The organism is Leptothoe sp. EHU-05/26/07-4, from assembly GCF_043421015.1.
Taxonomy (GTDB): Bacteria; Cyanobacteriota; Cyanobacteriia; order Phormidesmidales; family Phormidesmidaceae; genus Leptothoe; species Leptothoe turfae.
The window spans coordinates 1,326,446-1,384,116 of sequence record NZ_JAXSQV010000002.1; the positions used below are offsets into that span (position 1 = coordinate 1,326,446).

49 protein-coding genes, 1 tRNA gene and 1 riboswitch (2 of these 51 running past the window's edge) are annotated in these 57,671 nt (G+C 48.4%); of the genes, 22 read left to right on the forward strand and 28 right to left on the reverse strand.

The annotated features are described in order from the left end of the window. The 3 genes from U2F10_RS07395 to U2F10_RS07405 all read right to left on the reverse strand — a co-directional run. A protein-coding gene (locus tag U2F10_RS07395; RefSeq protein ID WP_499871519.1) for a hypothetical protein crosses the window boundary here: on the reverse strand, positions 1–1,500 show its 5' portion. It extends 18 nt beyond the left edge of the window; only the first 1,500 of its 1,518 coding nucleotides appear in the window; it begins with the start codon at positions 1,498–1,500; its stop codon lies beyond the left edge, outside the window. 200 nt (positions 1,501–1,700) lie between these two features. Continuing rightward, the gene (locus U2F10_RS07400) at positions 1,701–2,456 is read right to left on the reverse strand and encodes an ROK family protein (RefSeq protein ID WP_490793050.1); all 756 of its coding nucleotides are present in this window, start codon (positions 2,454–2,456) and stop codon (positions 1,701–1,703) included. Positions 2,457–2,514: 58 nt separating this feature from the next. Further along, entirely contained in the window at positions 2,515–3,324 is an 810-nt protein-coding gene (locus U2F10_RS07405) for a creatininase family protein (protein ID WP_006519531.1), read from the reverse strand. Positions 3,325–3,494: 170 nt separating this feature from the next. Next, a riboswitch (Glutamine riboswitch) is annotated at positions 3,495–3,615 on the forward strand. A 42-nt stretch (positions 3,616–3,657) separates the two neighbouring features. Here U2F10_RS07405 and U2F10_RS07410 point away from each other — a divergent pair. The 4 genes from U2F10_RS07410 (at position 3,658) to U2F10_RS07425 (ending at position 7,062) form a co-directional block, all read left to right on the forward strand. After that, on the forward strand, positions 3,658–3,828 hold the full coding sequence (locus U2F10_RS07410) for a DUF4278 domain-containing protein (RefSeq protein WP_006519530.1): 171 nt from the start codon (positions 3,658–3,660) through the stop codon (positions 3,826–3,828). 264 nt (positions 3,829–4,092) lie between these two features. Further along, positions 4,093–5,298 (forward strand): PAS domain-containing sensor histidine kinase, encoded by a 1,206-nt coding sequence (locus U2F10_RS07415; RefSeq protein ID WP_499871521.1) that lies wholly within the window; start codon positions 4,093–4,095, stop codon positions 5,296–5,298. 160 nt (positions 5,299–5,458) lie between these two features. Next, on the forward strand, positions 5,459–6,193 hold the full coding sequence (locus U2F10_RS07420; RefSeq protein ID WP_163669068.1) for a pseudouridine synthase: 735 nt from the start codon (positions 5,459–5,461) through the stop codon (positions 6,191–6,193). 71 nt (positions 6,194–6,264) lie between these two features. Beyond that, on the forward strand, positions 6,265–7,062 hold the full coding sequence (locus U2F10_RS07425) for a helix-turn-helix domain-containing protein (protein ID WP_163669066.1): 798 nt from the start codon (positions 6,265–6,267) through the stop codon (positions 7,060–7,062). Positions 7,063–7,090: 28 nt separating this feature from the next. On the opposite strand, the gene U2F10_RS07430 is transcribed toward U2F10_RS07425, so the two are convergent. After that, entirely contained in the window at positions 7,091–8,467 is a 1,377-nt protein-coding gene (locus tag U2F10_RS07430) for a sensor histidine kinase (protein WP_499871522.1), read from the reverse strand. 169 nt (positions 8,468–8,636) lie between these two features. On the opposite strand from U2F10_RS07430, the gene U2F10_RS07435 reads away from it, so the two are divergent. Both U2F10_RS07435 and gor read left to right on the forward strand, forming a co-directional pair. Then, positions 8,637–10,028 carry an aldehyde dehydrogenase gene (locus U2F10_RS07435; RefSeq protein WP_163669062.1) on the forward strand — a complete coding sequence of 464 codons (1,392 nt, stop codon included), beginning with the start codon at positions 8,637–8,639 and terminating at the stop codon, positions 10,026–10,028. Between the two features lie 20 nt (positions 10,029–10,048). Then, positions 10,049–11,389: a glutathione-disulfide reductase gene (gene gor / locus U2F10_RS07440; RefSeq protein WP_499871524.1), complete on the forward strand. Its 1,341-nt coding sequence runs from the start codon at positions 10,049–10,051 to the stop codon at positions 11,387–11,389. A gap of 78 nt (positions 11,390–11,467) precedes the next feature. Here the strand turns inward: gor and U2F10_RS07445 are convergent, their stop codons facing one another. Beyond that, complete coding sequence (locus U2F10_RS07445) at positions 11,468–12,850, reverse strand: aminopeptidase P family protein (protein ID WP_163700907.1); 1,383 nt, start codon at positions 12,848–12,850, stop codon at positions 11,468–11,470. Positions 12,851–12,990: 140 nt separating this feature from the next. Between U2F10_RS07445 and U2F10_RS07450 the strand changes: the two genes are divergently transcribed. Together U2F10_RS07450 and U2F10_RS07455 are read left to right on the forward strand one after the other, a co-directional pair. After that, complete coding sequence (locus U2F10_RS07450) at positions 12,991–14,214, forward strand: molybdopterin molybdotransferase MoeA (RefSeq protein WP_499871526.1); 1,224 nt, start codon at positions 12,991–12,993, stop codon at positions 14,212–14,214. Positions 14,215–14,394: 180 nt separating this feature from the next. After that, positions 14,395–16,437 (forward strand): chromosome segregation ATPase, encoded by a 2,043-nt coding sequence (locus U2F10_RS07455; RefSeq protein WP_499871528.1) that lies wholly within the window; start codon positions 14,395–14,397, stop codon positions 16,435–16,437. 44 nt (positions 16,438–16,481) lie between these two features. Here U2F10_RS07455 and U2F10_RS07460 read toward each other — a convergent pair whose 3' ends face one another. The 9 genes from U2F10_RS07460 to U2F10_RS07500 form a co-directional block, all read right to left on the reverse strand. After that, positions 16,482–17,390 (reverse strand): phosphodiesterase, encoded by a 909-nt coding sequence (locus U2F10_RS07460; protein ID WP_348918277.1) that lies wholly within the window; start codon positions 17,388–17,390, stop codon positions 16,482–16,484. Further along, complete coding sequence (locus tag U2F10_RS07465; protein WP_163670984.1) at positions 17,341–18,144, reverse strand: YmdB family metallophosphoesterase; 804 nt, start codon at positions 18,142–18,144, stop codon at positions 17,341–17,343. Before U2F10_RS07465 ends, U2F10_RS07460 begins: the two co-directional genes overlap by 50 nt. A gap of 147 nt (positions 18,145–18,291) precedes the next feature. Beyond that, positions 18,292–19,602, reverse strand: a complete 1,311-nt coding sequence (locus U2F10_RS07470; protein WP_163670982.1) for an ABC transporter substrate-binding protein — start codon at positions 19,600–19,602, stop codon at positions 18,292–18,294. Between the two features lie 206 nt (positions 19,603–19,808). Continuing rightward, positions 19,809–20,624, reverse strand: a complete 816-nt coding sequence (locus tag U2F10_RS07475) for a carbohydrate ABC transporter permease (protein WP_163670980.1) — start codon at positions 20,622–20,624, stop codon at positions 19,809–19,811. Positions 20,625–20,634: 10 nt separating this feature from the next. Next, positions 20,635–21,561 (reverse strand): carbohydrate ABC transporter permease, encoded by a 927-nt coding sequence (locus U2F10_RS07480; protein WP_499057347.1) that lies wholly within the window; start codon positions 21,559–21,561, stop codon positions 20,635–20,637. After that, the gene (locus tag U2F10_RS07485; RefSeq protein WP_499871530.1) at positions 21,558–22,763 is read right to left on the reverse strand and encodes an ABC transporter ATP-binding protein; all 1,206 of its coding nucleotides are present in this window, start codon (positions 22,761–22,763) and stop codon (positions 21,558–21,560) included. The genes U2F10_RS07480 and U2F10_RS07485 overlap by 4 nt, the downstream gene beginning before the upstream one ends. 799 nt (positions 22,764–23,562) lie before the next feature. After that, positions 23,563–24,459, reverse strand: coding sequence for a 3'-5' exonuclease (locus U2F10_RS07490; protein WP_499865288.1), 897 nt, complete (start codon positions 24,457–24,459; stop codon positions 23,563–23,565). Positions 24,460–24,636: 177 nt separating this feature from the next. Continuing rightward, positions 24,637–24,721 (reverse strand) — tRNA-Ser (locus U2F10_RS07495). A gap of 42 nt (positions 24,722–24,763) precedes the next feature. Beyond that, complete coding sequence (locus U2F10_RS07500) at positions 24,764–25,735, reverse strand: TIGR04168 family protein (protein ID WP_499871532.1); 972 nt, start codon at positions 25,733–25,735, stop codon at positions 24,764–24,766. A 55-nt stretch (positions 25,736–25,790) separates the two neighbouring features. Here U2F10_RS07500 and U2F10_RS07505 point away from each other — a divergent pair, with 55 nt between their 5' ends. Then, positions 25,791–26,627, forward strand: coding sequence for an HAD-IIB family hydrolase (locus U2F10_RS07505; RefSeq protein WP_499057339.1), 837 nt, complete (start codon positions 25,791–25,793; stop codon positions 26,625–26,627). Between the two features lie 273 nt (positions 26,628–26,900). Further along, complete coding sequence (gene nadA / locus U2F10_RS07510; RefSeq protein WP_163700878.1) at positions 26,901–27,857, forward strand: quinolinate synthase NadA; 957 nt, start codon at positions 26,901–26,903, stop codon at positions 27,855–27,857. Between the two features lie 16 nt (positions 27,858–27,873). On the opposite strand, the gene U2F10_RS07515 is transcribed toward nadA, so the two are convergent. The 4 genes from U2F10_RS07515 to leuS all read right to left on the reverse strand — a co-directional run bounded on the left by U2F10_RS07515 (position 27,874) and on the right by leuS (position 33,180). After that, positions 27,874–28,365 carry a tellurite resistance TerB family protein gene (locus U2F10_RS07515; protein ID WP_163670966.1) on the reverse strand — a complete coding sequence of 164 codons (492 nt, stop codon included), beginning with the start codon at positions 28,363–28,365 and terminating at the stop codon, positions 27,874–27,876. 263 nt (positions 28,366–28,628) lie between these two features. Then, on the reverse strand, positions 28,629–29,309 hold the full coding sequence (locus tag U2F10_RS07520; RefSeq protein WP_163671867.1) for a Crp/Fnr family transcriptional regulator: 681 nt from the start codon (positions 29,307–29,309) through the stop codon (positions 28,629–28,631). 826 nt (positions 29,310–30,135) lie between these two features. Beyond that, on the reverse strand, positions 30,136–30,456 hold the full coding sequence (gene trxA, locus U2F10_RS07525; RefSeq protein WP_163671866.1) for a thioredoxin: 321 nt from the start codon (positions 30,454–30,456) through the stop codon (positions 30,136–30,138). A gap of 138 nt (positions 30,457–30,594) precedes the next feature. Beyond that, complete coding sequence (gene leuS / locus U2F10_RS07530; protein ID WP_499871534.1) at positions 30,595–33,180, reverse strand: leucine--tRNA ligase; 2,586 nt, start codon at positions 33,178–33,180, stop codon at positions 30,595–30,597. 648 nt (positions 33,181–33,828) lie between these two features. Here leuS and U2F10_RS07535 point away from each other — a divergent pair. From U2F10_RS07535 to U2F10_RS07550, 4 genes are all read left to right on the forward strand, one after another. Then, complete coding sequence (locus U2F10_RS07535) at positions 33,829–34,629, forward strand: queuosine precursor transporter (RefSeq protein WP_499871536.1); 801 nt, start codon at positions 33,829–33,831, stop codon at positions 34,627–34,629. A gap of 978 nt (positions 34,630–35,607) precedes the next feature. After that, positions 35,608–36,231 carry a hypothetical protein gene (locus U2F10_RS07540; protein WP_163670960.1) on the forward strand — a complete coding sequence of 208 codons (624 nt, stop codon included), beginning with the start codon at positions 35,608–35,610 and terminating at the stop codon, positions 36,229–36,231. 225 nt (positions 36,232–36,456) lie between these two features. Continuing rightward, positions 36,457–36,873 (forward strand): gamma-glutamylcyclotransferase family protein, encoded by a 417-nt coding sequence (locus U2F10_RS07545; RefSeq protein WP_163670958.1) that lies wholly within the window; start codon positions 36,457–36,459, stop codon positions 36,871–36,873. 145 nt (positions 36,874–37,018) lie between these two features. Continuing rightward, positions 37,019–37,588, forward strand: a complete 570-nt coding sequence (locus U2F10_RS07550; protein WP_499871538.1) for a sugar O-acetyltransferase — start codon at positions 37,019–37,021, stop codon at positions 37,586–37,588. A gap of 156 nt (positions 37,589–37,744) precedes the next feature. On the opposite strand, the gene U2F10_RS07555 is transcribed toward U2F10_RS07550, so the two are convergent. From U2F10_RS07555 to U2F10_RS07565, 3 genes are all read right to left on the reverse strand, one after another. Further along, the gene (locus U2F10_RS07555; RefSeq protein ID WP_163670954.1) at positions 37,745–38,488 is read right to left on the reverse strand and encodes a hypothetical protein; all 744 of its coding nucleotides are present in this window, start codon (positions 38,486–38,488) and stop codon (positions 37,745–37,747) included. A gap of 1,222 nt (positions 38,489–39,710) precedes the next feature. Next, positions 39,711–40,067 (reverse strand): hypothetical protein, encoded by a 357-nt coding sequence (locus U2F10_RS07560; RefSeq protein WP_499871539.1) that lies wholly within the window; start codon positions 40,065–40,067, stop codon positions 39,711–39,713. A gap of 7 nt (positions 40,068–40,074) precedes the next feature. Next, entirely contained in the window at positions 40,075–40,545 is a 471-nt protein-coding gene (locus U2F10_RS07565; RefSeq protein ID WP_499057329.1) for a DUF2656 family protein, read from the reverse strand. Between the two features lie 297 nt (positions 40,546–40,842). Here U2F10_RS07565 and U2F10_RS07570 point away from each other — a divergent pair, with 297 nt between their 5' ends. Together U2F10_RS07570 and U2F10_RS07575 are read left to right on the forward strand one after the other, a co-directional pair. Further along, on the forward strand, positions 40,843–41,205 hold the full coding sequence (locus U2F10_RS07570; RefSeq protein ID WP_499871540.1) for a slr1659 superfamily regulator: 363 nt from the start codon (positions 40,843–40,845) through the stop codon (positions 41,203–41,205). A gap of 683 nt (positions 41,206–41,888) precedes the next feature. Beyond that, positions 41,889–43,574 (forward strand): GAF domain-containing hybrid sensor histidine kinase/response regulator, encoded by a 1,686-nt coding sequence (locus U2F10_RS07575; protein WP_499871541.1) that lies wholly within the window; start codon positions 41,889–41,891, stop codon positions 43,572–43,574. Positions 43,575–43,692: 118 nt separating this feature from the next. Here the strand turns inward: U2F10_RS07575 and U2F10_RS07580 are convergent, their stop codons facing one another. The 3 genes from U2F10_RS07580 to U2F10_RS07590 all read right to left on the reverse strand — a co-directional run bounded on the left by U2F10_RS07580 (position 43,693) and on the right by U2F10_RS07590 (position 45,246). Further along, on the reverse strand, positions 43,693–44,076 hold the full coding sequence (locus tag U2F10_RS07580) for a hypothetical protein (protein ID WP_499871543.1): 384 nt from the start codon (positions 44,074–44,076) through the stop codon (positions 43,693–43,695). A 367-nt stretch (positions 44,077–44,443) separates the two neighbouring features. Beyond that, positions 44,444–44,623: a 50S ribosomal protein L32 gene (gene rpmF / locus U2F10_RS07585; RefSeq protein ID WP_006519493.1), complete on the reverse strand. Its 180-nt coding sequence runs from the start codon at positions 44,621–44,623 to the stop codon at positions 44,444–44,446. Between the two features lie 155 nt (positions 44,624–44,778). After that, on the reverse strand, positions 44,779–45,246 hold the full coding sequence (locus U2F10_RS07590; protein ID WP_250565201.1) for a hypothetical protein: 468 nt from the start codon (positions 45,244–45,246) through the stop codon (positions 44,779–44,781). A 333-nt stretch (positions 45,247–45,579) separates the two neighbouring features. Between U2F10_RS07590 and U2F10_RS07595 the strand changes: the two genes are divergently transcribed. Both U2F10_RS07595 and U2F10_RS07600 read left to right on the forward strand, forming a co-directional pair. Next, positions 45,580–47,835, forward strand: a complete 2,256-nt coding sequence (locus tag U2F10_RS07595) for a caspase family protein (protein ID WP_499871545.1) — start codon at positions 45,580–45,582, stop codon at positions 47,833–47,835. 16 nt (positions 47,836–47,851) lie between these two features. Continuing rightward, complete coding sequence (locus U2F10_RS07600) at positions 47,852–48,346, forward strand: DUF427 domain-containing protein (protein ID WP_499871547.1); 495 nt, start codon at positions 47,852–47,854, stop codon at positions 48,344–48,346. Positions 48,347–48,400: 54 nt separating this feature from the next. Here the strand turns inward: U2F10_RS07600 and U2F10_RS07605 are convergent, their stop codons facing one another. Continuing rightward, positions 48,401–49,072 carry a hypothetical protein gene (locus U2F10_RS07605; protein ID WP_499871549.1) on the reverse strand — a complete coding sequence of 224 codons (672 nt, stop codon included), beginning with the start codon at positions 49,070–49,072 and terminating at the stop codon, positions 48,401–48,403. Positions 49,073–49,738: 666 nt separating this feature from the next. Between U2F10_RS07605 and U2F10_RS07610 the strand changes: the two genes are divergently transcribed. The 3 genes from U2F10_RS07610 to U2F10_RS07620 all read left to right on the forward strand — a co-directional run bounded on the left by U2F10_RS07610 (position 49,739) and on the right by U2F10_RS07620 (position 53,124). Continuing rightward, positions 49,739–50,809: a hypothetical protein gene (locus U2F10_RS07610; RefSeq protein WP_163670935.1), complete on the forward strand. Its 1,071-nt coding sequence runs from the start codon at positions 49,739–49,741 to the stop codon at positions 50,807–50,809. A gap of 158 nt (positions 50,810–50,967) precedes the next feature. Next, complete coding sequence (locus U2F10_RS07615) at positions 50,968–51,318, forward strand: translation initiation factor (RefSeq protein ID WP_163670928.1); 351 nt, start codon at positions 50,968–50,970, stop codon at positions 51,316–51,318. Positions 51,319–51,423: 105 nt separating this feature from the next. After that, entirely contained in the window at positions 51,424–53,124 is a 1,701-nt protein-coding gene (locus U2F10_RS07620) for a glycoside hydrolase family 10-like protein (RefSeq protein ID WP_348918297.1), read from the forward strand. A gap of 99 nt (positions 53,125–53,223) precedes the next feature. Here U2F10_RS07620 and U2F10_RS07625 read toward each other — a convergent pair whose 3' ends face one another. The 3 genes from U2F10_RS07625 to fcmB all read right to left on the reverse strand — a co-directional run bounded on the left by U2F10_RS07625 (position 53,224) and on the right by fcmB (position 56,732). After that, on the reverse strand, positions 53,224–54,780 hold the full coding sequence (locus tag U2F10_RS07625) for a FecR domain-containing protein (RefSeq protein ID WP_163670924.1): 1,557 nt from the start codon (positions 54,778–54,780) through the stop codon (positions 53,224–53,226). Between the two features lie 377 nt (positions 54,781–55,157). Beyond that, positions 55,158–55,574, reverse strand: coding sequence for a filament morphology membrane protein FcmC (gene fcmC, locus U2F10_RS07630; protein ID WP_163670923.1), 417 nt, complete (start codon positions 55,572–55,574; stop codon positions 55,158–55,160). A 117-nt stretch (positions 55,575–55,691) separates the two neighbouring features. Further along, positions 55,692–56,732, reverse strand: coding sequence for a filament morphology actin-like protein FcmB (fcmB, locus tag U2F10_RS07635; protein WP_163670921.1), 1,041 nt, complete (start codon positions 56,730–56,732; stop codon positions 55,692–55,694). A gap of 412 nt (positions 56,733–57,144) precedes the next feature. On the opposite strand from fcmB, the gene gnd reads away from it, so the two are divergent. Continuing rightward, a protein-coding gene (gnd, locus tag U2F10_RS07640) for an NADP-dependent phosphogluconate dehydrogenase (protein WP_499871552.1) crosses the window boundary here: on the forward strand, positions 57,145–57,671 show its 5' end (the start). It continues 892 nt past the right edge of the window; only the first 527 of its 1,419 coding nucleotides appear in the window; the start codon lies at positions 57,145–57,147; its stop codon lies off the right edge, out of view.

Sequence of the window (57,671 nt, forward strand, 5' to 3'; positions counted from 1 at the left end):
CGACTTTAGTTTAATAGGGGGCTTTAACCCGATCTGCCAGCTGAAGCGTAGGAGCGCGATACCAATGGCTACCATGGTGGCTGCGATCGCAAATCCAACCCATATGGGAAGACCGACGGCGGGTAAAAACCACCACCATACGGCCACAATCCTTAGCAGTTCAGCTTTCGTAAACTCGCCACGCGGTGGCGGTTCGCCAACATTGCTAATGATCTCTTGCACAGGGGTATTAAATGCATCCGTTAACTGTCGCCCAGCTGCGCCCCAAATATTAAAAATCGGTGCCTGGGAAGGCTCACTCCAAAGCGACACGGTTTGCATCAGCAAATCCATACTTTGGTCAGAAACCTCAGCAAAATAGCGCTGATAGTAGGTCAATAGTATGGGGGCATTGACCAAGAAACCCAGCACGATCAGGCCCACTAACGGCATCCGCCAACGCTTACCCAACAGACCAACAGCGACCATCATCGCCGGCATGATGGGGACTAAGAAACGAGGCCCCCAATTCCAACCATTAAAGTCCCAACCGCTGTGCAGCAGCCAAAAGCTAGCCACAATGCCAAATAGAGCAACAAACTCCAACTTACGACGCTGCCACAGTACCCAAAAACCAACAATGGCCAAAATTGTGGGAGGGCAGTACCAAAATAAACCGCCGCCGCTACCAGGACTAACTAACTGCCCTAGAGCCCGCATCAAAAAGCCGTCTCCGCCTAACTGCGAGGTGTCTTGCCCCGATGAGGTAAAACTGCCAAACCGGACATAGTTATAGGCCAGAAAAAGACCAACACCGATAGTGGTGCCAATGCAGGGGGCCAAAATACGGTCCCAGCTACAGCGTCGCAGCAAAAAATATAGGGCCAACACCGGACCCAGGAGAATACCAGCCGGTTTAGCCGCAATGGCCAAGGCAACCAATAACCCGCTTGTCCAATGCTCCCAACGATATTTTCCAAATGCCAGATAGAGAGCCAGGGTAATGATGAACGCTAAAAGCGGCTCAGCAAAAAACTCACGGGCGTATACCATGGCCGTGGTACCAAAGGCATAGCCAATGACGGCGATAAAGGCCCCCCGACGCTGCCCTCCCAGTTTCAGCGTTAAGGCATAAATCAGGATAGCGGTAGCAGCTGTTAGCAAAATGTTGAGCACCAGCCCTAAACTTGCGGACGTGTACCTCACAGGCAAGTTAAACATCTCGCCAAGGATCATGCCGAACCAAACAAAGGGCATGGCAATGATGGGCAGTAGTGGATAACGAATAGAGTAGAATTGTCCATCCGGTCCCTGGATGCCCCCTGTCCCTTCAGGAATAGAAAAATTACCCTTTTGAATCAGGGATTGGGACATGTGCAACATATCGTTGCCATCCACACCCCAAATACCTGGTTTGAGGAAGGCCAAATAGATCAGACTAATAGCAACAAATAAAGCAATGGTTGGACACCCAAAAAGCTGATGGTGTTTTGCTGGTGGATCCTTTACCTGGCCAGTCATATGGAAATTTAATTGGTGTTCGCGTGTTTAGAAATCAAAATAAGAACCAGCCTAAATCTTGAGGATTAAGCCAACAGCTTGCTCAAAATTCAAAACTTTCTAATACATGGTGCCCGCTGCCTCAATGGGAGACAGCAGCGGTATCCCCTTTTCTATTAAATCGGATATTAAAAGAATTGATAGGAAGAATGCAGGTGTTCTCATTCTCGCCATAGGGCAATTCCACCCAGCAGCCCCAATACGTTTGGTACAATGGCAGCATTAGGTGGCAGCTTCAGAGTGATGTGCTTGGTTTCACCACCGCCGATGTAGAGGTGATCGTAGTTGAATAAGTGCCCAAGGGAATCCATGGCCTTTTGCAAGCGGCGGTTCCATTTTTCCTTACCCACTCTTTCAAGGGCAGCCCGGCCTAACTGCTCTTCATAGGATTCTGCTTTGCGAAAGCGATGGTGAGCCATTTCTAAGTTAGGCACCAGATGACCATTGACGAATAGGGCAGAGCCAAATCCAGTGCCCAGGGTAATGACTAACTCCACACCTTCCCCTGAGATTGCCCCAAAGCCTTGAATATCAGCGTCATTGGCTACTCTCACAGGGCAGTTTAATCGCTGAGTTAAGCGTTCGGCTAAGGGATAGTTAACCCATGATTTGTCCAGATTGACGGCGGTGTAGGTGATACCGTGACGCACCACACCCGGAAAACCAACGGAGGCGCGGTCAAAAGCGGGTTGGTCAGCAGCGAGTTTTGCGATCGCATCCATCACCGTCTCCGGTTTAGCTGGTGATGGGGTTTTGAGCCGTGCTCGCTCCCCCAGGGGTTGACCCGCTGCATCTAGCAGGATCACTTTAATGCCGCTGCCACCAATATCGATGGCCAATGTAACCGCTGCTTTTTGATCGGTTGCGGCTTTCTGGGTGTCAGGTTGATTGGGGGCAGGTTGCTTAGTGGTTAGCATGGAAACTCCTTGGCCAGGTTAGGTGGTAATGGCAAGTGCCTCCTATTCTGCCCCTCGATCACTCACGCCAACGCTGGGGTGGTTCGAACCGATAAATTTCTTCCAAAACTGTTACCCAGCCAGTTGCCACATCGGCCAAAATTTGCTCGCCCTTTTCCGCCGTGGCTACGGTTGCATCCCCGACAACGCCACTTTTAGAAATGTCACGGGTGGTCCAGCTAAAGGGCAGCGCACCTTCCAAGCTTAAAAGCGTTTCATGATCAGGTTTAGGTGGATATTCTTTAACGGCTCGGTCCATGTGAACCTGGTCGGGTAAAATCGCCAGCATCAAACTGGTTTCAGCATCCCCGGCGTGAATACCCTCCTGACGCTCCTGGGGGTTTAGCAGCTGGCCTACCTGGTGGGGCACTTGCCAGACAAAGTGGGGAAATACCCAAAAATCCGGCTGTCTCTGATGGATATCGCGGGCCACAATGTCCAGGACCTGGGGTTGTCCGCCATGGGAGTTAAGGAATACTAGTTTGCGAAACCCAGCACGATAAACACTCTCTGCTACATCTGTGAGCACAGCCATTAGGGTTGACGCTGATAGGGTAATGGTGCCCGGAAAACCCCAGTGCTCGTTAGATTTGCCATAGCAAAGCGGCGGCAGGCAATAGGCCGGAATCGATGGCTCTAATTGCTCCAGGGCACGGCCAATGATGGCGAGTCCCAGGGCTGTATCAACCGCTATGGGCAGGTGAGGGCCGTGTTGTTCAATGGCACCCACAGGTTGGATAATCACAACCTGCTCCTTATCAGCCATGGTGTCGATGTCTTGCCAGGTGAGGTAGGGGTAGAAGCGATGGGACGGAATAGTTTGGTTCATCATAAGCGGGGTAGAGACTGTAGAGGCATTCCATGGAACGCCTCTACAGTCAGAAATTGGAGCTCTTAATTAATTCTGTGCCCTAAGCCAATACACGTAAGCTTCTAAAAGAAAACAAAAAAAGATTGACAATATAATCTTGCCTTCTGTATATTTGAATACAGAAACGAAACGTTCATTCCTCTCCGGATTAATTGCATCTACCAGTTGCGTTTGGTCTTGATGGGAACGGAAGTAGGAAGGGTGGCCATTGACTGTTAGCCATTGACTGTCCAACTGAAGGAACGCGCCTCATCTTAACTCTCTACGCTGATTATTAAGGAGGCGAAATCCATGCAACTGTCTTACCGTGGAGTTAAATACACTGTTCCTGAGCGCAACGTCGCTGTTGAAGATGGTGATGTTGTTCGTTACCGTGGCGCATCTTATCGTGTGAAAAAGGCTGTAGGCTCTGCACATGGTCATGTACATGGTCTAAAGTATCGCGGTGCTCAGGTCCGCTAAGGTTTAGCGTTTCCCTTTCGTTACAAGGGTGCGTATAGAACAGCTATACTGTTCCATTCAATTTGTTTTGATTTCACAGGTTCCTTCTAGTTTGAAGGAGCCTTTTTTATTAGACAATTGAATATCATTCTTGCTTCTTGACCTGGGGTATTATGCTGAGAGCCATAAGTCTGTTGTGCTGTGCTCTCTTTCCTAGCAGGTTTATCAATAGGATTATTGTTTCTTTTGGTTGCCCGCCTACGTTCTGGTGCTAGGCGGAAAGCTTTGTTTGAACGTATCAGTATCCAGCCTGAGGCCCAATTTTTTTCTTACGAAGCTCAGATTGCCAGCGCCATTGCCAATCAGAGCACACTGGTGGATGAGCTACAGACTGAAGTCGATGAAAACAATCGGGTTCTACAATATGCACCGTTGGGGTATTTGAAAATCGATGAGGAAAATCGTCTGCTCTGGTGTAACGCTAAGGCCAGACAGCTTTTAGGGATTGAGCAGACTGACTACACATCCCCCAGATTGCTCCTGGCGATCGCAAGATCCTATGAGTTGGACCACCTTGTTGAACAGACTCGTAAAAGCCAGATTGAGTGCAAAAAGGAATGGACACTCAGGTCGATTTCCCCTGATCCCGCCAATGTTTTAGAAGGACCGGTCTATCCCTTGAGCGGTTACGGCATTCCGTTAAGTCGTGGCCATGTCGGCATATTTCTGGAGAACCGCCAGGAAGCCGTCACCCTGGCACAGCAACGGGATCGCTGGACGTCAGATGTGGCCCATGAGTTAAAAACTCCGCTAACGTCAATTCGTTTGGTGGGCGAAACCCTACGCAATCGGATTGATCCCAGCCTCGTCAACTGGGCCGATAGACTATTGCGGGAAGTGAATCGTTTGAGTGCGTTAGTCGATGACATGCTGAGCCTAAGTCATATAGAACATCGCCAGCAGGAGCAATTAGAAGAAGCCGACTTGGTTAAGTTACTACAGCAGGCGTGGCAAAGTTTAGAACCCCAGGCAAAACAGTGGGATAAGCATTTGGAGTACCAAGGGCCTGACCATGCGATCGCAGCCGTTAACAGCGGATTGATATATCGTATGTTGCTCAATTTATTGGACAACGCATTGAAATATAGTCCCTCGCATCAGACTATCCATGTCCATTACCAGCCTTCTGAGAAAGCCGGTATTCAGGGCATGTTACTCGATGTTTTTGACTGTGGTGAAGGTTTTTTAGAAAAAGATTTGGCCTTTGTTTTTGATCGTTTTTATCGCGCCGATGTATCACGCACTCGTTCGGGGGATGATGCGATCTCAAAAGGCACAGGATTGGGATTATCCATTGTTCAAAAAATTGTGGAGTTTCATCAAGGCACTGTACAAGCTCGCAACCACCCTGAAACTGGAGGCGCTTGGCTACAGGTTTGGCTGCCCAAGTCTCTGAACAGGACAGATGCAGACTATTCGGTGTCTAAGTAACGTGTTCATTACGTAGAATCACTGATGTACACTAAGACAGAGCTTCAAACTTTTCTGTATTAACAGGCTTAGTTAAAGTGCTGTAACATGCACCCGAGGTTGATCTTCAAAAGAATATATTTGGTTGGGAGCATTGTCTAAGCTGTTATTGTCTAAACACGTGTCATCCGACGAAAAACTTCAGAAGCTTCTGTCACAGTGGGGTGTGGCCTCACGACGTCAGTCGGAGTTGTTGATTTCTCAAGGGCATATCACCGTCAATGGTGTTAAGGCCCACATTGGTCAACGGGCCAATCCAGCGGTGGATGATATTCGGATTGATGGCCGTTCTCTCAAACCAGACAATCGTCCAAAGAATCACTATGTGCTGCTAAATAAGCCTCGGGGCGTAGTTTCCACCTGCGATGATCCCCAAGGTCGCAAAACGGTGATTGATTTGCTTCCCCAGGAACTACGTCAAGGCGATGTTCGTTTACATCCTGTAGGTCGTCTAGATACGGATTCTACTGGGGCACTGTTACTCACCAACCATGGCCAACTGACTCAAACCTTGACCCATCCCCGGCACCATATTTCCAAAACCTATCGGGTGAGGGTACAAGGTTCTCCCAATCAGGCCAGTTTAGACCAGTGGCGTCTTGGTGTGAATTTAGCAGGCAAAATGACCGCGCCTGCAGAGGTTAGGGTGTTGCACCCTAACGCCCCTACGTTGCTAGAGATTGTTTTGCGTGAAGGTCGTAATCGTCAGATTCGTCGTGTTGCTGAGCAATTAGGTCATCCTGTCATTAGTCTTCATCGCAGTGCCATTGGTTTTATCTGTCTAGGAGATTTACCGTTGGGGCATTGTCGTCACCTAACATCAGAAGAGACTAAGAAACTCTTGAGTCTTCTCTGATTCACCATTTCCAACAACGTATGCTTGGATCACGTCAGTGTGGTTAAATTGTTAAGAAACATTTTGAACTTATGAAACGGCAAGGCTACACGAGTAAACCGCAGCATGAGCAGTTATTGGCCATAGGGTCTATGCTACGTGATGCTCGTGTTGCAAGTGGTCAGACGCTAGACGAAGTGGCCGGTAAAGTTTTAGTTCGTTCCAGGCTGTTAATGGCCCTAGAAGAAGCTCAAACATCTGAGCTGCCTGAGCCTATCTATATTCGTGGTTTAATCCGACGCTACGCGGATGTGTTGGGTCTTGACGGTAAGGCTCTATCTCAGAACTATGTGGCAATGCCTGCCCTGAAAGGAGGGGGTCGTAACTGGTCCCATGAGTCTGTCCAGCTGCGTCCCTATCACTTGTATGCTGCCTACGTGGCCCTAATTGCAATCTCAGTCAGCGGCTTGTCATACCTCATGCAGCGTGCAATTCCGCAAAATGCCGCTGAGCCCATTGTGGATTCTGCCACTGCTGAACAGTTAGCTCCTCGACAAGCTGCGCCCACGGCACCTGCTCAAGTGTCACCTGAGCAGGCCGAGACAACGCCGGCTCCTAAAGAGCCAATTGTGGTAGATGTCGAGTTCGTTCAACAGTCTTGGGTACGCGTGACGGCTGATGGCGATGAGGCGTATGAAGGGATTTTGCAGGAGGGAGCTGAACGTTCCTGGACGGCTCAAGAGTCTCTGACTATTCGTGCCGGTAACGCAGGGGGCGTGGTTTTGACCTACAACCAAGGAACGGCCAAACCCATGGGTAAACCTGGCACCGTCGTTGAACAAACGTTTACTCCCAGCACACCGGGTGAGCTAGCCAGTTTAGTCTGGTAGTAGCATGCCCCTACTGGGTTATCCATGGTTAATCGGGTTTAATGAATTCGGATTTTATATGACAAGGCAGCGTTGCCGTTACCGTTGTTCCTTGTCCAGTCTGGCTCTCTAGCTGGATGCGGCCTTGGTGGTTAGTGATGATGGCTTTTGCGATCGCTAATCCCAACCCCGAGCCTGCTCCATCACGACGGCTGCGGGCCTTATCTACCCGATAAAACCGGTCAAACACTTGGGGCTGTAGTTCTTTTGAGATCCCAATACCGGTATCGCATACGGTTACTTTGGATGCCTCTTGGCCTTGCCATTGAGTAGTATCTAGAGTGACGGTCACCTTCCCCTCGGGGGTGTACTGGATAGCATTGCTAATCAGGTTCGTAAATAGGCGAATCAACTGGTCGCGATCGCCAGGCATGGACACCTCAGATGGCATGGGATTATAAATCAAATCTAACCCCTGACCCTGAGCTACGAGAGACTGTTCTTCAATCACGTCTAATAGCAGTTTATTAAGGTCCAGGTACTCCCACTGCATCGGTATTAGCCCCCCATCCTGTCGAGCCAGAAACAGCAGGTTGTCGACTAGGCGACCCAAGCGCCGGGTCAACCGTTCTACCACCTGCAGCTGACTGTGCTGAAACTCCACATCCGGCTCAGGATCCGCCAGCGCCACCTGCACATTGGTTTGGATGACGGCAATGGGATTGCGTAGTTCGTGGGAGGCATCCGCCGTAAACTGCTTGAGCTGCTGATAGGACTGGCGTACCGGGGCCATGGCTAGCCCCGACAGGAGCCAGCCAATGGTGCCAGTGGCCACCATGACCAGCCCAGACCAAACACTGAGATCGATTACCAACTGACGGCTGGGTTTGCTCACCTCAAACCAGGGATGACTAACCCGCAAATAGCCCAGTACCTGGTTGTTGATCTGCACTCGGCGGCTAATTTGCCGGAGTACCTGATCGGTATCCTCGCCATCGTTCTGACCATTGTTTGAACGATGTCTAAGATGCACCGTTTCCCCAGCAGCATTTACCTGAAGTGGCAGGTTGCTAGGGACTGACAGGGTACTCCACTGTAGTTGACCGTTGGGACCAAACCATTCAATGTCAATGTGGTCGTCTTCTAGGGTCTGGGCATTATCGCGAAAGCTATCTTCCACATTCACCTGTAGGGGAGCTTGCCCTTTAACACCTGCAGCGGTCAGCACCCGACCTGAGGATGGTGCTGCGGCTTCGATCACCAATGAGCGCTGCACCACCTCTACCACATGATTTAGGGTGTCATCTACCCGCTCCACCAGCGTATTGCGCACATAGAAGTACACGCCGCTGGCAAAAAGGATCAGCAGAATACCGGTGATGGCCGTGTACCACAGCGCCAAACGGCGGCGGGTGGTCTGGAACATGGGAGATTGTGTCAATGAAAAACCTCAGGATTAAAATGACAGCAGCAGGATGATTCTGTTTTAAGCCTGACAGAAAACATGCTTAACAGAAGCTGGTCAGATAAGTGAGTTCACGACATCATAGATTGTGTAACACTCTAAACTTTTGCTCCATCTGCCCTACTGAACTATGACAGCTCAGCTGACAAAATCTTTTCCCATTCCCATTGCCCTTGAGCAGCAGCGAGCTTTCTTTGCTTCGGGGCAGACTAAACCTTTAGAGTTTCGTCTAGCTCAGCTGGCCAAACTCAAGCAGGCTATTATTGACCGTCAATCAGACATTGTAGCTGCGGCTAAGGCTGATTTAGGACGACCTGAGTTTGAAGCTTATTTTGAAATCGCCACCCTTTCAGAAATTAACCTGGCGCTCAAAAAACTCAAACGTTGGATGAAGCCCAAGCGGGTCAAGTCAACGCTGGAGAACTTTCCGTCGTCGGCATGGGTACAGCCTGATCCGTTAGGCGTAGTCCTGATTATTGGTCCCTGGAACTATCCGTTCCAGCTGATGGTATCGCCGCTAGTGGGTGCGATCGCAGCTGGAAACTGTGCCATTCTGAAGCCATCTGAGCATGCCCCCCATACAGCCAACGTTGTTTCCGACCTGATTGCCAATACCTTTGACCCCAGCTATGTCACCGTATTTGAAGGAGATGCCAGCGTCAGTCAGCAGCTACTGGCCGAAAAGTTTGACCACATCTTCTTTACGGGTGGCACTGCCATTGGTCGCATCATCATGGCAGCTGCGGCGAAGCACCTCACGCCTGTAACCCTGGAGTTAGGCGGCAAAAGCCCCTGCATTATTGATGCCGATATCAACCTTGACCATGCCGCTAAGCGGATTGCCTGGGGCAAGTTTATCAATGCTGGCCAAACCTGTATTGCTCCTGACTACCTGCTGATTGACCGCACCGTCAAAGATGCATTTTTAGCCAAACTCACAGCAGCGATTCGTGAATTCTTTGGTGATGACCCGTCCCAGAGTGCTGACTTAAGTCGTATTATTAACCAGCGGCAGTTTGACCGATTAACCGCTCTCCTCGATAGCGGTGATGTGCTTATTGGGGGGCAAACGGATGCTGGCACTCGCTACATGGCTCCCACCGTGTTGAATAACGTCACTTGGGAGTCTCCAGTGATGGAGGATGAAATTTTTGGTCCCATTCTACCGATATTAACCTACGACCAATTTGACCAGGCCCTGGCTCAAATTAATGCTCGCCCCAAGCCTTTAGCCCTTTATCTCTTCTCTCGGGATCAGGCTAAACAACAACAGGTATTAACCGGCACGTCATCCGGGGGCGTTTGTCTCAACGATACGGTGTTGCATATTGGTGTTCCCGATCTACCTTTTGGAGGTGTGGGACAAAGCGGTATGGGTAGCTATCATGGCAAAGCCACGTTTGATACCTTTTCCCACTACAAGAGTGTTCTCAAAAAGACATTTTTGTTTGATTTAGACTGGCGTTATGCGCCCTACAAGCCAGCTAAGCTAGCCCAGATTAAAAAGCTTGTTACCCGGTAATTACAGAGGAAAACCTACCTATGGCCTATGATTTTGACCTGTTTGCGATTGGTGCTGGTTCCGGTGGCATTGCGACCGCTAGACGGGCTGCCCAGTATGGGGCAAAGGTCGCAGTGGCAGAATTTGATCGCTTGGGCGGCACCTGTGTAAACCGGGGGTGTGTGCCCAAAAAGCTCATGGTGTACGCCTCTCATTTTGCCAGCCATGTGCAAGAGGCCGCAGGCTATGGTTGGACGTTCGAGCCAGGTAAATTTGACTGGTCTCGCATGCTTACAGCCGTCAACGACGAAGTCACTCGGCTAAATGCCATCTATCAACGCATGATTGACAATGCGGAGGTGACTCTCTTTAAGGGCCATGCCCGAATTATGGATCCCCATACGATTGAGGTGGCAGGACAAACAATCACAGCGGAGAAAATTTTGATTGCCGTTGGCGGCAAGCCCAGTAAACCCAACATTCCGGGGATTGAGCTGGCCATCACCTCCGATGAGATTTTCCACTTAGCGCAGCAGCCCAAACGCATGGTGATCTTTGGCGGTGGCTACATTGGCTGTGAGTTTGCCTGTGTCCTCAATGCTTTGGGAACAGAAGTCACCCAAATTATTCGACGCGATAAGATTTTGCGAGGCTTTGATGAAGATATTCGCACCGAGGTCCAAGATGCCATGCTGCGCCACGGCATCCGCATTATTAATGATGAGCTGGTTAGCCTTGAGAAAACCAATGAGGGACTTCAGGTTAATCTCAAAAATAACAACCTGGTATTGACTGATGTTGTTGGTCTTTCTGCCCTGGGGCGTATCCCTCGACTAGAGAATCTGGGTTTGGAAAATACTCGGGTAGAGGTGAAAAATGGAGCCATTGTTGTCGATGCCCATAGCCAGACAGCAGAATCCAATATCTATGCCGTAGGAGATTGCACAGACCGCATTAACCTCACGCCTGTCGCCATTAATGAGGGGCGGGTGTTTGCCGATACCCACTACGGTGGCAAACGTCGGGTAATGAGCCATGAAAATGTCCCTTCAGCCATATTCACTACACCAGAGGTGGCCACGGTGGGTATGACTGAAACCGAGGCCATGGAGAAATATGGCGAAGTCGCCATTCGGGTGTATCGGTCCCGATTCAGACCGATGTACTATACCCTGCCTAAGCTAGAAGAAAAAACGCTTATGAAACTGATTGTGCATGTGCAGACTGATAAGGTTCTGGGGGCACATATGGTGGGTGATGCTGCCGCTGAGATTATTCAAGGGGTGGCGGTGGCGGTCAAAATGGGGGCAACGAAAGCAGATTTTGATGCCACCGTAGGGATTCACCCGAGCTCGGCAGAAGAGTTTGTCACCATGCGGTAAACAAGTGAATACGGGAAATCGTATTCCTGGTGTAGGGATGTTCCATGGAATGTCCCTACACCAGGAACAATTAACCCCCTAATTTGTTATTAGTGCCTCGATATCCTTAGCGTGTGTTGGTAGATCTTTTGTGATGACCTCACAGCCATTTTCGGTCATCAGCACATCATCTTCGATGCGGATACCTCTGACATCACTAAACTGGGCTAGGCGGTCCCAGTTGACGATGTGGGCATAGCGATCGCAATTGCCCTTATCCTCCAAAATGCCCGGCACCTGATAAAAACCAGGTTCAATGGTCACGGCCATGCCCGTCTGTAAAGGCCGATCAAGACGCAGAAAGCCGAGGCCAAAACGGTCACTACGACTACGACCGCTGGCATACCCTGCCAGATCGCCCAAATCTTCCATATCATGCACATCTAACCCCAACAGATGACCGACACCGTGGGGAAAGAACAACGCGTGGGCATCTTGTTCCACCAGGTCATCAGGCTGGCCGATGAGAATACCAAGGTCTACCAAACCCGCTGCCAGAGTTCGACAGGCCAAGAGATGCAACTCCCGATATTCCACGCCAGGTTTGGCCGCCTCAATGCAAGCATCATGGGCTGCCAAAACCACATCATAAAGGTCCCGTTGAGTCGATGAAAATTTGCCACCAGCAGGCCAGGTACGGGTAATGTCTGACGCCCAACCCGCCTTGGTTTCTGCCCCCACATCCGCCAACACTAAATCGTTTTCCCCTAGGGCATAGTGGTAATGGTTGTTGTGGAGAACTTCACCATGGACCGTCACAATACTGTTATAAGCACAGGCCATGCCATGGGCCATGATCACCTGTTCCATGGCTGCCCGAACATGGGCCTCAGTCAGGTTTTTTCCCAGTTTTGTTGCCGCCATGCCTGCCCTGTGGGCTGCGACTGAAACCCCTGCGGCACGACGCATCTCATCCAGGGCATAGTCATCGTGACACATGCGTAATTGCACAATAGCCTGGAGTAACGCCAGATCTTGATCCTGAGATTGTTTGGCGATAGGAATCGAGCGATTTAAAAGTTGTTCCTGGTGCACCGCTGTGGCATTATCTTGTACCTTGAGAGTTGCCACCTGATCGCCCACAAAATGTTTTAAGTCTTCTAGGGGCAGGGCTTTGCCAGCACCAATTTTATGGGCCAACTCAGTGCGACTAGGGCTAGGACCATGCCATAGTGCTTCAGCCGGTGTCGCCTCATCCATAAATAACGTTAAGTGCCCATCTGCCATATGAATGACCGCATTTTCCAAGGGCAGCCCTGCAAAATAAAGAAAGTGACTGCTAGGTCGAAACGGATGGGTGTTAGCCGGAAAGTTGCGTGGCGTTGCTTGCCCCGACCAGAGTAAGACCGGGTGATCCAGGTGCTTTGCCAATTGCTGGCGACGGTGTTCAAGGGATTTTGCAAGGCTGGAAGCAAATGGCATGTTAGAAAACAGAAACGATCAATCCGAAGGGTAGGCAACGCCCACTCTCCTATCGTAACCGGAGCCTTTGATATGGTTAGGTATGACTGATACGGAGTCTAAATCAAAATTCAAAGAATCAAAATTTAAAATTAAAGCCTATGGTGCCTGCAAACGATGCGGAAAAGTTGATCCTAGACCTGGTAACCCCTGTGGAGGCTTTAGAAACAGCGGCTTTAGGGGACTGTTTAGGACGAGTTTTAGGCCAACCCATAAGTAGTCAGCTGGATTTTCCCCATTGGGATAACTCAGCCATGGATGGCTATGCGGTGCGGTACGACGATGTAAAAACAGTACCCGCCACATTGACCGTTGTAGAGGAAATTCCGGCGGGACAGGTACCTAAATGCGAGCTACAGACGGGGGAAGCAGCTCGCATCTTTACTGGGGGCATGGTGCCCACGGGTGCCGATACCATTGTGATTCAAGAAAATACCCAGCGTCAGGGACCGCAGGTAACTGTATTGACCGCTCCTTCAGCCCAGGCTTTTATCCGTAAGCAGGGTAGCTTTTATCAGGCAGGTGCAGAGTTATTAAAGCCTGGCATCAAAATTGGAGCTGCTGAAATAGCCGTGCTAGCGGCAGCGCAGTGTGTGTCAGTGCCTGTGTATCGACGCCCCCGTGTGGCAATTTTATCCACCGGAGATGAGTTAGTTGATGTAAACCACCCCTTAGCACCTGGGCAAATTGTGGATTCTAATCGCTATGCCTTGGCAGCTTTGATCGCTCAAGCAGGTGCGGTGCCTGTGCCGTTAGGAATTGTGCCAGACCAAAAGGCAGCCACGCGGCAGGCGATTGCTGATGCCCTCAATCAAGCGGATGTCGTGATTTCATCCGGTGGCGTGTCTGTGGGTGACTATGACTATGTGGACCAAATTTTGACTGAATTAGGGGCGACTATTCACATTCGTTCGGTGGCCGTAAAGCCTGGCAAACCCCTGACGGTGGCTACGTTTGGGAGTGGGAAGAATCAGCAACTTTATTTTGGTTTGCCGGGTAATCCGGTCTCATCGCTGGTCAGCTTTTGGCGCTTTGTGCAACCAGCCCTGCGTAAGCTTTCTGGTCTGGAGACCCGTTGGTCACCGACCTTTGTATCGGCAAAGACAGACGATGATCTCAAGGCCGGTGGTCAGCGGGAGACTTATTTATGGGGGCAACTGTCCCTAGGTAACGATGGCTATCGATTTACCCTGGCGAAAGGAGGACATAGTTCTGGAAACTTAATTAATCTGAGTCGCACCAATGGCTTAGGCAGGGTGCCGCTTGGGGAAACCCTGATTCAGGCAGGCAGCACAATTAAAGCCATGGTTTTAGGTGATGTGTAATCTTCTTAAGCAATTGTCTTGATAAGATGCTCAGGGGACGAACAGTGTAGACAGGGCAAGTAAGACATGGTGTCTTTGTCCTTTAAGTTGGATCACTTTAGCGAATAGCGTATACACTACTGAGTCATTGCGCTAAAGTATCGCCATATTCAGCGTATTTTTTCTCTGGCTGATCTGTTTATGAGCTCCAAACGCAATCGTCGCCGCCCGTCTAAGCCTATTTCTGTGCCCCGCAGTCGGCCTCAGCGTATGCCAGTGCCGCCTACTCGTCCGGCACCCTCTCCGTCCTATGCAGGGGGAGCTCCTGTAGATGCGGCTCCTGCTGAGACTGCACCCCAGCCATCTGGCTTAAAGGGAATGGTGGTTTTTAGATGGGTTGGTAGCTGGCAATTTCTATTGCTAACGACCTTGATGATTCTGGCAGGCAGTTTGGCCTTTGCGGTAACTAGCTTGTTTCGGATGCCGAACCTGCCCAACTGCCGAGCGATTTTTTGGCCCACGGCATCGGCAGCCATGCGCTTGCAGTGTGCTGAATCCTATGCAAATCAGGGAAGCGTGGATTTCTTGTTAGAGGCCATTGCCCTGGTTGACAGGCTACCGGATGATCATCCGCTGCGGGCTGAGATCAATGCCAAGGTGGAAACCTGGTCCAGTGAAATTCTAGAAAGGGCTGACGATCTATTTCATCAGGGAGAGCTTGAGGCTGCGATCGCAACCGCCAATAAAATTCCGGCCAATACAGCAGCAGCAGATCAGGTTGAAACAAATGTTCGTCGCTGGCAGCGGGTCTGGGGAGAAGGCTCAGAAGTCTTTGAAAACGCCAAAGAAAAGCTGGTTGATGGCAATTTCAAAGAGGCGTTTCGCCTATCGGTGTTGTTATTAGATGTCAACAATGACTATTGGTCAGACACCAAATATGCCGAGCTGACTAAGCTTATTGCCATGGCGCGGGAAGATAGTCGTAAGCTCGGCAAAATTAAACGCCTTGCCGATAAGGGAACGGTCAAAGGCTTTCAAGATGCCTTGAAACTCCTGGCTTCCATCAAGCCTGAGAGCGTGCTCCATGATGAAGCAAAGGCTGTGAAAAAGACTATCGCTAAGGACATGCTACGGTTGGCTGAGAGATTCTTAGCCCGTCAGCAGCTACCCCAGGCCGAAGAAATTTTAGGGGCAATTCCTAGAAATGAAGGATTAGATCAGGAAATTGCTGATTTTCAGGTCTTTACAGAAGCCTATCGGCGCGCTTGGAGTGGTGATGCCCTGGGGTTAGATTCTGCCATTACCCGCTTACAAAGTTTAGGCAAAGATCGGCCACTCTATGATCGAGCCCAGACGTTGATCGGTCAGTGGCGTTCCGAGATTAAGGCCCTGGCCCAATTGGATATTGCTCGTCAAATTGCGGCCCAGGGGAATATCAATGATCTGCGTTCAGCCATTGTTGAAGCCAATCAGGTGAATCGCGATAATCCTCGCTGGGATGAGGTTTCCGACCAGATTGGCCAATGGGAAGATCGGGTGGAAACAGCGGAAGATTTACCCATTTTGAATCGGGCTGACCAGCTAGCGGCTGTGGGCACCCCTCAAGCACTGCGCCAGGCAATTCAGGAAGCTCGCAGAATTGAGTCTGGTCGAGCCCTGACGGATGATGCTAAAAAGCGCATTGACGGTTGGCAAGGACGGATTGAAGCCATTGAAGATCGGCCCCTGATGGATCAAGCCCGTCGGCTGGCGGCAACGGGAAATTTGTCGGGTGCGATCGCAACCGCATCTCGTATTTCTCCAGGACGTTCTCTCTACCAAGAAGTCCAAAACGATTTAGCAGTCTGGCGTGACCAGCAACAAAACCAAACCCGGATGCAGGAAGCCAACAGTATTGCCCGTTCTGGCGCTGCCAATGACCTGGCCCGTGCCATTGTTACGGCTAACCAAATTCCTGTCAGTAGCAGCCAATATACGGATGCGCTGCAACAAATCAACCGCTGGAGTTGGGATCTCTTAAATCTGGCCGACAGTGAATCTCGCAGTAATTTAGATCGTGCCATTAAGCTGGCTACGCAAATTCCCTCTCAGGCCGAAGCGTATACGACTGCTCAAGCAAGAATTCAGACTTGGCAAGCGGCGAATCAACCGCAAGAAACAGACGTCATCGAGTGGACTGAATCAGAGGCTGCACCTGTGTTTTTAGAAATGGATGAGACTGTTGACGCTCAATCTTTTAGATAATAACATCTGAGAAAAGATGAGAAGCCATTCGCGGGATAGAATCGCTAGATAACTGGCGCATTTCTACGTTTTTTTGGATCAGAAAATGGGAAAGGCCCCGTAAACTCCCCCACATAAACCGTGTGGGACACCAAAATATCTTGATGCCATAGGTGTAGCTGGTAAGCAGCAGGTTCCATGACAAAGGTTCCTGCTGCGTCAGGTTGGAGATCGAGAACGACCTGGTGAACCAGACTGGACTGGGTGCTAGCGGTGGTCCCGGCCCACTGGCAATGGATACTACGGTGCAGATGACCACAGCTCACACGCACAATCTGGGGATGGTGGCGGATGAGATTTTCCAGCTCTGTACGTCCCTCCAAACCAATATTGTCCATCATGGTAATGCCCGTCGGAAACGGCGGGTGATGCATAAAGAGAATGGTGGACTTGGTGGTATCAGCGTTGAGTTGAGCCTCTAACCAGGCGAGACGGCCAGCATCCACCAGACCACTTCCCTTACCAGGAATAGTAGTATCTAGCAAAATCATCCGTACTGGATAGTCTTCTAGGGTGTAACTCAAATGCCCTAGATGATGATGGGGTAAATACGTATGATGACTAAATACTTGTTTTAAAGATTCTCGGCAGTCGTGGTTTCCTGGTAACAAATAGATGGGGGCATTGAGCTGCGAGAGAATGATTTTTAGTTGTTCGTATTCAGCTTCCGTGCCTTGATGAACTAAATCTCCTGTGGCAATGACTAAATCGGGTTGAGGGTTCAAGTCGTTGATATGGGTAATGGCATTGGCCACTAGGGCATTGGTATCCACCACACCGTAGGCGCGATCATCAGCTACTTGGACATGGAGATCACTAATTTGGGCAATGAGAGTCATATTAAGTCGTGGGTTATGCAACACATCATAGGAGATCGCCAGGCCAGTTGCGATCGCACAACCTAACAATTTCACCACTCTGATTATCAAAAATCACCGCTCCTAGCTGCAAAGGTCCTGGTGCCAGATCAAAATCTACAGGTGCATCCGGCTGATTTTCCTTAGACAGGAAATATCGATTGCCCATGCCCAATACTCCACCCGTAGGTCCATTCATACCCACATCGGTCACAAAGAAAGTCTTCTGGGGTAGACGATATAGATTTAACGTCGGTTCGTGGGTGTGGGTGCCCATTATGGCCATCACCTGACCGTCTAAAACGCGGGCCAGAGACCATTTTTCAATGGGAGTATTGGCGTGGTAATCGATAATAATTAAACTGTTTTCTGAAAATGTTTGAGCCTGAAAATAGTCAAACGGTCGCTGGGTGTGATAGCGCTTCCCAGCGGCAGTATCGCCAATTAGGTTAACAACGGTGACTAGTTCCCCGCTCACCTCCAGGGTGATATGCCCACGTCCGGGTAAATCATTGGTCACGTTTCCGGGGCGCACTATTTTTGGATGAGCCATCACAGCATCGGTATTAGGCGCATCCCAGGAGTGATTCCCCCCGGTCAGCACATCTACCCCTGCCTCGGTTAAGCGAGTGATCACATCTAGAGAGATACCGAACCCACCCCAGAGATCCTCCGGATGACTAACAATGGCATTTTCCATATTGGCAATAACCAAATCAATGGAGTGCTCTTGTCGCCAGCGGGGGATATCGGTGACTAATTGGTCAACTGCCTGTTCACCAACAATATCACCAAAAAATAATACACGCATTTTCAGACAATATAAGAAAAGGAGAAGCCGCATGGACGACATCTCAGGTGAGGAGACAATCTGGCTTCCCCTAAAGAGTAAGAGTATGTGAGAGTAAGAAAGAACAGATGTCTCCCTGTCTGAGAGACATCTATTTCAAAGGAACGCTTACTTCACCAGGTCCTGAGCCTGATCAGCCGCCTTGGTAATCGCCGCTTCAGGAGTTTCCTTACCAGAAACAACCGCCTGTAATGACTCCTTGATGGTGTCAATAATCTTCAGGTTATTCTCACCGGGGAAGGAGTACCAGCGGAAGATGTAAGGAATCTGATCAATAGACGCCTGGTAGTTGGGGTTAGCCTCGTAGAATGCTTCGTCAACGGCTTCTTTGTGCATGGGCATATAGCCAGTGCCGTTCACCATAATGTTGTTACCAATGGGACCAGCGGCAAACATAGCATACTCGTAAGCGGCTTTGGCTTCTGCGGGGTCATCGGTAATGATCACAGCGGCGTTACCACCGGTAGGTAGACGACGTTCGCCACCTTCATCCGTGGGGAAGAGGGCAGTCTTGAGGTTAAAATTAGACTTCTCTTGCAGGTTAGCCAGGGAGGAGGTGGAGCTAAAGTAAAACCCTACTTTGCCACTGACAAAGGACTCAATGCCCTGCTCACGACTCCAGTCCTGCATCACCCCTTCATCCACAAAGCTACGGAGCAGCTGAGCGGCTTCTACACCGGTTTCACCACCGAAAGTGATGTTGCTTTCACTATCGTCCATCATGCTGCTGCCCTTGGAGTACACCAGGGCTTGATAGGCCCAGTTCCCCGTAATCAGGTAGTCATACCACATGCCAGTGACGTCACCGCCCAAAGCCTGAACTTTCTTAGCTGCTTCGATGACCTCAGGCCAGGTTTGGGGAGGATTCTCAGGATCAAGACCGGCTTGCTCCAATAGCTCTACATTGTAGTACATGATGGGAGTAGACACGGCAAAAGGAATGGCATACTGCTTGCCGTCGAATTCTCCCAAGGCCATCATATTTTCATAGAGACCACCGTCGGTCCAACGGGAATCTGCCGCCACAAACTCACTCAGGTCACTGACATGGCCTGCATCTACAAACTGACGCACCTGGTTAATGCCCTGGAAAGAAATGGTGGGGGCCTGTCGCTGGGTAATGCCCACCAGGGTACGCTGGGCCAGTTCTTCGTAGTTCGCCAGGGGAGCCTGGAGGGCGATGTCGATATTGGGATTCTCGGCCTCAAACTTTTCGATTGTCTCCCTGTGTACATCGGTAAATAGATCACCGTAGGGATAGGCCAAAGTGATGGTAACGGGGGCTTGATTATCCGCGGCGGCTGTGTCAGGGGAGGCAGTATTCTCGGAGGTAGTAGTAGCACCGCTGCAGCCAACAGCTAACAGCATCAGTGTGGCGAGAGCACCACGGGTTAATGTTTTTGCTAACGGTAGAGTCATAATCAGGATTCCTTACAACAAGTTAGTCGGAGATTATGCAGGAACTCAAAAAACAGAGGAAACACAAAGGCAAAGACACCAGATATCAGGCATTAGAGTAGAGATACTGCTAAGACCGGGTATCAACTTAATCTGGAAAATGTTGGTTGGGTAAGGTGTTGGGTATCGGGTGTTCGAAGACCTATTGACTGGCATCTAGCAGATTTTTACTTGATGCCAGTCATGGTAATGCCCTCAATAAATCGACGACGGGCAACTAGAAACGCAATGGTGAGGGGGGCCACAATTAGGGTGGCGGCGGCCATCATTGCCCCCACGTTGTCGCCACTGTCCCCCCCCTCAAAAAAGGTAATACCTAGGGGAGGGGTAGCCTTTTCCCAGTCATAAATCACCAGCAATGGCCAGAACAAATCGTTCCAGTGGACCACGATGGAGAAAATGCCAAAGGCCGCCAGGGTGGGTAACGAGAGCGGTACAATCAGATTCCAGAGAATGTACAATTCATTGGCCCCATCTACCCGAGCCGCGTCAATCAGATCTTGGGGAAAGGCTTTGAAGCTCTGGCGGAAGAGAAAAATGCCAAAGGCGCTGGTGGTAAAGGGCAAAATTAACGCCCAGGTGGTATTGATTAATCCTAATCTTCCCATCAATAAGTATACCGGGATGGCGGTCACCTGGGGAGGAATCAGCAACACCCCCAACACAATGGCAAACAGCACCCCCTTCAAGCGAAAATCTTTACGGGCCAGAACATAAGCTGCTGGAATGGTCGTGAGATATTGAAACAGTAAAATCCCCAGGGTAACAATGGCCCCGTTGACAATAAACGAGCCCACATGGGCGTCAATAAAGGCTTCAGTGTAGTTGGCCCAATCCCACTGCTGGGGGAATAACCTGATCTGAGCGTTATAAATTTCGTTCTCTGGCTTGACCGACAGACTCAGCATCCAGATAAAGGGGGTGAGCATGACCACCCCACCAATGGCCAAAATAAAATGCAGAAAGAGTTCGTGCTTTTTCATCAGAGGCTCCCTAACGGTAGTGGACGTATTTTTCAAACACCCGCATCTGATACATGGTCAGCAGCAGCATGATGGCGAAGAACAGTGTGGCGATCGCAGATGCCAATCCTGTCCTAAAAAACTCAAACCCTTCACTGTAGAGGGTATACAGCAGAATCTCACTGGCGTTGTTGGGGCCGCCTTGGGTCAGCACCTTCACCGTGTCAAAAATCTGAGATGACTTGATGATGGTGATGATAAAAATAAACAAACTGGTGGGACCCAGCATCGGCCAAGTAACGTGGCAAAACTTATCCCAGGGAGAGCGGGCACCGTCAATCAGTGCCGCTTCGTACAGCTCTTTGGGCACATTTAACAACCCGGCAATGAACAGTACCGTGTAGTAGCCCACCAGTTGCCAAATGGAGATAAAACCAATGGTGTAAAGCACCACGCTCTGGTCGTTAAGCCAGTTAATGGGGGTGAGGCCAAACAGTTTGAACAGCTGGGCCACCATGCCAAACTGGGGATGCAAAATCCAGGACCATACCTGGGCCATGGCCACCAGCGTCGTGGTTACGGGCAAAAAGTACACCGTTTGCCAAAAGCCTTGAAAGCGATTTAACCCATTGATGGCCAGGGCCAGTCCCAGGGCCAGGAAGAATGACACTGGGACGACAAACAGGTCTAACTTGAGGGTGTTGATCAGACTTTTACGATAAACCTCATCTGTAAACAGTTCTTTATAGTTGTCTAACCCGATGAGGTCAATGGAGGATGACCCCAACTGCCAGTCGGTAAAGCTAATACCAATGGTGGTCAAAGCAGGTACTACAAAGAACACCAGCAACAAAAAGAAGGCAGGCAGCAGATACAGGGGGTAAATTATCCAGGGGGTGCGATCGCGACTCTTCACACGAGTACCTACGCGATCGCGACCAGGAGCAACCAGGGTCATACGCTTACCTCCTCTAGCACAGTAACTGTGGCCTGAGAAAGCCGGAAGCCATCCTGGTTAAATAGCAATGCCTGGGACCAGTCGGGTTGTAGGTGAACAGTATCGCCCGGGTGCAGTTGACGCCCCACCATAGCCGCCACCCGAGCCACTAATTTCATCGGCTTTGTCGTATCATCCCCACTATTTTCCACTTCACCGATGGGATGAACAATGACTAGAAACTCGTTACCCAGATTTTCCAGGATGTGAATGCGTCCAGTGAAGGCATCTCGAGCCTGAGTGGGCAACAACCTCAGGGCTTCAGGCCGTAAACAAAGTGAGAGGGCCTCGCGCACCGGCACAGCAACACCATCAATGTGTTTCGGCACCCCCTGCAAATGATTACCAAAGCCATAAAGCTCTCCAGCCGTTGGAGAGCTTACTGCCAGGGTATTAATTTTGGGACTGCCAATAAACTCAGCCACGAACAGATTGGCAGGGTTGTCGTACAGCTCACTGGGGGCAGCAATCTGCTGAATACTACCCTCATGCATCAACACCACCCGGTCCGACATAGTCATGGCTTCACTTTGGTCGTGGGTGACATAGATAAATGTGCCCCCCAGCTGCCGCCGTAGTTCAATAATCTCCGCTCGCATATCTGCCCGCAGCTTGGCATCCAGGTTAGACAGAGGCTCATCCATCAGGAACAATTGGGGAGATCGCACCATGGCCCTGGCCAGAGCAACCCGCTGCCGCTGGCCTCCGGACAGTTGCCCTGGCTTACGTTTTAATAGCTCCCCCAGGTGCATCAGGTCAGCCGTTTGGGGCACCTGTTCTTGCAGATGGGCTTCCAGGGTTTTACGAGCTTTGAATAGGTGACTAATAATGGGAATGCGTGTGAACCAGGGGGCCTGCATCCTCAGAGGAAAGGCAATGTTCTCAAATACACTCTTGTGGGGATACAGGGCATAGGATTGGAACACCATGGCAATATTGCGCTGAGCTGGGTCCAACTCATTGACGGTCTGCCCTGCAATCACCACGTCACCCTCGCTGACGGTTTCCAAACCAGCAATAATTCGCAACAACGTGGTTTTACCACAACCCGATGGTCCTACCAGAGAGACGAATTCTCCATCGTCAACGGTGAGATAAATATTGTTCAGGGCTTGACTGGCACCAAAATATTTGGAGATACCTTGTAGCACAAGATTAGTCATCGTTTTGGGGGAGTGCGATCATAGATGCTATGCCCAGAAACAGACCAAACATCTATGTTGTATAGATGTTTAGACATTAATTGTCGAGCATTCAATCCACATCAAGAGAACTTTAAGTTTGGATTAAGGTATGTATTTCAAAGAAAGCGAACGCTGCCTGGTAAAGCCTATGAATACAGACCATAGACTGTGTCAATGGCTTTGATTGAAGAACTTGAATAAGACAATTTTCTAGTGGACTGTCAAGACTAAGATTTAGGATAAGCCGTGGGGCGAGTAAAGAGTGCAGAGAGGGCACTCCTTTACCCTTTACTCTTCATCAATACATAGTCCTAATTTTTAGTTTGACACAGTATTAGCCCCAACTCTTTTGGTTACTTTAGGGTATTTCCCTTTAAGAGCTTTGGCCTGAATATCAATGACTTCCACCTGATGCCACCAGTCATCCCCAACATCAAACCAGTACCCAAAGAAATCTCCCTAACTGAAATTCATAGAAATGTTCTTCTTCTCGATCAAAGGCACTAAACAGGAGCTTGTGTAGGTCCTTAAGGGTGTGGTCACCCTTAAGTTGAATGATGCGTGAGTTTCAGGATTATCTTCTATAAACTCTTCTGTTACTGGGCCTCTTCTGTTACTGAGCCATCAATGATGACGACATACAGAACAAACAATATTTCATCCGATTGTTTCGTTGCTTTTGTTTTACTAGCGATTATTATTGCTCTGTATTAAAACATTAAGGCGTTAGATACAGGAACATATACAGCAGGGGTGATTACGGAAAGTGTATGAATGTTCATAGCTTTACGAACCGAATGGTATTTGATGTCTCATAGCTAAACAGTCCATCTTCCAAGTGACGAGATTTAATCTCAGCTTTGACCAGTTGCTGATCAACAGCCTGTTTCAAATAGCGTTCAGGTAGTTCTTCCAAGGGTACCAAAGGTTTAATTTTTGTTGGTGTGCGGTACAGTTTCACCTGCTTGCCATTGCTCAACGGAATCGCCTCAGCACCGTTATCAATCAAATATTGAGTCACCTGGGCCTTCAAGGACTTCACCGTTGCATCCAAGGCATTGCGCTGAGCGGTCAACTCTTCTATCCGAGCCTGCCACTGTACTAGATCTTCTACGTCCTGAATATCCACCAGGTCCGGGTCGTCCTCTAATGAACTATTGGCTATTTCCTTAATTCGTTCCAGTGTGGCCAGACAGTCACCCAGAGCACTGTGATCACCCTCCAGGGCCTCAACTTTGGTAGCGCCCCGAAACCGTTGCCATAACCGCATGGCACATAGGATATCGCCAGTGTGGGGTGTATCCCTACCGTGGAGTATGGCAGTGGCATCCAACATGGCCATATCAAAAACAGCGTTATAGGCCACTAAGGTTTTACCATCCAGGTGCTCCACCACCTCATCATGGATTTCAGGCCATGCGATCGCACCCTTTGCTTTTAGCACGTCCTTCGTCAGTCCATGAATCGCCGCCGCTGCCGGTGCAATGGCATGCACCGGGTCCAGAAAATAGTTGCACAGAGTAGCCCCCACTGGGTCAATGATGGCAATTTCCAAAATCTCCGCCGTCTTGCCTAGACCAGAGGTCTCAGTATCGAGAATGACGTACCGATCTGGATTTGCCAAAATTGCCTGGGCTGTTTGGATAGCATTGTTTCTCGCAGCGATAGGCGTCATAGCTAGATATCCGGTTAGATGTCTGTGGGTGACTAACTATGTATAAATCCAACTGTAGAACCTATACCGACATCTACAGAGAATCTACATGTTGACTTGACACTCACTATCTACGTCCTTATGTGCCCGTGCCAAGGTCACCTTCAGCTATCAGGGCGGTTAAACTGAAACGTATAACGGAGAGGGAGGGATTCGAACCCTCGGAACCTTGCGGCTCACTCGATTTCAAGTCGAGCGCAATCGACCACTCTGCCACCTCTCCAGGTAAGATAGCTTGCTGACAAGCGCCAGAAGCATCAGCTAGTCATGCTAGCCCAAATTCATCACTACGTCTAGAGGGGGGGGTAGTTTTTGATGTAGAGCCATAGAGATATTCTTCAGATACGATGGTGTCTGTGTTATTGACCCAAACCAAACGGACCGTCTGGACAATACCGTGTTGCAGTGTCACCAGGGTAAAGCTGCGATGCCGGCCACTGTTGGTTTCAATCACCCGAGGCACCTGGGCTCCGTTGATATACACCGTGCCGTAGTCGTCTACTACTAGACGCTCTCGCAGTCGGGTTTTATCATGCCTGAGTTCGTGGTGCATATGGCCAAAGGTAACCAGGGCTACATGCCGGTTAGATTGCTGTGCATGGGCGATCGCATCTGCAAAATCCGGATCGCCATAGTCACCGCCGCTACGTTTCCAATCTCGGCCACAGATATTATGAGCCTGGCTGCCAAAACCGGCTGGACCGTTGTGCCCCAAAAAGATGAGCGTGTCTTGTCGTGCTGCATCTACTGATGCACAGATTTTAGCCGTTGAGTCGGCAAAACTTGAAATGTTGTATCGTTCTCGATAAAACCGTTTGTAACGCCAGTTTGCACCGCCCCAGCTAAATGGACGTGCACCGACTACAGTCAGATTGCACTGGGGCACCTCCAATTTGCCAAAGCCGACATGGGAGCCACCCAAAGCGTCTAGCTGCTGTTGGACACGGTCCTCTTTGGTGTGATCATAAGGACACTTTTTGCGGTTTTGCCGACTGGCTGTGTACCAGGCGTCGTGATTACCCAGAATGACAGCCTTAGGCACTGAGACAGCGGCTATCTGGCGGACAATGTCGATCGCTTCATTGCCAAAGTCACCGACAAATAGGGCCAGGTCTACGTTCAAAGCTTGCAAAGCATGGGCATCTGCATCGTTCCATTGGTCATGGACATCGCCGACGATCGCGATGGTTGTGGGATTTGCGATCGCGCCAGCTTTATTTGCCTCTATCGGCGTCATAAATCATTGTTTAATCTAAACATGTTCTGATTGGTCCAAGGTGCTTTTAATTCCGATGACCCAGCTGATTATTTTTACCGACCTCGACGGCACGCTACTCAACAGCGAGACCTATGATTACGCTGCGACCGTACCTATTATCCAGCAATTAAAGTCATTAAAGATCCCGGTGGTACCGGTCACCAGCAAAACGCGAGCTGAGGTCTCTACGCTCCGTAAAGATGTGGGGCTGACGGATCCATTTGTGACGGAGAATGGCAGTGGTATTTTTGTTGAAGTTAATCATAATCCCTTCCCTGAACCGCCAGGAGAACAGGAGGCAGACTATTATGTAGTGGAGTTGGGCTGTCCCTATGTCCAAGCGAGAGCTGGTTTACGGGTAATTGCGAATGAGTTACGTCATTCCTTACTGGGATTTGGCGATATGACGATTACCCGATTGCAGAAGTATACGGGGCTTTCGGCTAACGATGCGCAAGAGGCTAAGGCACGCGAATTCAGTGAGCCCTTTATCACCCCTAAAGCCCTGACCGCAGGACAAATCGTTGAGGCGGTTGAATCCATGGGGTTCAAGGTCGTGGTTGGTGACCGATTTTCCCATTTGATTGGACCTGAAGCTGGTAAAGGGAATGCTGTGAAGCGTTTGGTAGAACTTTACCAAAGTATCTTGCCACCTGAGGAAACCATCGTCACCATTGGCTTAGGTAATAGCCCGAATGACTTAGATATGTTAGAGCACGTGGACCATCCAATTGTGCTGCCAGGGGTTGAAGGACCCCATCCTCAACTAGGAAATCGTAGTTGGGAAATTGCGCCATCACCGGCCCCCCAAGGGTGGGTAGAGGCTGTGACATCCATATGCCAGCAGTTTGATGTGATTTTGAAAAATTAGGGAATGCACACTTAAGCTGGGACATCTTCTGGGTTATGCGGGGGGCAGTAGTCAGTGAGGCACTGTTCTCTGGCCTCGACTGACACCTGATCCCTACTAACTCCTGATCTCTGCTCCCTATAAAACAATTGCTCTATCTTGAAACCAACTACCTATTGAGGGCTATTTAATTAAGACATACAAAAGACCCTGCTGACAGTTATGGTTAAAATAACTATAATTAAGTCACGTTGCAATTAAAATCAAACTAAAACTAGGCACGAGTTTATCTCTATGTTCACAACCGCATCAGCATCGGCCACGTTACCTAAGGATCTGTTTAGGGCCATTGAAGACTTGAAAAAAGAACTCAATGCCATTGTGTTGGCCCATTACTACCAAGAGCCTGACATCCAAGATATTGCTGACTATATTGGGGATTCGCTGGGGCTATCTCAGAAAGCGGCGGCCACTGATGCTGAGGTGATTGTGTTTGCTGGGGTGCACTTTATGGCGGAGACGGCCAAAATATTGAACCCTGACAAGTTAGTGCTGTTGCCAGATTTAGATGCAGGTTGTTCACTGGCGGATAGCTGTCCGCCGACAGAGTTTTCCAAATTTAAGGCCGCCCACCCTGATCATATTGTGGTGTCATATATCAATTGCACCGCTGAAATTAAGGCCATGAGCGACATTATTTGTACCAGCTCAAATGCCGTAAAACTTGTGAACCAGATTCCACCGGAGCAGCCAATTATTTTTGCGCCTGACCGTAACCTAGGGCGCTACGTTGCGGCCCAAACTGGACGCGATCTAGTGTTATGGCAAGGCAGCTGCATTGTGCACGAGACCTTTTCAGAGAAGAAAATGCTGCAGCTCAAAATGGAATATCCCAATGCCGAAATTGTGGCTCACCCTGAGTGTGAAGAGGCCATTTTGCACCACGCCCACTATATTGGTTCAACCACGGCTCTGCTCAAGTATGTAGAAAGCAGCGAGATTGAGCAATTTATTGTGGTCACAGAGGCTGGTATTATCCACCAGATGGAAAAGCAGGTACCTCATAAGTTATTTATCCCTGCCCCACCCGATGCTAATTGCCAATGCAACGAGTGCCCCCACATGCGTCTAAATACCTTGGAAAAGCTCTACTTAGCGATGAAAAATCGCACCCCTGAAATTACGCTGCCTGCGGACATTCAGAAAAAAGCGTTGGTGCCTATTCAACGTATGTTAACGATGAGTGCTTAGCCATGGATGTTGAGGTTTAGCCCTTCAAATGTTCCCGCAGCTGGTACGTTAGCAGATCAACTACATTACTACCCTGGGCTTGATTTTGACCAAGGGCTATTTGGGCTGATTGCTCAATCCGCTGAACGGTGCCACTCGGCAGCCCTAGCAAGTCTACTAACTTTTCATAGGTGGCTTGTTCGTCTTGGTTGATCAGATCTTCATCTGGTGTTCGAGCACTAGCACTGATCACCTCATAGCCCAGGCGTAGGACAAATTCCTTTTCTGCCTGAGTTGTGATGTTGGGGACTACCTCTTCTAGGGGAATATCCTGTACTAAATAACCTTGGAGTTCCTGTTTAACGGCCTCTTGAGCTTCAGGTGTATTGGCAAAAACCTGACTAAAGTTAGTGAGCATGACATCAGCCTCTTCTTTGGCTAAGTTGCCATCAGCCCATGCCAGTGCTAGCACGATGCGGAGCAGATTCATTTGACGAGGGGTAATAGACGGAGGCAGTTGAGTACCCATGAAGCTTCACTGTGTGGCACGGCATCTTAAGTATCTGCCTAACTTTAAGAACACCTCCGTGGGGCAAGATTTTTTTCAATATGTCGCAATAATTTGTAATCAGACTGATGCATCATTGGGGGCATCAATTTGAGCTGGGAGATCTTGGTTAGTTAGGGCTCAGAAATCAGAAATCAGAAATCAGAAGCCAGTACCCTCCTGACTCCTGACCCCTGATGGCTATTTTGTTGGGAGCTGTCCTAATGTGAGTTGATACCCTATAACTACTTCTGCGCCAGCTGAGTCAGATGATTAAACCCTTTTAACTGAAGTGTCTGGCCATTATCGCTGATGACAACCCAATCCTTTTCATGCAGCTTTTCCATAATCTTGGTTGCGTCATCTTTAGGAATATTGGCAATGGCGGCTAGATCATCAATCGTCAGGTTGAAAATTTCTGGAGCAGCGTTTGTCTTGTCGCCATAGGCTTCGGCTAGGGCGACAAGGGTATGGGCTAGCTTTACCGCCATGGGCTTGCGTCGCCGCTGAAAGTGACTATTGGTATGGCGTAGTCGCTGTACCATCATCTGTAGCATGCGATGATGCAGGTGATGATCTTGAAAAAGGGTGTCGATGAAGTGCTGAGCTGGAATGCTTAGTAACTTAACCGGCGACAGAGCGACGACGTCCGTGGAGCGGGGGGACTCGTCCAGGATGGCCATTTCCCCAAAGAAATCGCCTTTACCTAAAACGGCTAATGTAACGTAATCGCCACCGGTGTCATGGCGTACTTTAATCCAGCCAGCCACAATCAGGTAGATAGCATTACCCCAGGAGTCTTCCATGAGGACAGTGCGACCGGCTGGATACGTAAGTTCGGTGGATGCAGATAAAAGACCCGTTAAGGTTTCAGGATTTGCGGCATTAAAGAGTGGAAATAGTTCACTTAGGAGATCGGGCCGCATGGACTTTTTCAGGGTAAGTGTAGTCATATAGTAGATCTACGCGTGAGCAGCAATGCCACAAAAAGCAGGGTGGATGTATTTTCTTAGATACTCTCTGTGTTTGTTAAAAAATCGATAAAGTTGAACAAATAACTAGGTAGGGTCACGGAAATAGCTGTTGGACATCAACGAGCGATATTCGTAATTTTCATTACAGAGGTTAGGAAATGTGACATCCCATAGTCTACCCAGCTTAGGTGCGTTATACACGTTATCTAGGGAGAGGGGTCACAGCCTCAATGGGTGAGGGCCAATTGGTGGGTATGCTAAAAAAAATACATCCTGGTTTGGTTGCTGTCAGTGTATTTAAGGATTTTATTAGCCAGTTGGAATAAACGAACCGCCAATGGCTATTCCTTGCTCAGAATTTCTAATTTACAGCAAACGCTATCCCTAAAAAAATCCCAATGAGCCGATTAGCTCATTGGGAATATAGATGACACAAGTGTGTCGATAGATGACACAAACGTGTCAGAGGATTAAAAAAGGGAACACAAACCAGCCAAGTGTCAAGCAAAAAATCGATAAGATTAACTGCAAACTTGCTTGTTGTATTTATATGTCCTTAGTTTAGTCGGATAAATTAAGGGGTGTTTACGCAATATAGCTGAAGTTTTCTTGATAAAACGGCTGAAATGTTGAGTTCGAGAACAGACAATGGGATGCCAATGCTGACGACGCTACTTAAAGCCTTGCCTAGTGGGCATAGGCACTCACGTAGCTGTGCTGGGTGCATTTCTAAATCAGCAACGGCAAAGTTTGCCTAGCTGCTAACTGGCAAACTCCTTTATAGATGCTTTTCTAGGGTTGCACTAAACTCGCTGTAGGGCTTGGCTCCGATGACGGTGTCTATCTGTTCCCCTTGTTTGAAGAATAGAACGGCGGGAATACTTTTGATGCCAAATCGCTTAGCAACGGGCTTATTGGCATCAATATCAAGTTTGGCAACTGTAATTTTCTCACCGTACTCTTCTGCAAGCTGATCCATTAATGGGCCAACGAGTTTACATGGACCACACCAAGAGGCTGTGAAGTCTATGACAACTAGAGGCTTACTGGTAATGAGATTGTCGAGAGCGGCTTCATCGGGGATGTAGTCGGTGGCCATGGTGGAAATGCTCCAAAGGTGCAGAATATTGCGATCGCAACTCCTATCATAACCATAGATGGTTACATTCACCTAATCACAGCTACTTTCAGCTATTCCTTGTAACATCCCTCGATGAAACCGTTTAACTGCAAGGGCTTAAACAGCCACGAAGTTCACCAATTTACCTGGCACCACAATTACCTTTTTAATCTCCTTGCCTGCAAGATGTTTTTGGGCAATGTCCGATGCGCGGGCGTACTGCTCTAGCTCATCCTTGCTAGCACTGGCAGGAACGGCAATGGTGCCTCGGGTTTTACCCTTAATTTGGATCACTAGGGTAATCTCATCGGCTACCAAGGCACTTTCCTCAAAGGTAGGCCAGCTTTGGCGGTGAACCGACTCGCTAAAGCCCAACTTTTGCCACAGCTCTTCGGCAATGTGGGGCGCAAAGGGGGCCAAAAGAAGTACTAAGGTTTGCACACCCTCAGCATAGACATCACTGTCTTGTTGTTTGGCATCTTTGAGAGCGTTGCTCAGCTTCATCAGCTCAGACACGGCTGTGTTGAACTGGTAGCCTTCCTCAACATCTTCTGAGACTTCCTTAATAGCCGTATGAATAGCCCGCCGCAAGTCTTTGTCAGCCTTGTTGAGACTGCTTTGATCCACATTGGTAATCCGTTTTTTGCTGCCCAGGGTCTCTGCAAAGCCATTTACCAACAGCCATACTCGATTCAAAAAACGGAACTGACCTTCCACATCGGCATCATCCCATTCCAAATCTTTCTCAGGTGGTGCTTTAAAGAGGATAAACATGCGGGCGGTGTCGGCCCCATACTTGCCGAGCACCACACGGGGTTCCACGCCGTTATACTTCGACTTGGACATTTTTTCGTAGAACACCTGCAGTGGGTCGCCGGTTTCAGGATCTTTGGGCCCGTTGAGATCGGCGATGTCGCCAGGGGCGATGTACTTGCCAGTGGTGGGGTTTTTGTAGGTGATGGCCTGCACCATACCCTGGGTCAACAGTCGCTGGAAGGGTTCGTCAATGGAGACGAGGTTGCGATCGCGCAACACCTTGGTAAAGAACCGGGAATACAACAGGTGCAAAATGGCATGCTCAATACCGCCCACATATTGATCTACTGCGAGCCAGTCATTCGCCTTGTTTTTTGCAAAGGGCAACTCTTCATTCTTGGCATCGGCATAGCGCAAGAAATACCAGGACGAATCGATAAACGTATCCATCGTGTCCGTTTCTCGCTTGGCATCTGCGCCACAGCTGGGGCACTGGCAGTTAATCCAGTCGGTCATCTTAGCTAACGGTGAACCACCGCGAGCACTAAATTCCACATCCTCAGGCAAGACCACGGGGAGCTGATCGGCAGGTACGGGCACCGTGCCGCAACTATCGCAGTAGATCATGGGGATGGGCACACCCCAATAGCGCTGGCGAGAAATCAACCAGTCTCGCAGACGATAGTTGGCTGTGCCTTCCCCCTTATTGTTATCCTCTAACCACTTAATTGCGGCAGGAACACTCTGGCCTTCCCCTTTACCCGCAGGAATCCCGTCCAGAGGACCTGAGTTAACCATCACGCCATCGTGGGAATAGGCTTCCTCCATGGAGTTCGACTCCAAGGCTTCTCCCTCGGGTTGCACCACCACATGGATCGGTAAATCAAACTTACGAGCAAACTCAAAGTCTCGCTGGTCATGGGCAGGCACTGCCATAATTGCACCAGTACCATAATCCATCAACACATAGTCAGCAATCCAAATGGGAATTTTCTGGTGGTTAACTGGATTGATGGCATAGCTTCCAGTCCACACGCCAGTTTTCTCACGGTTTTCAGCAGTGCGATCCATCTCACTCATGCCTGCTGCCGTATCTTGGTAGGCCTTAATGGCATCTGTCTGGTCAACTGTAGTGAGTTTTTCCACCAGCGGATGCTCCGGAGACAGCACCATAAAGGATGCACCCCAAAGCGTATCTGGGCGAGTGGTGTAAATTTTGATATCGTCACCGTCCTCAGTGGTAAATACCACGTGGGCTCCAGTGGACTTACCAATCCAGTTGGCCTGCATAAGCTTGACTCGTTCGGGCCAGCCATCAAGCTGATCGAGATCGCTCAACAACTGGTCAGCGTAGTCCGTAATTTTGAGGAACCACTGACGCAACAACTTACGCTCCACCTTTGCACCCGAGCGCCAGGATCGGCCTTCACTATCAACCTGTTCATTGGCCAATACAGTCTGGTCGATGGGGTCCCAGTTAACAGCGGCTTCCTTTTGGTAAGCCAAGCCCGCTTCGTAAAACTGCAAGAAGATCCACTGGGTCCAGCGGTAATAGTCTGGCGAGCAAGTAGCCACTTCCCGTTCCCAGTCATAGGAAAGACCCAACTCTTTAAGCTGCTCTCGCATTTGGCCAATATTCTGATACGTCCATTTGGCCGGAGGAATGCCACGGTCAATAGCCGCGTTTTCTGCGGGTAGACCAAACGCATCCCAACCCATGGGATGAAGCACGTTATAGCCCTGCATGCGACGCACACGAGCAATGACATCCGTAATCGTGTAGTTACGTACATGCCCCATGTGCAGGTTGCCAGAAGGATAGGGGAACATGGATAGGGCATAGAATTTTTTCTGCCCTGGGTTCGCAGGTGTCTTGTCTAGCCCCTGCTCTACCCAATGTTGCTGCCATTTTTTCTCGATGTCTGCTGGATTGTATCGAGACTCCACGTTTGGTTTCCCCTTCCTAATAAATGTTTTCCGTTAGATACATCTGCGGATGCCCACTTTCGGCAACCTTGCAGAATTGCATAATCAATTCTAGTCGTCTGGTGCCCATCTGGATGGAATTGGGACTGCATCGAGCAAAAAAGTTTTGAGTGGTTTGGCAAGTAGTCGCTGAATGTAGGCGTTATCAGAAATGATACGTATCGGTGAGCTAAAGGCTAAAAATTGGCTTATCAGCTATATAAATGGAGGTTGTTGCCGATCCAAATCATGATTCCATCCGGCAAATTTTAAGTAGATACGTTTCAAGTAGATACGTATATGACGGGAGTGGATGATGCCAATGCGTTCACCGCCGCAATTCTGTTTTAAGGTATGCGCAATGGGAACCTTCGTTGAATCTAGGCAAGATTGGATTAATTCTATAGATGGGATAAATGGTTGAGGGTACTCATCTCCTAGAGAGAAGGGTTTAGGATGAGAGTCAAGTCAAGATTCAGATTATCTTTCAAGTCATAATCTTCTGGATTTACATGCACGATACCTTCTAAACATAAGAATGCCTTACACCCAAAATCTACATTAATTGCTCGGCTGGTTAGCCTTTATTCCTGTTACTTAGCTTTGGCCTCGTTTCCTATCTATCTATCTATGTCAGTTAGCATCAACGATCCGATCTCTAAAGTTACTTCTAATTTAGTACCCGACTACATTCAGGAGCGGCGTGCTGTAGTCTTTCTAGTCTTATCAGGCTTATTCCTTGGCACCTTGGGAATGCTGAATATTCTTGGAATTAGCCGGTTTGTCAACATTTTCACTTGGAATGATTTTGCCATTACTGTGGCCGTAGGAGCACTACCCTATCCGCTTACATTTTTATGTACTGACCTAATTTCTGAATTATATGGTCGTAATCGGGCCAATCAGGTAGTTTGGGTAGGACTGTTGCTTAACCTATGGGTTGTATTTATTGTTTGGCTGGGGGGGGTTTTACCAGGGTTTGAAGCAGTTGATCCCACCACAGGGGAATTGGTAAAGGATGCAGCTGAACGTCTTCCCATTTTCTTCGAGATTCGGAATCTTGCCTTTGGCACAGTAACAGCCTCAATGATCGCATACCTAACGGCTCAGTTTGTGGATGTGCAGCTGTTTCATTTTTGGAAAGAGTTAACCCAGGGAAAATATTTGTGGTTACGAAACAATGGCTCCACATTGATCAGTCAGTTGGTGGATACGGCGGCGGTGGTGCTGATTACTCATTTTTTTGCTGGTGTCTTGCCAATTGATCCGACCCAGGATCTTTGGACTCAGCTACTGCTGTTTATTGGCTATGGCTATGTATTTAAACTGGTAGCAGCCCTATTGGATACGGGGCCATTTTATCTGTGCGTGTATTGGTTATCGAACTACCTGCAATTAGAGTCTCCGGTCTTTAGAAAATCATTTAAGTGAACAGCAACTAGTGATCCCAAGTTCACCTAGAAGACACCTGATCAGGCATCTAAATTCTTGGAGATTTCAAAGCAATCAAACGCATCACTCACCAGGGGACTCGAATATGACGATACCAGGCCATAGGGAAATTGGCGCAACATTGGGAGTGGCAGAGTTTGAGGTGATTTTTGAGAGACCATAGATACTTAACTCACATTTTGCTAAAAAGCCCACGTAGATGGCTTGAGTGTCTATATCTATGGTTACTCAAGCATATTTGAACAGATTGCTTATTAAGGGGCTGCTATTACCAGGTTTGTGCTCTTAAATGAGAAACATTAAAGCCCATCAGAAACTTTGATGAAGCTATTCTTACCTTTGACCTAAATATGCCGTCAAGCAACCATCTGCAGAGGCTTTCATAAGCACACCATCTCGGTGAATTAGATTATTGAAGAATCTCAGAGATTTGAAGAAACGCTAGGATAGCAACTAAAAAGTAAGTATCACCCTTTCGAGGATTTATCTAGCCAATTAGTTCGCATGAACTACTTCTCATTTGTCAATCAAATGTCGATCAAAGAAAATTATGGGAAAAGCTGCTCACTGAAGCGGATTATGAGGTTTTTACTGGCCTCGATCTCACTGATTTTGATCTATTGTCGTTGGAGGACGCTACACATTTTATATAGGTTTAGCATCTAAAATATTGCCAAAAGTCAAATGGCTGTAGAGAATAAGAAATAGGATAGAAGCCCTAACCTACTTACGAAAAGCAATCTGTGGTTAAAAAAGCATTGAAATTTATTCGCCTTCGAGATTCAACTGTTTGTAGAGAAAAAGAGAGATCAGGGAAAACTTTAATCTGTCAGTATTTTGGTGATTAGTGTTTTGAAGTGCTGAGATTGCGGTATGCTTGATTACTCTCCAAAGTCACACATTAAGACGTCAATTGACTTCATCTTTGAACTTTAGACCCCATAGAGGAAACGTAACATGTCAGTAACTGTGCTTCCTCAGCTTGTAGAAGCTGAGTCCCTTTTGTCTTCTCAAGAAGCTGCATTAATGCAACAACTTGCTGAAATTCAGGAGCAACGTAAAGGCTTACAGACAGTCATTGCAATGTTTGACTCATCAGCCGATAACGGTCAACTTGCTGCCGTGGTAGCTCCTGTTATTAAAGAAGCCATTGCATCTACTAAAGCCGAAGCTGCTGAAGAGACTGTGGCTGCGAAGCTCGCCAGGGTGACAAAATCAAAGATTGCCGCTGATGAACCAAAGCCCACCAAAGCACGGCAAACAAGCACTGTGAAAAAATCTGCTCCAACCAAAAAGGCAGATGGTCGATCAGCGCGGTGGCAACGGTATGTACTTGAGAAGTATCGCCAGCAACGGTTGCCTGATGTTGTGACTGATGTCTTAAAGACTAAGCCTAAGGATAGCTTTAAGATTACTGATGTGATGTTGAGTATTTTTGAAGAGGATATGCCAAAGCCTCAGTACTTAAAGGCACGTAGCCGCGTTTCGAATATCCTGTCGGCAGGTGCTCGTGATGGTGACTGGTATCGTGGCCGTGGCGGTACTTATAGCCTATCTAAAAAGGCAGTTAAGACTAGATAGAGCCCCACACGCTCTCTGAATAGAAGGAAACGTGCTGTCGAAGGATTTACCATCGGCAGCACGTTTCCTTTTGTAGCGGTGTATGTTTGAGTGACGTGAGAAATAGTATCTCTTTCCTCAATCCATACGTTACTTAATAATGATTGGAGAACTCATGGAAGAGGCAGTACCACTCCTTGGACTCAATGTATACGGCTACTGTGCTGTTAAAGGTAGATTTTCCAGATGGGAACCATTGATGTTTTTGTTTACGGTACGCTCAAGCCAGAAGGCATCTATTATCAGCAATATTGCGCCGCTTATTTAAAGCAATCTCAGCCTGCCCAGGTGCAGGGTCTGCTCTACGACTTACCGCATCTAGGCTACCCAACTATGACAATGGGAGATGGTTGGGTTAAAGGGTATTTATTGACCCTAGATGCAACCGCCATGGCAAGACTGGACTATTTAGAAGGTTATAATCCCGATGAGTATCAGAATATGAGCATTGATGATATTGAGGAAGAATATACACGTCAACGGGCAATGGTTTTTAATTTAGCTGGTCAGCCTATTGGTGAAGCTTGGATATATTTAATGGATAAACCACCTATAGGGGCGGTTTGGGTAGCGTCAGGAGAGTGGGAAGCGTACGCTAAATAAAGAAAATTTAACTTCTACAAATCATGATTACTAGTAACGCATCAAATTCAAAATTTGCGTTAGGGCAGTGAATCGTGGGTAATGATTAGTGATGTGTTCTTTTTATGTCATCCGCAGTCTGAGATTTTAAATTAATTCGTAAATTATGGGTAAAACAGAATGGGAAAAGATGTTAGCAAATGAGCCCTATCTGTCGACCGATCCAGAGTTGGTATCTATGCGACATAAGACACAGGGTCTTTTGCATGTATTAAACATGACTCCTCCTGATAATTTGAGGGAGCGCCAGAAAATTATTCAATCACTTTTTAGTGATCTTGGACCTGGGTTTGAAATAAATCCACCTTTTTACTGTGACTACGGCCACCATATTCGGGCTGGCAAAAATCTTTACACCAATTTCAACTGCACTATTCTCGATTGTAATTGGGTGACCATTGGTGATGATGTCTTAATGGCTCCGAACGTACAGATTTATACAGCCTATCATCCGACTGATCCGGCAGTGCGGATGACGGGTGTAGAGATGGCTGCGCCTATTACCATTGGCAATAATGTGTGGCTTGGTGGTGGAGCAATTATTTGCCCCGGTGTCACTATTGGAGATAACAGCAGTATTGGTGCAGGTAGTGTTGTTACTAAAAACATTCCGGCCAATAGTGTAGCTGTGGGTAATCCTTGCCGCGTGATTCGACTTTTGCACAGAGAGCCCTAGGGCACTGAGTAGTACTGAACTAACACCTAGCCATTAAATAGCATGCGTTTGTGTTATTGAGCAGGGGCAGGATAACGATAAGTTGCCTGATAATGGTTACTCATGAGCTCTAAATCAGGCAATGTTTGTTGACGGTGCTCAATTTCCTGTTAAAGACTAGTCTTTTAGAGCTTCCGACGCAAAAATGTTGCTGCGATTGAATGATTCAACAGCTACACGAATATAGGCTGAGATAAACTTAAACCGATTGGCAGTTTGATCAGGCACAAAAGTCTTACTAAACAGAATAACTGCAAACAGCTCATTAGATGGCAACATACCGCCAAATCCCAGAACTGATTTTACCCGATAGGGGACAACAAACTTTTTCTGCGCAGGAATATAGGGACTATTTAGAGCAGTTGGTACATAAAAAACATTAAATGCTTTATGGGGACTTTTGGTAATTAAGGAAGAATTGGTATCAACTACTGTACTGACTTTTAATCCAAACTGCTGGATCAGTTGAAAAACCATTGGTGCCTGTCGTACAAAATCTTCGTCTATCAGAGGAATAGCCTGATGACCGTTAGATTTGTATCGAGAATTCCATTGAGGCTCATCACCTGCTGTGGCCATTAATGTCAGACATTTTGTCGAAGGAGGAACATATCGTTCTTGGGCGATTGATTGCGCTTCTCTCTGGAGTTGTGGATTCAGTTCTCTAAAAGGGTGAGTTTTAAAGAAGCGAACAAGGGCCAATTCCTGATCGCCAGTGCGTGAGTCAAGAAAACTGTCGTAAATATAACGCACAATGCGATTGGCAGCATCTTCCATATTCTGTGACTCGTACTCTAGGTTGCGAAGAGCAACAGCGCAATGGGAAACATCAGTATTTGTAAAGGTTTCAAGACTGTACATTGTTTAAATGACTAAATATTTTTTTGAATATGAGCGCTTGTTTATTGTTCTTATGAACAGATGTTAACCCGGAGATTTTTTTAGAAACTCAGAGGTAGACACTAGAAACTTGTTACTCAGAATACCTATATTTATCAAGCACCTAAGACATCTACCTATTTCTCACTGACGGACAGCATAGAGACTTTTAAAATAGATGCATGGAATTGATATGATGGCTCCACAGAATTGTATAATAGGCTACCGAAATAGATATTTAGATATCTCCATTAACTTGTTGCATCTCTATTCAAAACATAGAAGTATGTCTTTGTTGTGATACTTCTATGAATACTTTCGATAGAGCTATTAATAGACCTTTGATAGGCTACCGGCTAACCAACTGAATCGGCCATGGAAAGAGTTGCTTCAATGGTTAGCATTGCGGTTGTCCTGGGAGTCGGAGCCCATGGGTTCTGGGCTTAGCTTTGTTATGGTGGCTCAAATGGAACAATCCTGTCACTGCTAGGTGCGAACCTTATCTTCGAGGCGAATCCCCCATAAAGCTGGGTGGAGACTAAGGCTCGGTAACACCAGCAATAGCCATTTGGCGAATTTAAACAAAAACAACACCCAAACAGTTATCAAAACCATTTCTCTCATACCATGCGCTTAACTTAGAGATGTGTTGAAATCGGTTAAATAACAACAACAGTGCTCCCATTAGCTTATTAGAGAAAATATTGATAACACAATTGAGTGCTGCTTTTGATTTGACGAGACAGATTCTTGTGATTCAGCTATGTTAACCTCCTCAGCCTTTACAGGCCTTTTTGATTTAATCTGTCAGGGGAACTTTCGCTCCACCCACAATATAGATCCCTTCACCAATAGGTTGGGACTGATGAGATGAAAGTTCACAGTTGTAAGTTGTAATATATAGCTTGGCACAGCCTCTCTTTTGGAAATATGCATTCAGCAGTTTGCTATACATCTCTCCGCAGAATATGTAAGCCTCTGGAATAACCTGGGTTTGCAAGTTTGGGTGAGACTATTTTTTCACAGAGGCATAATTGTTGTGAGCTGCTTTAAGTAAGTCTTTTATTGCTGGCAAAACAGCATCAGCCTAAACCTAAGGTTAAAGCTATAGAACTCAATCAATTAATCTTGCTACAGAGATTAGTCAGTCAGTGCAACATCACACTACAATTCCACAGCTAAGTTGTTGTTTTGATAGGTAAGTTTACTCACCAGTAGACAACATTGAACTGTTCTGTAGCAACGTCGCAATTTCTGTATGGCAAGTTTGGGTCAACCTTTTAACTTCAGTATTTGAACGACTATTTCGATAGCTCGCTCTATGTTTAGCGGTTATCCATAGAGGTTGTCCAATAATCACGTGGACCTGCCGATAATAGGCAGGGTGCCATCCAAGTCGATGAAATAAGGGCTCAGAGGGAGCTAACCACTGGAATAATTTAAATGGAGCAATGGGGGTAATGATTTCCTTGGTAGGTGCGATCGCACCCGGTATAATTGCTAGACGCTCCATAGAAGCCCGCAGATTTCGCGACAAAGATAGGACCGTATCACCTGCCATAGTGGAGCTATTCAACTACACAGGTAACCTTGAAAATTTGTTCAGACGGCTTGCTAGCAATCACCGTTTCCCAATTGAGACCCGCTAAAAATTGCTCAGGCGATGTTGTCTCTACCACATCCACACCCCACTCACCGGTTTGCAATGATGTAGGCGAAGTACCCATAGCAGGTGTGGTTTTGACACCGCCTAGTAACATCACCGTGAAACTGTCAATGCTTTTTGCCGGGTCCGCCAAACGTTGAGAGCTAAGACTCTGAGCACAGAGTGTGGCCACCTCAGTGGGAGACGTTTGCTCTGCATCAAAAAGAACTTCCACCATCCAATGGGGGTTGTCAATTAGGCTACATGTAATATCAGTATGCACCTGAAGCCCTTTAATGAATACACTGGCAAAGTCGTCACGACTAAGGCTAGATACTTGGCCGTCAGGAAGTGTGCAATTGTGAGAGAGAAGCATCCGGGTAGTCGCTGCCATATCTGCTTGGTGAAAAAATGTTACGACGTTAAATAGGATATCAGTGGTAGGTCAATCAAACTATTGATGTGGTTGAATTAATATGGCTGATTTGCCTGTATTCACAATTTATATTGTCTGGGTTTTATATTGTCTGGGTGTATTTGAGACAGGCTGATATTGATAGCCGACTATGCCACTTCAAAATGCGGAATGTGGGTTGCGGGATTTATCTGCCCAGTGGTGTTGACACACTTAGTTCAGGACACCATTTATACCTGTGCCTGACTGGGGGCAAAGCCAAGTAATCTGCTTGAAATGATGACTATGCTTAATCAAGAACTGTCCGGTGATCATTACTCCATTACTTATAACGCTGACACAGCGACCGTAAAATTCAGGGGACAGTTAGTGCTCAGGGGATATGCGGAATATACACCGATTATGCACCTGTTGCTGAAGATAGCAGCGACTCAACCCGCTGCCATAACGCTGGATCTGAGGGATGTGTTATTTCTCAACAGCTCAGGCATTAACATGTTTTCCAAATTCTTGTTAAGCTTACGCACGCAAAAAAATATTGGATTAATTGTTATTGGAGATCGAGGGATTCCTTGGCAAGCTAAATCTCTCAAGAATATGCCTAAACTTTTACCCAGAGTACAGCTAATCCTTGATTGATTAATCTAAAGGTAACTTTCCTAAGCTGATTTCATTGGCTGAACAGTTTTTGACAGGGGAATTAAACGAGAGTTAACGTTGTCACCCTGTTAAAAGAAATGTTTTTAGACAACAAAATTTTTAGCTGTTACGTCTGTAGCAGTCACGCTCTCTAATACAACAATGGGATTGACTGTCACAAACAGAGATCAAGAAAAGATGAACATCACGTTAAAGGCTGAAGCTTTTTAGATGGGCTTCATGCTTTTTACTAATGCTTCATTAAGTCCTTACTATTTTTTAGGGATGTATTTCTTTAGGACGTGCCGCCGCATCGGAGTAAGCCGGTTTTCGTCGTTTGAGTGTTTCCACCAGTAATCCGATGGTTCCATCTCTTCACCGATACACTGATGGCTGGACATATCCATTGATTGGGTTTAATCATCCCTTAACCTGATGCTGAGACCTGAAAGTTCCGTGCATTTAGATATATCCGGGGAAAAAACAGACTTTGGCAATAAACTTATCAATTCTGGCTGGAATCTTTATGAAAGCCTAGGTAAGGCGTCGAAGCTTATGAAAAGGAGCGGTTTCAAAAAATGCGATCGCAAAAATGACGGAATTCAGCCAGCTATAATAAAATTATTAATTCTGATATTAGACTTTACAGGCGGTAGATCTCAGAGATGCTGCCTGATTTTAATATGCCGGCCGCTCCTATTCCCAAAAACGATGCTGACCGCCTAGCGGACCTAAGTTATTACAGGATTTTAGATACCCCTTCTGAAGCCTCCTTTGATCAACTGACTCGTCTGGCTGGCTATATTTGTCAAACCCCTGTAAGCTTAATCAGCCTGGTTGATAAGCATCGTCAGTGGTTTAAATCTGTTTGCGGTCTTGATATTAATCAAACGCCCAGGCAACAAGCATTCTGTGGATATACAGTTCTGGGCAAAGTTCCATTCATCGTTGAGGACGCCACGGCTGATGAGCGGGTTAAGGACAACCCCTTAGTATTGGGCAATCCAAAAATTCGCTTTTATGCAGGTATTCCGCTGGTTACACCTCGGGGCCATAACCTCGGCTCCCTATGCGTGATCGATTTTGTTCCTAGAAAATTGAACCAGCATCAAATTGATGGCCTCAAAACACTGGCATCGCAAGTGATGTACTTGCTAGAAGCCCGGTTATTTTCTGAGAAGATTACCCACTATACCAGTGTTCTAGAAGAGGCTCATTTTCAGGCGCTGGAGGCGAATCAGGCAAAATCCCAGTTTTTAGCCATGATTAGCCATGATATTCGCACGCCGCTCCACGGCATCATCGGGGCATTGGACCTGCTGTCCGATACCCAACTGTCGCTAGAGCAGCAGCAGTATGTGGATACGGCCAATACCTCTGCACAAATTTTGCAGGCTATTATCAGCGATGTTCTGGATTTCTCAAAAATTGAGGCTAACAAATTAACCCTCAAACCGACCCCAACATCATTGAGCAATCTTTGCACAATCATCGAAGAGGTTTTGCAGGATGAGATTTTTCAAAAACAGCTGCAATTTTCAATTGACGTTGACTCGTCCATTCCAGAAAGGCTTTTAATCGATAAGAATAGGCTCTCCCAAATTTTGCTGAATTTATGCAGTAATGCGGTTAAATTTACACCTCGCTATGGGTTGATTAATCTGCGCTGTAGTTTACAGCACATGGCCTCTGATGTTGTAACTGTCAAAATTTGTGTGTCAGATACGGGTATTGGCATTGCCAACGATCAGCAGCAAGACATATTCTCACCGTTCGTCCAGGCTAGTAACCATAATCGGCAAGAACATGGCGGCACCGGCTTAGGGTTGGCGATTTCATCACGGCTGTTGGAGCTTATGAAGTCGAAACTACACCTGAAAAGTGAGTTGGGAGAGGGCTCAATTTTTTCGTTTACCTTGACGTGCCCAATTATTCAGGCTGCTGCAATTCAGGTATTGCCCGACAATCCTCTCAAGGATGTGCGGTTGCGGCTGCGTCGTTCAATTCGTGTTTTGGTGGCAGAGGATAATCCCATTAACCAGAAGCTTTTGGAACACCTGTTGCAGAAAAATGGCTGTATTGTAAGCTTGACTAACAACGGAAAAGAGGCATGTAAACAGTTTTTAGAACATTCTTTTGACCTGGTGCTAATGGATCTTGAAATGCCTATCATGGGAGGGGAAGAGGCTGCTCAAGAGATATTTAAGTACTGTCAAAAACAACAGATACAGGTGCCTGTTTTGATGGTTACGGCCCATGCGATCTCAGAAACCCAAGAGCGGTTAATAGCACAAGGGATCGATGGCTACTTGACTAAACCGATTCGGGCTCAGGAATTGCTGGGTGCGATCGCACAAGTACTGGCTTAATTGCTTGTATTCAGACCGATCCTCAAACGATGTGTGTTGGGCCAGGGCCTACTCTAGGTTAGAGTTCCAAAGTCATTGTGGTATTGCATTCTAAACTGTTCAGGCAAAAAGTGTGGTGTTACATATGGGGCTCACCAAACAACACAATAGAACAGGTCAGTTCTCGGATTAATTGAGTCGTGACATCACTTACCATCAGGTTGGCATTTTGTTCACGGGCTGTGTGGCTAATGCCCGTGGCTGCATCATCGGCAATGCTGACAATAGGATTTGCTTTTACACTCAGCGTTTGACTAATATTGTTCGCTTCTTGCACCATCAGTTGGCACTTTTTCAAATCATCCACCAAGATTGGGTCATCCATATGGGCATAGGCACGACTGATGGCTAAGCCGAAAATAAAGTTTACCCGCCCAGTCCAGGCCAAAAAGAACAGTGGCAGCGTAGATGGCAAGGGCAAGGATTTGAGCGACCAGACTAAATAGAGAGAACTCTCCGGCATGGATAGAAACAGAAATTGCCAGGAGTAAAAGCCCCAGAATATCGGTAAAAATGGTGGCACCAATGGTAATGGGTAATGGCTTCATTACCCATTACCCCCCAGCCGATTCACAATTGGATATCCCAACAATGTATGGGGAGCAAATACGGCTCCCATCAGTAGGGCCGTATTCCAGCCAAAGCCCAGCAAGCGTCCAACAAAAAGCCCAGCGGCTAGCGAGGATACAAAAATAAATAGTCCAAAGCCTTATGTTGCATGAATAATGTTTGTATCACCTGACAAGGCTTGCCGTAATGTGCAAAAAAAACAACGGGTGAAGCCCCTCAGAACCCCACCCGCTGCTTTTATCCAAAAGACGTCCGTAACCTTACTCGTCGTCGTCCTCATCCTCATCATCTTGAGGATACTCAAAACTATTGGACCGATTAGTCAATACCGACTTGCCAAGGCTCAAAGCCCGCTGAGCCTGTAATTCTGCTTTACGCTTCCAAACAGCGCGGTGCATGTTGCGCTTAGACTTGGAGCGTTTCTTCTTAGGAACCGCCATGGACCTGTTGGAAAATTAGACAACCTATTGATAATAGACCAAAGTTGTGCGCAGGGGCTAGTTTCTAGTGAGGAAATTTAGGGGCGTTGTAGGGGCTGGTCTTGTACCTGCCCTGGGATATCCCTAGTCATTAGCAGGCTGGTCTCAAAAATTCCCTAAAACGACGATTCTGACGAAGACTCAAGTAACGTCTGAGCCCCCCGAAAATATGTCGCCCAATATTCAGTCATCGGCTGCTGACCCCACTCCTGACGGCTGACCCGTAGGTTCAAAATAGGCACGGCAATACCGTCGCTATTTTCCGCAGTCACACTAATCATCACTTCCGTGATTAGCAAATCTTGGTCAAAACTACGCTGTGCGCCTGCCCGAGCTGCCATATTGGCCCGCGTTACCAGACTGCTGTAAGGTTCACCGTCTTCCAACGTCAAAAATAAATTTAACCGAGACGTATAGGCATAGGATGCCTTAGGCATGATCAAAGCTTCGGTTAGCCACAAAGCTCCAGAGGTCCCCAGTAAGACCGCTAACCCAAGGGGGGCGCATGAGGCGCTGAGGTGTTGCGCTAGGGTGCGCTGGCGTCGCCGTCTGGAATAGGGTCGGTAGAGGGATGTCGTAGACATGTAGATTAACAAATGCTAGGAGTAATGCCGTCCGGGTAGAACTGTAATATAAACTGCGTTCATGTGCAGAATTGCGGTTTCGGGAAAACTCAAGGGTTTACTCCGATATGACAGCTAAGTAAGACTATCGTCAAACTTTCCCACTTTTGTAGCTTGAATGAACAAGAATAGCAAAGCTGTGCAGGCCACAATTTTGACTGGATAAGGAAGTCACTCAGTGATTGATCTATAAGTTGATGCCGGATCCCAACGCAAACGGCTCAACTTGCAGTAATATATGGCGCTGAAAGCTTCTGTTCCCTTCAACGTCCAATCTGTATTTGGTGGTCTCTGATGTCGAATTGCTGGGCAATTATTATTGGAATCAATCAGTATCAGGGGTTTCAGCCGCTGATGCAAGCTCAAAATGATGCGGTGGGTATTCGCAGATATCTAATTGAAGATGCTGGTTTTGCGCCGGAAAACTGCATTTTGCTGAGTGATTTGTCCACCTCGACGGAACAGGAAGCGGTTGTCCCTGACCGGGTGGCTATTCATGATTGGTTAGAGACCATTTGCCAGGGCCGGGTGCAACAGGATGACACCCTTTGGTTTTATTTCAGTGGCTATGGGGCTCAAGCTGATAACAAAGACTATTTAATGCCTGTGGATGGTGATCCGGCCCAGGTGAAACAAACTGGGATTGCGCTACAGGATGTGGTGCAATATCTCAAACAAGCACCAACTGACAACATCATGATGGTGCTGGATATGAACCGTAGTCAGAGTGCGCTAGCGGGTCAAGCCATTGGTGAACAGGTGGCTAAGTTGGCTCAAAAGGCTCGGATTCCCTTAATTTTGTCCTGTCAGCCCAACGAGTTTTCCCACGAGACATTGGCGGTGCGCCATGGGTTATTTACGGCAGCACTATTAGAGGGCCTGCGCTACGACGGTTGTGCAACCCTCAGTCACCTGGAGCGCTATTTGGTAGAACGGATTCCTGAGCTGTGTGAGCATCATTGGCGGCCCATTCAAAATCCGGTGGTGATACTCCCTGAAGAACAAAAGTTTCAGTTGCTTTGGCATCAACGGGAAACAACGGCGGCTCAGTCAGTGGAGTCTACGGCTGTTGCTGGAGCAGCAGGGTTGGCGGCGATGGTGGATGCTCCGAATGCGATCGCAAACGATGAATTTACAGATGAGTTTATAGATGAATTTACAGAGGATGCGAGCGCACCAATAGACACACCAGAATACATGCCGGAAGAACCGCCTTTGATTCCTGAAACGTCAGCCATGGATGCTGGAGCCATGGATGCGGGTCTTGTTCCCGACAATCCAGATACCGGTGACGATGGCGATCTAATCCCAGAGCCTGTACCGGAGTTTGTACTGGAAGATGAACTACCGGAGGAGCCACCACGGGAGCCGTTTTCGCTGGATACCGACACCGATGATGAGGGCGATATCTATGGCAGCACAACGGTGGATAACCTGCCAGAGGATCCACCTGCTAAGAACCGCACGGGAGGCTGCCTGGGTGCCTTAGGTGTGCTGGGGGCTCTGTTGCTATTGACAGCGGTGCTATTTCGCGATCAGCCGTTGGTGCAGCGGATGCTGGGTACGCTGCAAGAGCGCATACCGCCGGAATTGTTGGCTCGCATCGGTAGGGATCCGGAGGGGGCTGATGCTCCGTCCGGAGCGTTGCTGGATGATCCGGATGCCGATCCTTCAGTGGGTATCCCTGATGGCACTGAGGTTCCTGATGAGCCCGATGCTGCTGACACTCCTGATGCGGAGGCTACAGCGGACCCAGAGGCCGAAACGTCTGACGACCCAGATCCTGAAAACTCTGACGACCCAGAGGCGGCCACCGATGCGGAGGCAGGGGATACTGGGCCAGAGGTAGACGACCCAAATGCCGATGATACAGCGGATGTGCCCGATGATACGGCAGAGACTGAGACGCCGACGGCGGCTGCGCCCAATACTGTACCTGCGGCTGGTAATACGACAGGTGATGGGGCTGATACGGCTGCAATTTTGGAAGAGGCACGTCGGTCACTGCGCCCAAGTCAGGCATCTCGGTTTGCAAGTGCGATCGCAACCGCCCGCCAAATTCGTCCAGGCGATCCCAACTATGCTGAGGCCCAGGCTGACATCCAACGCTGGAGTCAGGTTATCCTCGACCTGGCTGAAGGTCGTGCTGCTGAGGCTGAACTCCAGGCTGCCATTGACGCAGCAAAGCTGATTCCCAGTGAGCCTGCCGATATTTATCAAGAGGCTCAGGAACGCCTTAGCCTATGGGAAAAACGAGCGGATGCCCGCGCCCTGATTCGCGAAGCCCAATCTATTCCACGCATAGGTCAGGCAAGCACGTATCAAAACGGCATTTTGAAGCTTCAGGAAATCCCAGAAGAGCTGTCGGTTGAGTACGCCGATGCCCAAAGGTTGATTGGCGACTGGACAGGCAAAATGTTGGCCATTGCCCAGACCCGTGCTGACCAAGGCCTCTTTTTTAGTGCCATTGAGGCTGCGGAGCTGATCCCCGAGGGCACTGAAAATTACGACCAGGCCCAAGCCGAAATTCGACGCTGGACAGGCGAATAGGAGACTCTACATACAGATGCTTTCTCGACGTATTCCACCTGGTCCAGGCCAGGAGTCTGTTTGGGACTATCCACGTCCGCCTGCATTAGTGGATAGCCCCAAGCACATTAAAATTGTCTTTAACGATCAGGTAATTGCTGAAAGTAATCAGACAAAACGAGTGTTAGAAACTAGTCACCCACCGGTCTACTATATTCCTCCTGGTGATATTGCCATGGAATATTTGACCGGGGCATCTGGCACCTCGTTTTGTGAATGGAAAGGACGCGCCCACTATTACTCGCTCACCGTTGGTGAACAAATAGCGGAGCGAGTGGCTTGGTACTATCCCACCCCTACGGAGCGATTCAAGTCAATTGCTAACTACGTGGCCTTTTACCCAAGTGCCATGGACGCTTGCTACGTCGATAACGAGCGAGTTCAAGCCCAGGCTGGGGATTTTTACGGCGGTTGGATTACCTCAGATATTGTGGGCCCTTTTAAGGGCGAAGCTAATACCTGGGGTTGGTGATTTTCAAACGTCGTGTAGGGGTGTTCCGTGGAACACCCCTACACGACATTGGTATTAATCTGCCAATACCATTTGTATATCCCCTAAAAGCTCCACAATGGCCTGCAATTTTGCTTCAATGGCCTGCTTCTGCTTGATCAACTGGTTGAGCCGTCGATAGCGAGCAATGGCCATACTCAACACCGGCACTTGATCGGGTGGGCATTGTTCTGTTTGAATTTGCCCGCTACTGTTCAGCCGACATAGATAATACTGGCTAAGGTTGCCGTTAGCCAATGAACTGGAGGGAGATTCTGCAGCCAAGCATGTGTTTGCGTTAGCCACTGCGCCATTTTCTAGCATGGCACTTTCTAAGGCTGACAGATAGTTCATCAAATCATCCGCATCGCCATGGCGAAACAAAGCAACATCCATGGCCTCTAAGGAGCGGGATGGGCTAGCGTGATCCCTTGCATAGCAGGTTTGAGCATGCTCAGAACGATTTGAGTATTTAACTGCCGCATTTAAGCTGGCTTCCGAGGCCAACCAGCCAGATACCACGGGCCCTTCCGCATAGACCTGATGAATTTTATTGACTAGCTGTCTTAGTTGTATCTGATACTTCTGGACCTGCTTGTAGATATCGGTCAAAGTATTAAGGGCAATAGCCGGATTCACTTCATAGCGAACGCTATTAGTTTCGCCATTGTCTGTGGGTGGGAGCTTGGGGACTCTAGAAGTAGACATTACATGTTCTACCAAACCGCCAATGGAATAATTAATCTGTAGGCTTTGCTGAAGATAAAAGAGATGCTAACCCTGGCGCGCTCTAATCTTAAAACAATCAGGACAAGCCCGTCGGAACGCCGGAACACTTAACAGAATCTTTGAATATTTGGAGTTTTAGCAAATTTAATTGTGATGAAGGCTTCCTCGGTGTCGATTAAGACATCCTGTGTGACCCCATATCAAAACACTACTCCGGAGTTGAGTTCAGAGAAATAAAGTAGCCAATACATGCCACTCACCATCTTTGTAATCAGCTTGAGAAATTTAGCTAACTACTTTTTTCGTCCCGAAGGGAGCTTGCTAGAACATCCAAATGGATTCCTGCCCTAGTATACTCCTGCTTTATAGAAGCGCCACAGTGAACCCAATAAACCCTGTAATATTCACGGAGAATTTTTCCCATGACATATAATCTTTTACAAGCTAACCTTTAATCTTTTACAAGCTAACTTTTGTGCTTGTGCCACTGAAGCTATCGTTACGTTTCTAAAGGCAAGATTTTTTGATACGTGCCAGCATAAAGGTGGGTACTAAATCTCTTTAGAGCGTCTGTGTTCCTAGTTCATTGTCTGCTGATTTTTTAGCTGCCCACACGATTACCATCGTTATTGGGGTCATTGACTTATGCGATTACCTCCATCTGTTCGATACTTCCCATCTCGCTTACAGGTCCTCTTAAATCCATGGCTTTGGCTTGGCATTCTAGTGACCGGAGTTGTAGGTGTATATGCCTGGGAGTATCGTCAAAACCCAGGCCAGTTACCATGGCAAATTGGTTCTACGGGGCTAGGTAGTTCCGGTGATTCCACCTCTAGTGATGTGCTGCTAGAGTCTCTGACTCCTGAGGAACAGGCCGTAGCTGCGGAACTGGACAACATAGAACTGCTGCTGGCCCAACTAGATTCAGATGTATCTGCCTTGACGTCTGGTGGTGAGCTCAGCGCTGCAGCATCGCTGAATGAGGCATTGGGTAATGCTAGCGGCGTACCTAGTGAGACAGGTGTGGAGCGTTTAACTCGCTACATTGACGAATACAGTTTCCTTGGAACTCGGGCCAGGGGCTCTAATACTCAGTCGGACAAAGGGGCAGGGGCGATACCGGTACAGCGTCCTTCTGAATCTGTTTTGACATCACAGCCTAACGCTAATCAACCCACCACTGTTTTAGCTCCCAGTGCCTTAGCTGACGCCTTGGCTCGACAAGAGGCGGAACAAGCAGCTGCAACCACATCTGCTCAGACCCCTGAGGTAGATTCTAGAGGTCTGCCTGTTTTACCTGCGAGTGATGCTGCGGCAGCTACAGAACAGAGCAATGTCGACACGCCAACATTTTCCTTTGGACAGGTGGATACGGGGGTAGTGCCTGGTAGTTTGAATGGCCTTGATCGGTCCTTTATTCGCACGACTCCCAACATGTCTCCACCGCCAGGGACAACTGGCTACACCCCCCCGGCGTCACTTTCAACATTTAATGGTGCACGCCAAGGTGCTAATAGTGCCAATCCGTTCCCAGCAGCTCAGCCCGCAACGGGGGCCTTTGGTAATCAGCCGTCAATCAATGTACCTGACCGTTCCCAGGTGTTGCCATCGGCGGATACGTCAGTGGCTGCACCTCTAGAAGTACCTACTTTTGATGGCACTTCTCAAGACACGTCGAATCAACCGCGTAATGCGTGGGAAGCCTTCTGGGATTAGATTGTCCGAGCCAAACTTATGGGTATGCCATTAGGGCGAAAGCTTGCCCTGGGCCTTTGGATTCAACCCTTATGAAGGGTAGTTTAGAGTCATGTTGCCTAGGCTGTATGCTCTAGGTCTGGCTGGGTTGAATGTTTGGGTAGAAAGGAGCACCTTAGATGGCGAAACACAAGGGTAAAAAGACAGATCAGGCAACAAACCGGGTTGTGTATTCAGAATTTGGTCAAAACCCGGCTATGGCCAGGGCAGTGCCTGACCGCCCCCCGACAGAGCAAGACCTGCGGGTGCAGGTGAGTGGTAAAGGGCGTAAAGGCAAGAAAGTAACCATTATTAGTGGGTTTCAACATGCCCCTGAGACACTGACAAAGCTGGCTAAGACCCTCAAAGCTCAGTGCGGCTCTGGCGGAACAGTGAAGGATAACACCATTGAAATTCAAGGGGAGCATGCCCCTAAGTTGGTGGCACTGCTAATTGAAAAAGGCTATCGCGCCAAGCGCAGCGGAGGCTGAAGCAGGCGAATGTCTTTTTGGGGATCTTTTTTGCGAGCAAAATTCCTGTGCTATGGGATTTTGAGTTTTTTCATTTGTGCTTGGCTTGGGTGTTTCGGTTTGGGTGTGCGGGCTGCAGACTGGCGTCAACAGCCTTGTGTTGCCACCCTTGGCCAGCGCCAAATCTTAGATACTAGTGCGATACGCCAGTCGTTTCAATCGATTTCGCAGCAGACGTTTGCTTCGGCAGTATTGGTGACCTTTCCAGGTAAGTTTGCAGCCGCTAATGAGTCGTTGGGATTGACGTTTGAGGGGGATACCGAGGTCGAGCAACTGTTGGATGCAGCCCTGGGTGATGAGGCTAATGGACAGCGGGCACTTTTGCGATCGCAAGCCCTATCCATTCTCACCACCGGTGCGGCTTTACCCTATGAAGCCCAGGCCACACAGGTATTAGACGCCACATTTCGTGACAGCGCCCTCATCGCTTACGAAAATCGTGAAGGTGTGGCAGCAGCGTTAGGCCAAGGGATGATACCGACTGAGTCCTATGGCCGAGCCTCCCAGGAACGGGTTCGTTTTTACCCCAACCGCAGTGCCACCTATGGTATGGCCGCTAATCTGTTGTGTGCGGCGAGCCCAGATCAGACCGTGGCTGCGTTGGTTCCTGATCGAGTGCAACCGGGGACCATGGCTGATGCCCCCCTGCCCGCAAGAGAGATTCGCGGGGTGTGGATGACCAATGTTGATAGCCAGGTGTTATTCTCGCGGGATGCCCTAGAGACCAGTTTGCAGCGCCTAGCCGATCTCAACTTTAATACGGTATATCCAACGGTGTGGAATTGGGGATATACCCTGTATCCCAGCGATGTGGCCAAACGGACCTTTGGCTATCAACAAGGTCTGTACCCGGATGTGGATGATACTGGGGAGCGTAATGAAGCCCTGGAAGCTGCCCAGGGCGATCGCGACATGTTGCTGGAGCTGATCAGCTTGGCTCGTCCCTTAGGGTTGCGAGTTATTCCCTGGTTTGAATTCGGGTTTATGGCTCCAGCTGATTCGGCTTTAGCACGCAGCCACCCAGACTGGCTCACTCAAAAAGCTGACGGCAGCACGGTGAAAGCAGAAGGTACCCATAATCGAGTTTGGCTCAATCCGTTTCACCCTGAAGTGCAACAGTTTATGCTCGACATGGTGAGCGAGCTGGCGGCCAATTACCCCATCGATGGCTTCCAGGTGGATGATCATTTTGGGTTACCGGCGGTCTATGGCTATGACCCTTATACCGTTAACCTGTATCGCCACGAACACAACGGTAAGGCTCCTCCAGCAGATATCCATGACCCAGAGTGGACTCGCTGGCGGGCTAACAAAATTACCGACTTTATGGGTCGCACCTTTGAAGTGGTGAAGGCCCAACAGCCCCAGGCAATTGTGTCAGTGTCTCCCAATCCCCAGGAGTTTGCCTACAAACACTTTTTGCAAGATTGGGATACCTGGGTGAATCGAGGCTACATTGAAGAACTCATTGTGCAGCTTTATCGCAGTGATTTAGGGCGATTCGTTTGGGAAATGAACCGTGATCCTGCTCAGGATGCGCGCCGTCACATTCCAACGGCGGTGGGTGTACTTAGTGGTTTACGAGGCCGCCCTGTGCCTATGGCGCGGATTCAAGAACAGGTGACAGCGGTGCGCGATCGCGCCTATGCTGGCGTTTCCTTTTTCTTCTATGAGTCTCTCTGGTGGTCAAATACTGAGACGTTAGAACAACGTCAAAACTCTCTTCTACAGATATTTCCTGAGAAAGTGATTGCGCCTCAAATATAACAAGGACAAATATAACAAGGACAAAAAAGGACAGAGGAAACAACTTTCCTCTGTCCTCTTCTGCTTGGCCCATGCCTTACGTATCTGGCGTATCTATTGTTAGGTCCCTGGGGGTGCGTTCACCGGCGCTGTTTGTGCCGGTGGCTCCACAGGTGGCTCAGCGACAGCGTCTGGCAAACGGTCTATTTGGACCTCAGTCTCAGGCTGGGGGACCACCTCGATGGGGCTTTCCACAATATTTTCAACGTTGTTATCAGGGGGAATAACGGCTTCAGGCGCAATCGGTTCAATGGGGGGTGCAGGTTTGTCAGGAGGTGGAGTTACCCCAGGGACAGTCGGTTCAGGGGTACCTACAATGACGGGAGTATCAATCACAGGTGGTGAAGGTGCCGGTTCAGGAATGCTCGGTTCAGGCGGTGTTTGAGGTGTTGGCGCAATCGGCTCAACACCTGGAGTTGGCTGAGAAATCGGTTCTGTAGGCTCAGGGGTAACGGGGGCAGGAATATTTGGTGTTGGTTGGTTAGGGGGCTCAATCGGTAGATCAGGCTTGTCGCCGCCACCAGGGGTTGGGCCACCAGGGTCACCAGGGCCACCAGGGGTTGGGCCGCCAGGTGTCGTCGGACCACCGGGATTGGTCGGCTCAACGGGTCTAGGTGCCACGGGTGGTTTAGGCGTTGTCGGCGGATTGGGTCTAGCGGGGGGCTGAGGATTAGGGCGATCTACCCCAGGTGGATTAGGCCGTCGCGATTCTATATCTGGTTGATTCACCGTAGCATTAACCGTATTATCAAACCGCTCATTGATATTACGCTGTTGTAAAAAGTCAGCAGCGGGCGATAGGGAAAAGTCCGGGATGGTTGTGGACGACGCTATACGGTTAGATGAATTGGCCGAAAGGAATTCTGGATTTTGAATGACATCGTCACCATCCTCAAAACTCTCTCCTTCCAGGGCCTCCTGAATTTCTTGTCTGACCGCATCAATGGCCTCATCACCTGTGGATGCTTCCGGGTTATCCAATAGGAGGCCAGTGACTAAATCACTGGTGGCATAGAACTCGTGGAGGTCAAAAGAAAAAAGCTCTAACCTGCCATCTTCATGCAGCACCGCCATCTCTCCAGCGTAGAGCGGCTGTTGGGCAGAACCATCTTCATTGAAGGCCATCATCGGACCTTCTGGATTGTTTGTCAGGGCACCAATAATCGTGGTGTTGGTGTCAGGAACAAAGCGCACAAACAGCGCTGAGCCATGGATACCAGTGACAGCGTTAGGTGTTTGGATAGTTGTCCGCCCCTGGCCAGGTGGAATTAATAGCAGGACCGTACCGTTGGACAGCCGAAAATTACGGGTATTGGGGGTAAATTGAAACACCGCACTTTCGCCAATGCGGGCAAGGGAGCCATCATTAAAACGCAGCTCTGCTCGTGCCCTGCGAGCCGTGCTCAAGGCGTCGCCAACGCCAAGCACATCGGAGACCCGTGCCCTACGAGATCGACCATCGGTAAATAGCTGTACCTGATTACGTGTAAGTTCTATTCTGGCCCACGTCAAAGCAGATTGAGCACTGGCAGACCCGGGCAGAGCCAACAGTATGCCCAAGGATGCGCAGACCAAGGACAACCAGCGGCCCGTTGCCGTCACATTCAGTTTTTCCATTACAGTCGGTTAGTGAACCCGCTAAACATTAAGGACTATTAATCAGCCATCTAAGTTCACACCAGAGCTAATGGGCTAGATCAAACCGGATCTGGCTATCTGGCTACAGGAACAATAAGACAGCATTAAACCCCCGAATATGTAAAGTTCTTGATACACCCTTGAACTTATGCTACTGGCCTTGTTTACAAAGATGGGCAAGATTTGATGAAGTGTCCGCAGTTAGTTTACGTTTTTTTTGAAGATTGTGTTTGCAAAGCTATAAATTTTCCGGTGTGGCTAATCCTCAGTCGGATTTTATGTCTCCAGTTTTGGTGGGTACGCAATTAGACTGATCGGTTTATTATCCTCTGAATCAACACCGGTAATTTCCCAGTTTAGAATTCCTCCAACAGAGGCCCCAAGCGATTAAGCACCGGGTCATCGGTCACTGTCACCGCATCGGCTTCTTCGTCTGGGACTGTGGCCTGCTCTGCCGGAATCTCATGATGAGTTCCCCTGTTAGGATCCCCATGCTGACTATCTGGTGGGGGAAAGGCCGCTGCAAGGCTGCTGTTGTCTTCGAGGGTGGCTACACGCACATTCAATTGGGCAATCTGATGCTGCAATTCCATAAACAGCATTACCGATTGCGTGGGTTCACGGCTTAATAGATATTGATGGAGTGCCTGCTTACAGAGATCGCTAAACGATTGAGCATGCTTAGACTGGTGGTTTGCGATCGCATCCAGCAAAACCCGATCCCCATCACTATCGTCAAAGGAAACACTCTTACGGATAGATTTGGCAGGCATGATCGAGCAGCGGCACAAATAACACTGCCCCTAATAACGCATAGCTGGGGGTTACCCGTCAATCTAAGGTTCGATTAACCTTTATTAGCTGGAAATTAAAATTACTTACCCAGAAAACTACCCAGCAGCAGCTTTTAGATTAGCTAGCTGGGCCTCACCGTAGATATACTGGCCTAACGCATTAGCCTGTCGTGAAGGCTTAGCCAAATGCCCCTTAAGTCTGGCCTCTTTTAATAAAGGACGCAGATCGCTCCAGAAAAATTCACCGCCACCACCCGTCACAATCACATCTGTAGCGCGCTCTGGCAACCAGCTTAGAAAACGTTGGGATAGCTCACGGGCAAAGCTCTTTCTTAAGCTAGGCAGAATTTCATCCAAATCCGTTGGCCGAGAAGCCCCCTTGGGACGATAAAAACGCTCCCCTTCGAGATTATGTACAGCCGTAATTAAGGAAAGGGATTGACTATCAGCTCCATCAATTTGCGCCGCCACCCGCTCATAAAACTGAGCCATCCCAAACGATTCACTTTGGGACGCCCCACGGGCAAACCGGAAACGATCAATGGCCAGAAAATCCGTCGTTTGATGGCCAATATCCACAATGGCGACCGATAGATTTGGGAAATCAGGACTGGAAGTGCGCTTATTTTGAGCCTCACTCCAAATTAGACTGCCGTACCCCTCTGGCATCACCCAAACCTTGTCTATATTTATTTCCATGGACTGGCCTCGATAAACCATGACATGGGGAGATGTCAGTAAACTGATAATTTCTGACTTTTCGCTATCAAACTGCTCCTGGGAGTGATAAGGCAAACCCAATACAACGCCCAGGTTGCCCTTGAGGCCAAAGTAACCTACACAGGCCAACGTTTTCACCAGGGCATCATCTACTTTAGATTGCCCCACACCTAGATCAGCCCCAAAGTCAGCAGCCAAATGCCCAACGGCATATCCCTTGCCCTGGTATTCCAACCACATATCAAGCAACGGATCGCTGGGTTGCGATTCAAAGCCACCCCGTCGAGCTTGCTCTACTGTCAGATGGGCAACATTCGAAGGAACTAATACCACATCATTCTGATTTCGCTTAATACAGGTTTTCGTGGCTGTACGACCCAGATCAATGCTAAGGAGCTTCATCGTAGAAGTAGGCATAACGCAAGTTGGGAGCTAAAAAACTTTTGACAACGAATAACTAACTCAAACCGATACTAACTGTGAAGATACTGCTAAGTAAAACCCCATATCAAGGTCGGCAGCTCAAGTTCTGATACATCATGCCGTACCCCTGGATAACCATGGGTCGTCTTCGTGACAAAGCTGTCATTTCAATTAAAATTAGTACATATACAGACCCAATAGCCAGTTCAATTGTACTATAAGATGTAAATCACACTCAACCTCCCGAATAACCGAGGGTTTTAGTAGCAAATAAAACCTTGAATACAGGGTTATTACATGGAGTTTGAAGAAAACCTATGAGTCCGTCCATGTTTTAGAAAATTGTGTCTACGCTGGTACCCAATGACAGCGCCAATATTACATCGTAGACACTAGGAAACAGGTTATGGCACAAAGTTTTGGAGTAATTGGACTGGCGGTGATGGGGGAAAATCTAGCCCTCAATGTCGAACGCAACGGTTTTCCGATTTCTGTTTACAACCGATCGCGCGAAAAAACCGATGCCTTTATGGCAAATCGAGCAGTTGGTAAAAATGTTGTAGCTGCCTATTCCCTGGAGGAGTTCATTGCTTCGCTAGAGCGCCCTCGTCAGATTTTACTGATGGTTAAGGCGGGTAAGCCAGTGGATGCTGTGATTGAGCAATTAATGCCATTGCTTGATCCCGATGACATGATCATCGACGGTGGTAACTCCCTATATGAAGACACCGAGCGTCGTGTAAAGACCCTGGAAGCGGCAGGTTTTCGCTTTATCGGCATGGGTGTAAGCGGCGGTGAAGAAGGAGCCCTGAATGGTCCCAGTTTGATGCCCGGTGGTACCCGTGCTGCCTATGAGTCCATCGAATCCATTGTCAGAAAAATTGCGGCCCAAGTGGATGATGGTCCCTGTGTCACCTACATTGGCCCCGGCGG

Coding starts and splice junctions, on each gene's coding strand:
- U2F10_RS07400 (WP_490793050.1), bottom strand. CDS start 2,456: ATGCTAACCACTAAGCAACCTGCCCCCAATCAACCTGACACCCAGAAA.
- U2F10_RS07405 (WP_006519531.1), bottom strand. CDS start 3,324: ATGAACCAAACTATTCCGTCCCATCGCTTCTACCCCTACCTCACCTGG.
- U2F10_RS07410 (WP_006519530.1), top strand. CDS start 3,658: ATGCAACTGTCTTACCGTGGAGTTAAATACACTGTTCCTGAGCGCAAC.
- U2F10_RS07425 (WP_163669066.1), top strand. CDS start 6,265: ATGAAACGGCAAGGCTACACGAGTAAACCGCAGCATGAGCAGTTATTG.
- U2F10_RS07430 (WP_499871522.1), bottom strand. CDS start 8,467: ATGTTCCAGACCACCCGCCGCCGTTTGGCGCTGTGGTACACGGCCATC.
- U2F10_RS07435 (WP_163669062.1), top strand. CDS start 8,637: ATGACAGCTCAGCTGACAAAATCTTTTCCCATTCCCATTGCCCTTGAG.
- gor (WP_499871524.1), top strand. CDS start 10,049: ATGGCCTATGATTTTGACCTGTTTGCGATTGGTGCTGGTTCCGGTGGC.
- U2F10_RS07445 (WP_163700907.1), bottom strand. CDS start 12,850: ATGCCATTTGCTTCCAGCCTTGCAAAATCCCTTGAACACCGTCGCCAG.
- U2F10_RS07450 (WP_499871526.1), top strand. CDS start 12,991: ATGGTGCCTGCAAACGATGCGGAAAAGTTGATCCTAGACCTGGTAACC.
- U2F10_RS07455 (WP_499871528.1), top strand. CDS start 14,395: ATGAGCTCCAAACGCAATCGTCGCCGCCCGTCTAAGCCTATTTCTGTG.
- U2F10_RS07465 (WP_163670984.1), bottom strand. CDS start 18,144: ATGCGTGTATTATTTTTTGGTGATATTGTTGGTGAACAGGCAGTTGAC.
- U2F10_RS07470 (WP_163670982.1), bottom strand. CDS start 19,602: ATGACTCTACCGTTAGCAAAAACATTAACCCGTGGTGCTCTCGCCACA.
- U2F10_RS07475 (WP_163670980.1), bottom strand. CDS start 20,624: ATGAAAAAGCACGAACTCTTTCTGCATTTTATTTTGGCCATTGGTGGG.
- U2F10_RS07480 (WP_499057347.1), bottom strand. CDS start 21,561: ATGACCCTGGTTGCTCCTGGTCGCGATCGCGTAGGTACTCGTGTGAAG.
- U2F10_RS07485 (WP_499871530.1), bottom strand. CDS start 22,763: ATGACTAATCTTGTGCTACAAGGTATCTCCAAATATTTTGGTGCCAGT.
- U2F10_RS07490 (WP_499865288.1), bottom strand. CDS start 24,459: ATGACGCCTATCGCTGCGAGAAACAATGCTATCCAAACAGCCCAGGCA.
- U2F10_RS07500 (WP_499871532.1), bottom strand. CDS start 25,735: ATGACGCCGATAGAGGCAAATAAAGCTGGCGCGATCGCAAATCCCACA.
- U2F10_RS07505 (WP_499057339.1), top strand. CDS start 25,791: ATGACCCAGCTGATTATTTTTACCGACCTCGACGGCACGCTACTCAAC.
- nadA (WP_163700878.1), top strand. CDS start 26,901: ATGTTCACAACCGCATCAGCATCGGCCACGTTACCTAAGGATCTGTTT.
- U2F10_RS07515 (WP_163670966.1), bottom strand. CDS start 28,365: ATGGGTACTCAACTGCCTCCGTCTATTACCCCTCGTCAAATGAATCTG.
- U2F10_RS07520 (WP_163671867.1), bottom strand. CDS start 29,309: ATGCGGCCCGATCTCCTAAGTGAACTATTTCCACTCTTTAATGCCGCA.
- trxA (WP_163671866.1), bottom strand. CDS start 30,456: ATGGCCACCGACTACATCCCCGATGAAGCCGCTCTCGACAATCTCATT.
- U2F10_RS07535 (WP_499871536.1), top strand. CDS start 33,829: ATGTCAGTTAGCATCAACGATCCGATCTCTAAAGTTACTTCTAATTTA.
- U2F10_RS07540 (WP_163670960.1), top strand. CDS start 35,608: ATGTCAGTAACTGTGCTTCCTCAGCTTGTAGAAGCTGAGTCCCTTTTG.
- U2F10_RS07545 (WP_163670958.1), top strand. CDS start 36,457: ATGGGAACCATTGATGTTTTTGTTTACGGTACGCTCAAGCCAGAAGGC.
- U2F10_RS07550 (WP_499871538.1), top strand. CDS start 37,019: ATGGGTAAAACAGAATGGGAAAAGATGTTAGCAAATGAGCCCTATCTG.
- U2F10_RS07555 (WP_163670954.1), bottom strand. CDS start 38,488: ATGTACAGTCTTGAAACCTTTACAAATACTGATGTTTCCCATTGCGCT.
- U2F10_RS07560 (WP_499871539.1), bottom strand. CDS start 40,067: ATGGCAGGTGATACGGTCCTATCTTTGTCGCGAAATCTGCGGGCTTCT.
- U2F10_RS07565 (WP_499057329.1), bottom strand. CDS start 40,545: ATGGCAGCGACTACCCGGATGCTTCTCTCTCACAATTGCACACTTCCT.
- U2F10_RS07570 (WP_499871540.1), top strand. CDS start 40,843: ATGATGACTATGCTTAATCAAGAACTGTCCGGTGATCATTACTCCATT.
- U2F10_RS07575 (WP_499871541.1), top strand. CDS start 41,889: ATGCCGGCCGCTCCTATTCCCAAAAACGATGCTGACCGCCTAGCGGAC.
- U2F10_RS07580 (WP_499871543.1), bottom strand. CDS start 44,076: ATGCCGGAGAGTTCTCTCTATTTAGTCTGGTCGCTCAAATCCTTGCCC.
- rpmF (WP_006519493.1), bottom strand. CDS start 44,623: ATGGCGGTTCCTAAGAAGAAACGCTCCAAGTCTAAGCGCAACATGCAC.
- U2F10_RS07590 (WP_250565201.1), bottom strand. CDS start 45,246: ATGTCTACGACATCCCTCTACCGACCCTATTCCAGACGGCGACGCCAG.
- U2F10_RS07595 (WP_499871545.1), top strand. CDS start 45,580: ATGTCGAATTGCTGGGCAATTATTATTGGAATCAATCAGTATCAGGGG.
- U2F10_RS07600 (WP_499871547.1), top strand. CDS start 47,852: ATGCTTTCTCGACGTATTCCACCTGGTCCAGGCCAGGAGTCTGTTTGG.
- U2F10_RS07605 (WP_499871549.1), bottom strand. CDS start 49,072: ATGTCTACTTCTAGAGTCCCCAAGCTCCCACCCACAGACAATGGCGAA.
- U2F10_RS07610 (WP_163670935.1), top strand. CDS start 49,739: ATGCGATTACCTCCATCTGTTCGATACTTCCCATCTCGCTTACAGGTC.
- U2F10_RS07615 (WP_163670928.1), top strand. CDS start 50,968: ATGGCGAAACACAAGGGTAAAAAGACAGATCAGGCAACAAACCGGGTT.
- U2F10_RS07625 (WP_163670924.1), bottom strand. CDS start 54,780: ATGGAAAAACTGAATGTGACGGCAACGGGCCGCTGGTTGTCCTTGGTC.
- fcmC (WP_163670923.1), bottom strand. CDS start 55,574: ATGCCTGCCAAATCTATCCGTAAGAGTGTTTCCTTTGACGATAGTGAT.
- fcmB (WP_163670921.1), bottom strand. CDS start 56,732: ATGCCTACTTCTACGATGAAGCTCCTTAGCATTGATCTGGGTCGTACA.